This window comes from Vibrio sp. THAF64 (assembly GCF_009363455.1).
GTDB lineage: Bacteria > Pseudomonadota > Gammaproteobacteria > Enterobacterales > Vibrionaceae > Vibrio > Vibrio coralliilyticus.
The window spans coordinates 288,358-344,023 of record NZ_CP045355.1 but is presented as its reverse complement, the minus strand read 5'-3'; the positions used below and the strand labels follow the sequence as shown (position 1 = coordinate 344,023).

At 45.5% G+C, this 55,666-nt stretch carries 65 protein-coding genes and 1 pseudogene (1 of these 66 cut by a window edge); 10 read left to right on the top strand and 56 right to left on the bottom strand.

Features of this window, described 5'->3' with window-relative positions; translation table 11 throughout:
• Nucleotides 1-272: the 5' portion of a LysM-like peptidoglycan-binding domain-containing protein gene (locus FIU99_RS01585; RefSeq protein ID WP_006963201.1), read on the bottom strand. It extends 298 nt beyond the left edge of the window; 272 of the gene's 570 nt are visible here — the first part of the coding sequence; it begins with the start codon at nt 270-272; its stop codon lies off the left edge, out of view.
• 234 nt (nt 273-506) lie between these two features.
• Here FIU99_RS01585 and FIU99_RS01580 point away from each other — a divergent pair, with 234 nt between their 5' ends.
• Nucleotides 507-1,127 carry an FKBP-type peptidyl-prolyl cis-trans isomerase gene (locus tag FIU99_RS01580; RefSeq protein WP_006963202.1) on the top strand — a complete coding sequence of 207 codons (621 nt, stop codon included), beginning with the start codon at nt 507-509 and terminating at the stop codon, nt 1,125-1,127.
• Nucleotides 1,128-1,222: 95 nt separating this feature from the next.
• The gene (locus FIU99_RS01575) at nt 1,223-1,702 is read left to right on the top strand and encodes a DUF2780 domain-containing protein (RefSeq protein ID WP_006963203.1); all 480 of its coding nucleotides are present in this window, start codon (nt 1,223-1,225) and stop codon (nt 1,700-1,702) included.
• A 71-nt stretch (nt 1,703-1,773) separates the two neighbouring features.
• Here the strand turns inward: FIU99_RS01575 and rplQ are convergent, their stop codons facing one another.
• The 30 genes from rplQ to rnr form a co-directional block, all read right to left on the bottom strand.
• Nucleotides 1,774-2,154 (bottom strand): 50S ribosomal protein L17, encoded by a 381-nt coding sequence (rplQ, locus tag FIU99_RS01570; RefSeq protein WP_005383141.1) that lies wholly within the window; start codon nt 2,152-2,154, stop codon nt 1,774-1,776.
• A 26-nt stretch (nt 2,155-2,180) separates the two neighbouring features.
• Entirely contained in the window at nt 2,181-3,173 is a 993-nt protein-coding gene (gene rpoA, locus FIU99_RS01565; protein WP_004410407.1) for a DNA-directed RNA polymerase subunit alpha, read from the bottom strand.
• 24 nt (nt 3,174-3,197) lie between these two features.
• The gene (gene rpsD, locus FIU99_RS01560) at nt 3,198-3,818 is read right to left on the bottom strand and encodes a 30S ribosomal protein S4 (RefSeq protein ID WP_006963204.1); all 621 of its coding nucleotides are present in this window, start codon (nt 3,816-3,818) and stop codon (nt 3,198-3,200) included.
• 27 nt (nt 3,819-3,845) lie between these two features.
• Entirely contained in the window at nt 3,846-4,235 is a 390-nt protein-coding gene (rpsK, locus tag FIU99_RS01555) for a 30S ribosomal protein S11 (RefSeq protein ID WP_001118870.1), read from the bottom strand.
• Nucleotides 4,236-4,253: 18 nt separating this feature from the next.
• Nucleotides 4,254-4,610 carry a 30S ribosomal protein S13 gene (gene rpsM / locus FIU99_RS01550; protein ID WP_005450559.1) on the bottom strand — a complete coding sequence of 119 codons (357 nt, stop codon included), beginning with the start codon at nt 4,608-4,610 and terminating at the stop codon, nt 4,254-4,256.
• A 147-nt stretch (nt 4,611-4,757) separates the two neighbouring features.
• Nucleotides 4,758-4,871: a 50S ribosomal protein L36 gene (gene rpmJ / locus FIU99_RS01545; RefSeq protein ID WP_000868186.1), complete on the bottom strand. Its 114-nt coding sequence runs from the start codon at nt 4,869-4,871 to the stop codon at nt 4,758-4,760.
• 27 nt (nt 4,872-4,898) lie between these two features.
• Entirely contained in the window at nt 4,899-6,233 is a 1,335-nt protein-coding gene (gene secY, locus FIU99_RS01540) for a preprotein translocase subunit SecY (RefSeq protein WP_006963205.1), read from the bottom strand.
• Nucleotides 6,234-6,253: 20 nt separating this feature from the next.
• Entirely contained in the window at nt 6,254-6,688 is a 435-nt protein-coding gene (rplO, locus tag FIU99_RS01535; RefSeq protein WP_006963206.1) for a 50S ribosomal protein L15, read from the bottom strand.
• A gap of 5 nt (nt 6,689-6,693) precedes the next feature.
• Nucleotides 6,694-6,870 carry a 50S ribosomal protein L30 gene (gene rpmD, locus FIU99_RS01530; RefSeq protein ID WP_006963207.1) on the bottom strand — a complete coding sequence of 59 codons (177 nt, stop codon included), beginning with the start codon at nt 6,868-6,870 and terminating at the stop codon, nt 6,694-6,696.
• Nucleotides 6,871-6,877: 7 nt separating this feature from the next.
• Nucleotides 6,878-7,381, bottom strand: coding sequence for a 30S ribosomal protein S5 (gene rpsE / locus FIU99_RS01525; RefSeq protein ID WP_006963208.1), 504 nt, complete (start codon nt 7,379-7,381; stop codon nt 6,878-6,880).
• A gap of 14 nt (nt 7,382-7,395) precedes the next feature.
• Nucleotides 7,396-7,749 carry a 50S ribosomal protein L18 gene (rplR, locus tag FIU99_RS01520; RefSeq protein ID WP_006963209.1) on the bottom strand — a complete coding sequence of 118 codons (354 nt, stop codon included), beginning with the start codon at nt 7,747-7,749 and terminating at the stop codon, nt 7,396-7,398.
• A gap of 9 nt (nt 7,750-7,758) precedes the next feature.
• Nucleotides 7,759-8,292, bottom strand: a complete 534-nt coding sequence (rplF, locus tag FIU99_RS01515; RefSeq protein ID WP_006963210.1) for a 50S ribosomal protein L6 — start codon at nt 8,290-8,292, stop codon at nt 7,759-7,761.
• Between the two features lie 12 nt (nt 8,293-8,304).
• Entirely contained in the window at nt 8,305-8,697 is a 393-nt protein-coding gene (rpsH, locus tag FIU99_RS01510) for a 30S ribosomal protein S8 (protein ID WP_004745890.1), read from the bottom strand.
• 29 nt (nt 8,698-8,726) lie between these two features.
• Nucleotides 8,727-9,032 (bottom strand): 30S ribosomal protein S14, encoded by a 306-nt coding sequence (rpsN, locus tag FIU99_RS01505; protein WP_006963211.1) that lies wholly within the window; start codon nt 9,030-9,032, stop codon nt 8,727-8,729.
• A 17-nt stretch (nt 9,033-9,049) separates the two neighbouring features.
• Complete coding sequence (gene rplE, locus FIU99_RS01500; protein ID WP_004745887.1) at nt 9,050-9,589, bottom strand: 50S ribosomal protein L5; 540 nt, start codon at nt 9,587-9,589, stop codon at nt 9,050-9,052.
• Nucleotides 9,590-9,612: 23 nt separating this feature from the next.
• Nucleotides 9,613-9,930, bottom strand: coding sequence for a 50S ribosomal protein L24 (gene rplX, locus FIU99_RS01495; protein ID WP_004745885.1), 318 nt, complete (start codon nt 9,928-9,930; stop codon nt 9,613-9,615).
• Between the two features lie 13 nt (nt 9,931-9,943).
• The gene (rplN, locus tag FIU99_RS01490; RefSeq protein WP_004745883.1) at nt 9,944-10,315 is read right to left on the bottom strand and encodes a 50S ribosomal protein L14; all 372 of its coding nucleotides are present in this window, start codon (nt 10,313-10,315) and stop codon (nt 9,944-9,946) included.
• Nucleotides 10,316-10,479: 164 nt separating this feature from the next.
• Entirely contained in the window at nt 10,480-10,734 is a 255-nt protein-coding gene (gene rpsQ / locus FIU99_RS01485) for a 30S ribosomal protein S17 (RefSeq protein ID WP_006963213.1), read from the bottom strand.
• On the bottom strand, nt 10,734-10,925 hold the full coding sequence (gene rpmC, locus FIU99_RS01480) for a 50S ribosomal protein L29 (RefSeq protein WP_004410456.1): 192 nt from the start codon (nt 10,923-10,925) through the stop codon (nt 10,734-10,736). Before rpmC ends, rpsQ begins: the two co-directional genes overlap by 1 nt.
• Complete coding sequence (rplP, locus tag FIU99_RS01475; protein WP_004410459.1) at nt 10,925-11,335, bottom strand: 50S ribosomal protein L16; 411 nt, start codon at nt 11,333-11,335, stop codon at nt 10,925-10,927. Before rplP ends, rpmC begins: the two co-directional genes overlap by 1 nt.
• Before the next feature lie 11 nt (nt 11,336-11,346).
• Nucleotides 11,347-12,045 carry a 30S ribosomal protein S3 gene (gene rpsC, locus FIU99_RS01470; protein ID WP_005471060.1) on the bottom strand — a complete coding sequence of 233 codons (699 nt, stop codon included), beginning with the start codon at nt 12,043-12,045 and terminating at the stop codon, nt 11,347-11,349.
• 19 nt (nt 12,046-12,064) lie between these two features.
• Entirely contained in the window at nt 12,065-12,397 is a 333-nt protein-coding gene (rplV, locus tag FIU99_RS01465; RefSeq protein ID WP_006963216.1) for a 50S ribosomal protein L22, read from the bottom strand.
• Nucleotides 12,398-12,407: 10 nt separating this feature from the next.
• Nucleotides 12,408-12,686: a 30S ribosomal protein S19 gene (gene rpsS, locus FIU99_RS01460; protein WP_004745876.1), complete on the bottom strand. Its 279-nt coding sequence runs from the start codon at nt 12,684-12,686 to the stop codon at nt 12,408-12,410.
• A gap of 21 nt (nt 12,687-12,707) precedes the next feature.
• Nucleotides 12,708-13,532: a 50S ribosomal protein L2 gene (gene rplB, locus FIU99_RS01455; RefSeq protein WP_006963217.1), complete on the bottom strand. Its 825-nt coding sequence runs from the start codon at nt 13,530-13,532 to the stop codon at nt 12,708-12,710.
• 16 nt (nt 13,533-13,548) lie between these two features.
• Complete coding sequence (rplW, locus tag FIU99_RS01450) at nt 13,549-13,851, bottom strand: 50S ribosomal protein L23 (protein WP_004398471.1); 303 nt, start codon at nt 13,849-13,851, stop codon at nt 13,549-13,551.
• Nucleotides 13,848-14,450, bottom strand: coding sequence for a 50S ribosomal protein L4 (rplD, locus tag FIU99_RS01445; RefSeq protein WP_006963218.1), 603 nt, complete (start codon nt 14,448-14,450; stop codon nt 13,848-13,850). Before rplD ends, rplW begins: the two co-directional genes overlap by 4 nt.
• A 17-nt stretch (nt 14,451-14,467) precedes the next feature.
• Nucleotides 14,468-15,097 carry a 50S ribosomal protein L3 gene (rplC, locus tag FIU99_RS01440; protein WP_006963219.1) on the bottom strand — a complete coding sequence of 210 codons (630 nt, stop codon included), beginning with the start codon at nt 15,095-15,097 and terminating at the stop codon, nt 14,468-14,470.
• A 14-nt stretch (nt 15,098-15,111) separates the two neighbouring features.
• On the bottom strand, nt 15,112-15,423 hold the full coding sequence (gene rpsJ / locus FIU99_RS01435) for a 30S ribosomal protein S10 (RefSeq protein WP_001181007.1): 312 nt from the start codon (nt 15,421-15,423) through the stop codon (nt 15,112-15,114).
• A gap of 459 nt (nt 15,424-15,882) precedes the next feature.
• Nucleotides 15,883-16,620, bottom strand: a complete 738-nt coding sequence (gene rlmB / locus FIU99_RS01430; protein ID WP_006963220.1) for a 23S rRNA (guanosine(2251)-2'-O)-methyltransferase RlmB — start codon at nt 16,618-16,620, stop codon at nt 15,883-15,885.
• 12 nt (nt 16,621-16,632) lie between these two features.
• Nucleotides 16,633-19,098 (bottom strand): ribonuclease R, encoded by a 2,466-nt coding sequence (gene rnr, locus FIU99_RS01425; RefSeq protein WP_006963221.1) that lies wholly within the window; start codon nt 19,096-19,098, stop codon nt 16,633-16,635.
• Nucleotides 19,099-19,347: 249 nt separating this feature from the next.
• Between rnr and FIU99_RS01420 the strand changes: the two genes are divergently transcribed.
• Nucleotides 19,348-20,751 (top strand): amidohydrolase, encoded by a 1,404-nt coding sequence (locus FIU99_RS01420; protein WP_006963222.1) that lies wholly within the window; start codon nt 19,348-19,350, stop codon nt 20,749-20,751.
• A 77-nt stretch (nt 20,752-20,828) separates the two neighbouring features.
• On the opposite strand, the pseudogene FIU99_RS01415 reads toward FIU99_RS01420, so the two are convergent.
• The 7 genes and pseudogenes from FIU99_RS01415 to kefG form a co-directional block, all read right to left on the bottom strand.
• A pseudogene (locus tag FIU99_RS01415) lies at nt 20,829-21,466 on the bottom strand (tetratricopeptide repeat protein).
• Between the two features lie 272 nt (nt 21,467-21,738).
• Nucleotides 21,739-23,055: an adenylosuccinate synthase gene (locus FIU99_RS01410; RefSeq protein ID WP_006963225.1), complete on the bottom strand. Its 1,317-nt coding sequence runs from the start codon at nt 23,053-23,055 to the stop codon at nt 21,739-21,741.
• 133 nt (nt 23,056-23,188) lie between these two features.
• Nucleotides 23,189-24,130, bottom strand: a complete 942-nt coding sequence (locus FIU99_RS01405) for an isoaspartyl peptidase/L-asparaginase family protein (RefSeq protein ID WP_006963226.1) — start codon at nt 24,128-24,130, stop codon at nt 23,189-23,191.
• A 126-nt stretch (nt 24,131-24,256) separates the two neighbouring features.
• A complete protein-coding gene (gene slyD / locus FIU99_RS01400; protein WP_006963227.1) occupies nt 24,257-24,823 on the bottom strand; it encodes a peptidylprolyl isomerase in 567 nt (188 codons plus the stop codon).
• A gap of 96 nt (nt 24,824-24,919) precedes the next feature.
• Nucleotides 24,920-25,114, bottom strand: coding sequence for a YheV family putative zinc ribbon protein (locus FIU99_RS01395; protein WP_029236219.1), 195 nt, complete (start codon nt 25,112-25,114; stop codon nt 24,920-24,922).
• A 67-nt stretch (nt 25,115-25,181) separates the two neighbouring features.
• Complete coding sequence (gene kefB, locus FIU99_RS01390; protein ID WP_006963229.1) at nt 25,182-26,978, bottom strand: glutathione-regulated potassium-efflux system protein KefB; 1,797 nt, start codon at nt 26,976-26,978, stop codon at nt 25,182-25,184.
• On the bottom strand, nt 26,968-27,561 hold the full coding sequence (gene kefG / locus FIU99_RS01385) for a glutathione-regulated potassium-efflux system ancillary protein KefG (RefSeq protein WP_006963230.1): 594 nt from the start codon (nt 27,559-27,561) through the stop codon (nt 26,968-26,970). Before kefG ends, kefB begins: the two co-directional genes overlap by 11 nt.
• Before the next feature lie 167 nt (nt 27,562-27,728).
• Between kefG and FIU99_RS01380 the strand changes: the two genes are divergently transcribed.
• The 6 genes from FIU99_RS01380 (at nt 27,729) to crp (ending at nt 33,198) form a co-directional block, all read left to right on the top strand.
• Complete coding sequence (locus FIU99_RS01380; protein WP_006963231.1) at nt 27,729-29,651, top strand: ABC transporter ATP-binding protein; 1,923 nt, start codon at nt 27,729-27,731, stop codon at nt 29,649-29,651.
• Nucleotides 29,648-30,124, top strand: a complete 477-nt coding sequence (locus FIU99_RS01375; RefSeq protein ID WP_006963232.1) for a TIGR02444 family protein — start codon at nt 29,648-29,650, stop codon at nt 30,122-30,124. Before FIU99_RS01380 ends, FIU99_RS01375 begins: the two co-directional genes overlap by 4 nt.
• A gap of 11 nt (nt 30,125-30,135) precedes the next feature.
• Nucleotides 30,136-31,113, top strand: coding sequence for a hydrolase (locus tag FIU99_RS01370; RefSeq protein ID WP_006963233.1), 978 nt, complete (start codon nt 30,136-30,138; stop codon nt 31,111-31,113).
• 39 nt (nt 31,114-31,152) lie between these two features.
• Nucleotides 31,153-31,365, top strand: a complete 213-nt coding sequence (locus tag FIU99_RS01365; protein WP_006963234.1) for a YheU family protein — start codon at nt 31,153-31,155, stop codon at nt 31,363-31,365.
• An 88-nt stretch (nt 31,366-31,453) separates the two neighbouring features.
• A complete protein-coding gene (locus tag FIU99_RS01360) occupies nt 31,454-32,323 on the top strand; it encodes a phosphoribulokinase (protein WP_152471950.1) in 870 nt (289 codons plus the stop codon).
• A gap of 242 nt (nt 32,324-32,565) precedes the next feature.
• Entirely contained in the window at nt 32,566-33,198 is a 633-nt protein-coding gene (gene crp / locus FIU99_RS01355; RefSeq protein ID WP_004410522.1) for a cAMP-activated global transcriptional regulator CRP, read from the top strand.
• Nucleotides 33,199-33,326: 128 nt separating this feature from the next.
• Here crp and FIU99_RS01350 read toward each other — a convergent pair whose 3' ends face one another.
• The 17 genes from FIU99_RS01350 to FIU99_RS01275 all read right to left on the bottom strand — a co-directional run bounded on the left by FIU99_RS01350 (nt 33,327) and on the right by FIU99_RS01275 (nt 51,883).
• Nucleotides 33,327-34,118, bottom strand: coding sequence for a DUF1338 domain-containing protein (locus tag FIU99_RS01350; protein ID WP_006963236.1), 792 nt, complete (start codon nt 34,116-34,118; stop codon nt 33,327-33,329).
• A gap of 178 nt (nt 34,119-34,296) precedes the next feature.
• On the bottom strand, nt 34,297-35,754 hold the full coding sequence (gene astD / locus FIU99_RS01345) for a succinylglutamate-semialdehyde dehydrogenase (RefSeq protein WP_006963237.1): 1,458 nt from the start codon (nt 35,752-35,754) through the stop codon (nt 34,297-34,299).
• Between the two features lie 17 nt (nt 35,755-35,771).
• Nucleotides 35,772-36,791 (bottom strand): arginine N-succinyltransferase, encoded by a 1,020-nt coding sequence (astA, locus tag FIU99_RS01340; RefSeq protein ID WP_006963238.1) that lies wholly within the window; start codon nt 36,789-36,791, stop codon nt 35,772-35,774.
• Nucleotides 36,792-37,019: 228 nt separating this feature from the next.
• On the bottom strand, nt 37,020-38,234 hold the full coding sequence (locus FIU99_RS01335; RefSeq protein ID WP_006963239.1) for an aspartate aminotransferase family protein: 1,215 nt from the start codon (nt 38,232-38,234) through the stop codon (nt 37,020-37,022).
• Between the two features lie 391 nt (nt 38,235-38,625).
• The gene (locus FIU99_RS01330) at nt 38,626-39,204 is read right to left on the bottom strand and encodes an aminodeoxychorismate/anthranilate synthase component II (protein ID WP_006963240.1); all 579 of its coding nucleotides are present in this window, start codon (nt 39,202-39,204) and stop codon (nt 38,626-38,628) included.
• A 139-nt stretch (nt 39,205-39,343) separates the two neighbouring features.
• Complete coding sequence (locus FIU99_RS27725; protein WP_353056635.1) at nt 39,344-39,577, bottom strand: DUF5992 family protein; 234 nt, start codon at nt 39,575-39,577, stop codon at nt 39,344-39,346.
• Nucleotides 39,578-39,674: 97 nt separating this feature from the next.
• Complete coding sequence (locus FIU99_RS01325) at nt 39,675-40,016, bottom strand: hypothetical protein (RefSeq protein ID WP_039952702.1); 342 nt, start codon at nt 40,014-40,016, stop codon at nt 39,675-39,677.
• A 24-nt stretch (nt 40,017-40,040) separates the two neighbouring features.
• Entirely contained in the window at nt 40,041-40,382 is a 342-nt protein-coding gene (locus tag FIU99_RS01320) for a hypothetical protein (RefSeq protein ID WP_039952705.1), read from the bottom strand.
• Nucleotides 40,383-40,395: 13 nt separating this feature from the next.
• Nucleotides 40,396-40,767 carry a hypothetical protein gene (locus tag FIU99_RS01315; RefSeq protein WP_039952706.1) on the bottom strand — a complete coding sequence of 124 codons (372 nt, stop codon included), beginning with the start codon at nt 40,765-40,767 and terminating at the stop codon, nt 40,396-40,398.
• 17 nt (nt 40,768-40,784) lie between these two features.
• The gene (locus FIU99_RS01310; protein WP_039952708.1) at nt 40,785-41,159 is read right to left on the bottom strand and encodes a hypothetical protein; all 375 of its coding nucleotides are present in this window, start codon (nt 41,157-41,159) and stop codon (nt 40,785-40,787) included.
• Nucleotides 41,160-41,173: 14 nt separating this feature from the next.
• Nucleotides 41,174-41,533 carry a hypothetical protein gene (locus tag FIU99_RS01305; protein ID WP_006963243.1) on the bottom strand — a complete coding sequence of 120 codons (360 nt, stop codon included), beginning with the start codon at nt 41,531-41,533 and terminating at the stop codon, nt 41,174-41,176.
• Nucleotides 41,534-41,723: 190 nt separating this feature from the next.
• The gene (locus FIU99_RS01300; RefSeq protein WP_039952710.1) at nt 41,724-42,080 is read right to left on the bottom strand and encodes a hypothetical protein; all 357 of its coding nucleotides are present in this window, start codon (nt 42,078-42,080) and stop codon (nt 41,724-41,726) included.
• Nucleotides 42,077-42,439: a hypothetical protein gene (locus FIU99_RS01295; RefSeq protein WP_039952712.1), complete on the bottom strand. Its 363-nt coding sequence runs from the start codon at nt 42,437-42,439 to the stop codon at nt 42,077-42,079. Before FIU99_RS01295 ends, FIU99_RS01300 begins: the two co-directional genes overlap by 4 nt.
• Before the next feature lie 414 nt (nt 42,440-42,853).
• Nucleotides 42,854-43,126: a hypothetical protein gene (locus FIU99_RS01290; RefSeq protein ID WP_039952715.1), complete on the bottom strand. Its 273-nt coding sequence runs from the start codon at nt 43,124-43,126 to the stop codon at nt 42,854-42,856.
• 172 nt (nt 43,127-43,298) lie between these two features.
• Nucleotides 43,299-43,622, bottom strand: a complete 324-nt coding sequence (locus FIU99_RS01285) for a hypothetical protein (RefSeq protein WP_039952717.1) — start codon at nt 43,620-43,622, stop codon at nt 43,299-43,301.
• Between the two features lie 598 nt (nt 43,623-44,220).
• The gene (locus tag FIU99_RS01280) at nt 44,221-51,447 is read right to left on the bottom strand and encodes an RHS repeat-associated core domain-containing protein (protein ID WP_006963244.1); all 7,227 of its coding nucleotides are present in this window, start codon (nt 51,445-51,447) and stop codon (nt 44,221-44,223) included.
• A gap of 70 nt (nt 51,448-51,517) precedes the next feature.
• Nucleotides 51,518-51,883, bottom strand: coding sequence for a hypothetical protein (locus FIU99_RS01275; protein WP_006963245.1), 366 nt, complete (start codon nt 51,881-51,883; stop codon nt 51,518-51,520).
• A gap of 420 nt (nt 51,884-52,303) precedes the next feature.
• On the opposite strand from FIU99_RS01275, the gene FIU99_RS01270 reads away from it, so the two are divergent.
• Nucleotides 52,304-52,681, top strand: a complete 378-nt coding sequence (locus FIU99_RS01270) for a hypothetical protein (protein ID WP_006963246.1) — start codon at nt 52,304-52,306, stop codon at nt 52,679-52,681.
• 53 nt (nt 52,682-52,734) lie between these two features.
• On the opposite strand, the gene FIU99_RS01265 is transcribed toward FIU99_RS01270, so the two are convergent.
• Nucleotides 52,735-55,332 (bottom strand): ExeM/NucH family extracellular endonuclease, encoded by a 2,598-nt coding sequence (locus FIU99_RS01265; RefSeq protein ID WP_006963247.1) that lies wholly within the window; start codon nt 55,330-55,332, stop codon nt 52,735-52,737.
• Nucleotides 55,333-55,666 lie beyond the last annotated feature (334 nt).

Here is a 55,666-nt window from a genome sequence, read left to right as displayed (position 1 = left end):
CTCAATCCAGTAGTATTGATATTAACTTGAACGCGCTGTTTTGCTGTTTGAGGGGACGAAGGCTGTTCGACTGTCGGCTCTGGTGTTGGGATAACCAATAAAAGCAAAACGACTGGCACGAGTACCATCAATGCACGCTGATGCAACTTAGGCAGATGAGCCCAGGCCTGCTTTGCTTGATCGGCGATGCCCTTCCAATCTACCTGCGAAAACTTCTGCTGTACCAGTTCTGCATAATCTACCTGTTTTACTTTTTTCTTTCTGCGATTCATTACGCGAGGTCTCCCAGGGTCCACGACTACAAGTATAAAAACGAAGCGCACTGTAGTATAGGAGTTTTCAATGTGTTAAGTGATGTACAGGTCAAATTTGTCAATCTCCGCTTAAAAGTAAGACGTAAATCTCACATTGCAACACTTGTTGTTGCTTCAAAGCGGGACCATTTCATCCCAGCACTAATACTGGTATCCTGTGCCACCTGAATACATCAAAAATAGAGAGACATCATGTCTGAAGTTAAATTTGAAACTGTAGAACAAAAAGCAAGCTACGGCATTGGTCTACAGATGGGTCAGCAACTGGCTGGTTCTGGTCTAGAAGGCCTGAGCGTTGACGCAATTGCAGCGGGTATCGCGACTGCTCTAGTAGGCGACATGCCAGCTATTGAAATCGACGAAATCAACTCTGCACTTCAAGACCTACACCAACGTGCAGAATCTGCTCGTCAAGAGTCAGCTAAAGCAGCTGCTGCTGACGGTGAAGCGTTCCTAAAAGACAACGCTCTTCGCCCAGAAGTAACGGTTCTTGAGTCAGGTCTACAGTACGAAGTTATCACAGAAGGTACTGGTGAAATCCCTACGTCAGACAAACAAGTACGTGTTCATTACCACGGTGAACTGACTGACGGCACTGTATTCGACAGCTCAGTATCTCGCGGTCAACCAGCAGAGTTCCCTGTAACTGGCGTAATCAAAGGCTGGGTTGAAGCACTTCAACTAATGCCTGTTGGTTCTAAGTGGAAACTATACATCCCTCAAGACCTAGCATACGGCGAGCGCGGCGCAGGTGCAGCGATTCCTCCGTTCGCAGCACTTGTATTCGAAGTAGAACTACTAGACATTCTGTAATTCGAAACGAAACCACAATTCTTAATAAAGCGACGCATTGCGTCGCTTTTTTTGTCTACACTGGTAGTGTTTCGCTTTGCCCTTAAGGAATCACTATGACTAAAGCCCTACTACTGCTCCCCCTTCTCCTCTCAACAAGTTTCTCAAGTTACGCGTTTCTCAATCTAGGAAAAGAGAGCCCCGACTCGAGCGCGTTAACTAGCGTCATCAGCGAAGAGTTATCGAACACACAAAGCCAATCACCACTGAGTGATGCATTAACCAGCAACCTATCGATCAGCGGAGAACAAGCCGCAACAGGCTCGGCAGCGCTGCTATCTTTGGCTCAAAATCAACTACCTGCAAATCAAAGCAAAGAATTAACAGGTGCTATACCAGGTTTATCGAGTTTATCCTCACTGGGTGGGATAGCGGGTCAAGTAGATTCAATGAGTGCAGTGAATGATGTTTTCGCGAAGATAGGGCTAGATCCATCAATGATCAGCCAGTTTACTCCAGTCATACTAGAGTACTTATCGGGACAAGGAGCCAGCTCGGGACTAACGACATCTCTTGAAGAGCTGTGGAAAGAATAATAAGAATTGAATAAACAGCAGATACAAAAAAGCCGAGCCAATGCTCGGCTTTTTCGTTCGTACGAACCTGATTACTCAGCAGCTTCTTCAGCCGCTGGGCGATCTACAAGCTCAATGTAAGCCATTGGAGCTTTATCGCCAGCACGGAAACCAGCTTTTAGGATACGAGTATAACCGCCCTGACGAGCAGCAAAACGTGGACCTAGTTCGTTAAATAGTTTTGCAACTACTTCGTTGTCACGAGTACGTGCAAATGCTAGACGACGGTTAGCAACGCTGTCAGTCTTAGCTAGTGTAATCAAAGGCTCAACTACGCGACGTAGCTCTTTAGCTTTTGGCAAAGTAGTCTTGATAACTTCATGACGTACTAGAGAGCTAGCCATGTTGCTGAACATCGCTTTGCGATGTGAGCTATTGCGGTTGAGTTGACGACCACTCTTACGATGGCGCATGACCTAATCCTTCTAACTAGTATCGATTAATCTTCAGCGATAGACGCTGGTGGCCAGTTTTCTAGGCGCATGCCCAGAGACAGACCACGTGATGCAAGTACGTCTTTAATCTCAGTAAGAGATTTTTTACCAAGGTTAGGCGTTTTAAGTAGCTCAACCTCAGTACGCTGTACAAGATCACCGATGTAGTGAATCGCTTCTGCTTTCAGACAGTTAGCAGAGCGAACTGTTAGTTCAAGATCGTCTACAGGACGCAGTAGGATCGGATCGAATTCTGGCTTCTCTTCCTTCTCCTCAGGTACACGTACATCACGAAGATCTACGAACGCATCCAATTGCTCAGCTAGAATAGTAGCTGCGCGACGGATTGCTTCCTCAGGGTCTAGAGTACCGTTCGTTTCCATGTCGATAACAAGTTTGTCTAAGTCTGTACGCTGCTCTACACGAGCTGCTTCAACAGAATAAGCAATCTTGTCTACTGGGCTGTACGTAGCGTCAACCAGTAGGCGACCAATAGGACGCTCATCTTCTTCAGTATGGATACGAGCTGAAGCTGGAACGTAACCACGACCACGTTCAACTTTGATACGCATTGCGATCTCAGCGTTGTCATCTGTTAGATGACAAATAACGTGTTCTGGGTTAGCGATCTCTACATCACCATCATGGGTGATGTCACCTGCAACCACAGGGCCCGAGCCTGATTTGTTAAGCGTAATAAACACTTCATCTTTGCCTTCGGCAACGCGCACAGCCAAACCTTTAAGGTTTAGAAGAATTTCAAGAATATCTTCTTGAACACCTTCTTTAGTGCTGTATTCGTGTAGAACGCCTTCAATTTCTACTTCTGTAACTGCGCAACCTGGCATAGAAGATAGAAGAATACGGCGAAGTGCATTACCTAGAGTGTGACCAAAGCCACGCTCTAATGGCTCAAGAGTTACTTTTGCGTGTGTCGTGCTAACTTGTTCGATGTCAACAAGACGTGGCTTAAGAAATTCTGTTACAGAACCCTGCATTGTGTCCTCTCTTTAGTTTAAACCTTACTTAGAGTAAAGCTCGACGATCAGTTGTTCGTTGATGTCAGCAGATAGATCTGAACGCTCAGGCAAACGCTTGAACGTACCTTCCATCTTACCACCATCTACTTCAATCCAAGTTGGTTTTTCGCGTTGTTCAGCAACTTCTAGAGCCGCTTTAATGCGAGATTGCTGTTTAGCTTTCTCACGGATAGAAACAACGTCGTTAGCCGCAACTTTGAAAGAAGGAACGTTTACAACTTTACCGTTAACTAGGATAGCTTTGTGGCTAACTAGCTGACGTGCTTCTGCGCGAGTTGCGCCAAAGCCCATGCGGTAAACTACGTTATCAAGACGACCTTCAAGAAGCTGAAGTAGGTTTTCACCAGTGTTGCCTTTTAGGCGAGCAGCTTCTTTGTAGTAGTTACGGAATTGTTTTTCTAGAACGCCGTACATACGACGAACTTTTTGCTTCTCACGAAGCTGAACGCCATACTCAGATAGACGACCGCGACGAGCGCCGTGTACACCTGGTGCGTTATCAATTTTACACTTGGTATCGATCGCGCGTACACCAGACTTAAGGAATAAGTCAGTACCTTCGCGACGGCTAAGCTTCAGCTTAGGACCCAAATATCTTGCCATGATCTTTCTCCAGTAATCTAAAAAACGTTATACGCGACGTTTCTTAGGTGGACGACAACCGTTATGAGGGATTGGTGTAGCATCAACAATGTTTGTGATGCGGAAACCAGCAGCGTTCAGTGCGCGAACAGTAGATTCACGACCTGGACCTGGACCCTTAACCATAACTTCCAAGTTCTTTAGACCGTACTCTTTAGCCATTTCAGCACAACGCTCAGCAGCAACCTGTGCAGCGAACGGAGTAGACTTACGAGAACCACGGAAACCTGAACCACCGGCAGTAGCCCATGCAAGAGCGTTACCTTGACGGTCAGTGATGGTTACGATTGTGTTATTGAAAGATGCATGGATGTGCGCAACGCCATCTGCAACTTGCTTGCGTACGCGCTTACGAGCGCGAGTTGGTTGTTTAGCCATTGTACTCTACCTTCCCGATTATTTCTTGATCGGCTTACGCGGACCCTTACGGGTGCGAGCATTGGTTTTAGTACGCTGTCCACGTAGTGGTAGACTGCGACGATGACGAAGACCACGGTAACAGCCAAGGTCCATAAGACGCTTGATGTTCATAGATACTTCACGACGTAGATCACCTTCTACAGTGTACTTAGCTACACCATCACGCAGTTGATCGATCTGCTCTTCAGTTAGTTCACTGATCTTAACATCTTCAGCAATACCCACTTCAGCTAGGATAGCTTGAGAGCGAGTTTTACCGATACCGTAGATCGCAGTAAGTGCGATTACAGCATGTTTTTGATCAGGAATGTTAATGCCTGCAATACGGGCCATTATTCACTCCTAGTGTTTCATAAAAGAATTAGCCGCAGCAAAGCCCGTTATGGATACGCTGCGGAATACTACTTCTTTTGCACGCAAAAGGTAGGCCGAGGAATATACTCGACGCTACCTTATATTTCAAGTAAAAATTTCTGCTAATTAGCCTTGGCGCTGCTTGTGCTTTGGCTCACTGCAAATCACGCGAACAACACCGTTACGCTTGATAACTTTACAGTTACGGCAGATTTTTTTAACGGAAGCACGAACTTTCATTGCTAAACTCCGTAAATGAAACCTGAATTAACGGCCGTAGCCTTTCAGGTTTGCCTTTTTCAACACAGAATCATACTGTTGAGACATCAGATGAGTCTGTACCTGTGCCATAAAGTCCATAATTACAACAACTACGATAAGTAGTGATGTACCGCCGAAGTAGAAACGTACGTTCCACGCGACCATCATGAACTCCGGAATCAGACAGATAAAGGTAATGTAAAGCGCACCGGCTAGGGTTAAACGCGTCATTACTTTATCAATATATTTCGCTGTCTGCTCACCTGGGCGGATGCCGGGTACGAATGCACCAGACTTCTTCAGGTTATCTGCTGTTTCACGCGGGTTGAATACCAACGCCGTGTAAAAGAAACAGAAGAAAATAATCGCTGCAGCATAAAGCATTACATACAAAGGTTGACCTGGGCTAAGAGCCAATGACACGTCAGTTAACCAACCGAACGTGCTGCTCTCACCATTCTGACCAAACCATTGTGCCAGTGTTCCTGGGAACAGGATAATGCTTGATGCAAAGATTGCTGGAATAACACCTGCCATATTAATTTTAAGTGGCAAATGAGTGCTTTGTGCAGCAAATACCTTACGACCTTGTTGACGCTTCGCGTAATTGACAACGATTCGACGCTGACCACGCTCCATGAAAACAACGAAGTAGATAACTGCAAAAGCAAGTACAACAATCAACAGCAGAAGAAGTACATGCAATTCACCTTGACGCGCTTGCTCGATTGTTTGACCGATTGCAGAAGGCAATCCAGCAACAATACCTGCAAAGATTAGTAACGAAATACCGTTACCAATTCCACGCTCTGTAATTTGTTCACCTAACCACATTAAGAACATGGTGCCGGTTACTAAACTTACGGTAGCAATGAGCGTAAACATGGTTTGGTTGATAACAACCAGATTGTCGACCATGTTTGGTAAGCCCGTTGCAATACCAATAGCTTGGAATGTTGCAAGTACAAGCGTGCCGTAGCGTGTATATTGGCTGATCTTACGACGGCCTGCTTCACCCTCTTTTTTGAGTTCAGCTAACGCTGGATGAACTACAGTTAGCAGTTGGACAACAATCGATGCCGAAATATACGGCATGATGCCCAACGCTAATATAGATGCACGCTCAAGAGCACCACCGGAGAACATGTTAAACATTTCTACGATGGTACCTTTTTGCTGTTCGAACAAATCGGCAAGTACAGCAGCGTCAATACCAGGAATCGGCACAAAAGAGCCTGCTCGGAATACTAAAAGTGCACCAATTACGAATAACAAGCGCGACTTTAGTTCACTTAAGCCGCTCTGAGCACTACGAAAATCTTGTCCTGGTTTCTTAGCCATCTGTACCTCGTTCCTCGAGATTATTCCTCGATTTTACCGCCTGCAGCTTCGATTGCAGCTTTAGCGCCTTTAGTCACACGTAGACCTTTAACAGTCACTGCTTTGTTAATTTCACCAGATAGAACAACTTTAACAAATTCGATGTTCTTAGTGATAACGTTAGCAGCTTTAAGGCTGTTTAGATCAACCACGTCACCAGTAACTTTCGCTAGCTCAGCTAGACGAACTTCAGCAGACACTAGGCTCTTACGAGAAGTGAAACCGAATTTTGGTAGACGTTGTTTCAGAGGCATTTGACCGCCTTCAAAACCTGGACGAACTGAACCGCCAGAACGTGACTTTTGACCTTTGTGGCCACGGCCACCGGTTTTACCAAGGCCAGAACCGATACCACGACCTACGCGCTTCGCAGAAGGCTTAGAACCCGCAGCCGGTGATAGAGTATTCAAACGCATTCTGATTACTCCTCAACTTTAACCATGTAGAAAACCTTGTTGATCATGCCGCGTACACACGGAGTATCTTCAAGTTCTACAGTATGGTTGATTTTACGAAGGCCCAAACCCTTTAGACACGCTTTGTGCTTAGGTAGGCGACCGATTGAGCTTTTAGTTTGAGTAACTTTAATAGTTGCCATGGTGTTCTTACTCCGAAATAGATTCAACAGTTAGACCACGTTTAGCAGCAACCATTTCTGGCGACTTCATGCTACCTAGTGCATCGATCGTAGCACGAACGATGTTGATAGGGTTCGTAGAACCGTATGCTTTAGATAGTACGTTGTGTACACCTGCTACTTCTAGTACTGCACGCATCGCACCACCTGCGATAACACCTGTACCTTCTGCAGCTGGCTGCATGTAAACTTTAGAGCCCGAGTGGCGACCTTTAACCGGGTGGAAAAGAGTGCCTTCGTTAAGCGCGATAGTAGTCATGTTACGACGCGCTTTTTCCATTGCTTTTTGAATCGCTGCAGGTACTTCACGAGCTTTGCCGTAACCGAAACCTACGCGACCGTTACCGTCACCAACTACTGTTAGTGCAGTAAAGCTCATGATTCGACCACCTTTAACCGTTTTAGAAACACGATTAACTGCGATTAGCTTTTCTTGCAAATCATTCGCTTGAACTTGTTGTTCTTTAGCCATCTTCCAACCCTACCTTAGAATTTCAGACCAGCTTCGCGAGCAGATTCTGCTAGCGCCGCCACTCGACCGTGGTATTGGAAACCAGAACGATCAAATGCAACTGAATCTACGCCTTTTTCAATAGCGCGTTCTGCAACAGCTTTACCTACTGCTTTAGCTGCATCGATGTTACCAGTGTTCTTAACTTGCTCACGGATCGCTTTTTCTACAGTAGAAGCTGCTGCGATAACCTCAGAGCCGTTTGATGCGATAACCTGAGCGTACACGTGACGAGGAGTACGGTGTACTACTAGGCGAGTTGCACCCAGTTCTGCAATCTTACGACGTGCGCGTGTAGCACGACGGATGCGAGATGCTTTCTTATCCATAGTGTTACCTTACTTCTTCTTAGCTTCTTTAGTACGCACATTTTCATCTGCGTAACGAACACCTTTACCTTTATAAGGCTCAGGCTCACGGTAAGAACGAATGTCAGCCGCAACCTGACCAACTAATTGCTTGTCACAACCAGTGATCACGATTTCAGTTTGGCTTGGACACTCAGCTTTAATACCCGCTGGCAATTCATGCTCAACTGGGTGAGAGAAGCCAAGAGTTAGGCCTACAGCGTTGCCTTTGATAGCAGCACGGTAACCAACACCCTTAAGAGTTAGCTTCTTAGTAAAGCCTTCAGTAACGCCAACAACCATGTTGTTAACTAGAGCGCGAGCAGTACCTGCTTGTGCCCATGCGTTAACAACACCTTCGCGAGGACCGAAAGTAAGATTGTTTTCTTCCTGAGCAACAACTACCGCAGCGTTAAGAACGCGAGATAGTTCGCCTTTAGCACCTTTTACAGTGATTTCTTGGCCGTTTAGTTTCACCTCTACGCCAGCTGGAATAGCGACAGGTGCTTTAGCAACACGAGACATAGTCTACTCCTATTAAGCTACGTAACAGATGATTTCACCACCAAGACCTGCTTTACGTGCAGCGCGGTCTGACATAAGACCCTTGGAAGTTGAAACGATTGCAACACCAAGACCACCCATTACAGAAGGAAGTTGATCTTTCTTCTTGTAAACACGTAGACCTGGACGAGAAACACGTTTAAGTTGCTCGATTACTGGTTTAGCTTGGAAGTACTTAAGAGTAACTTCTAGCTCAGGTTTTGCTTCGCCTTCAACAGCGAAGTCAGTGATGTAACCTTCAGCTTTTAGTAGTGCAGCAATTGCAACTTTAAGCTTTGAAGAAGGCATTTTAACAGCAACTTTGTTTGCTGCCTGACCGTTACGAACGCGGGTCAGCATATCCGAAATCGGATCTTGCATGCTCATATGATTTACTCCAAATGATTAAGTGGCAATTACCAGCTAGCCTTACGAAGTCCTGGAATCTCGCCTTTCATGCAAGCTTCACGAACTTTGATACGGCTTAGACCGAACTTACGTAGGTAACCGTGTGGACGACCAGTTTGGTTACAACGGTTGCGCTGACGTGATGCACTTGAATCACGTGGAAGAGATTGCAATTTAAGAACTGCGTTCCAACGATCTTCTTCAGATGCGTTTACATCGCTGATGATAGCTTTAAGCGCAGCACGCTTTTCAGCGAACTTAGCTACTAGCTTCGCACGTTTTGCTTCACGTGCTTTCATTGAATTTTTAGCCATAACAGTAACCCTTCACCTTACTTACGGAATGGGAAGTTAAAGGCAGCCAGCAGAGCACGGCCTTCCTCATCAGTACCAGCAGACGTCGTAATAGTGATGTCTAGACCGCGTACTCGATCAACTTTATCAAAGTCGATTTCCGGGAAGATGATTTGCTCGCGAACGCCCATGCTGTAGTTACCGCGTCCGTCAAAAGACTTAGCGCTAACGCCACGGAAGTCACGTACACGTGGAAGAGCGATGTTAATTAAACGCTCAAGAAAATCCCACATACGTTCGCCACGCAAGGTTACTTTACAACCGATAGGGTAGCCTTCGCGGATTTTGAAACCTGCAACAGATTTACGCGCTTTAGTGATAAGTGGCTTTTGACCAGAGATCGTTGCCATATCAGCAGCTGCGTTTTCTAGCAGTTTCTTATCGTTGATTGCTTCACCAACACCCATGTTTAGGGTGATTTTCTCGATTCTAGGGACTTGCATGACGCTTGTGTAGCTAAACTGTTTGGTCAGTTCAGCGACTACAGACGACTTGTAGTAATCATGCAGTTTCGCCATAGTAGAACTCCAAATTACTTCTATTAGTTAGAAACGATTTCGTTGTTAGATTTAAAGAAACGAACTTTCTTACCATCTTCAAAACGGAAACCGATACGGTCAGCTTTACCAGTAGCTGCGTTAAAGATTGCAACGTTAGAAGCATCAATAGCTGCTTCTTGTTCAACGATGCCACCTTGTTGACCTAGAGCCGGAACCGGCTTTTGGTGCTTCTTAACAAGGTTGATACCTTCAACGATAACTTTACCAGTTGCTAGAACCTTAGTTACTTTACCTTTCTTGCCTTTATCTTTACCAGCAAGAACGATTACTTCGTCGTTACGACGGATTTTAGCTGCCATTTCTACGTGCTCCTTACAGAACTTCTGGAGCCAGTGAAACGATCTTCATGAACTTATCGCCACGAAGTTCACGTGTCACAGGGCCAAAGATACGTGTACCGATTGGTTGCTCAGTGTTGTCGTTCAACAATACGCAAGCATTACGGTCGAAGCGAATGACAGAACCGTCTGGACGACGAACGCCTTTGCGAGTGCGCACGACAACCGCCTTCAGAACATCACCTTTCTTAACTTTACCGCGAGGAATTGCTTCCTTAACAGTAACTTTGATGACGTCACCGATATGTGCATAACGGCGGTGTGAGCCACCCAGGACCTTAATACACATTACCTTGCGCGCGCCAGAGTTATCAGCTGCGTCAAGTGTACTTTGCATTTGGATCATTGTTAGTGCTCCGCTAAATATTAATAACTAGACCCATCACGGGTCGGGCTGCCTCTTTAAAAGGGACGCGAATTGTACCACCCTTTTTTGTGATTGGGTAGTCAAAAAATAAACGGCCCCAAAATAATTTTGGAGCCGTTTAACATCATAGAATTAGCTAAGGATTAGCCTTTCGCTTTTTCTACAACTTTTACCAGAGTCCAAGACTTAGTCTTAGACAGTGGACGACATTCACGAATCTCAACAGTATCGCCTAGGCCACACTCGTTGTTCTCGTCATGTGCGTGAACTTTAGTCGTGCGCTTTACGAACTTGCCGTAAATTGGGTGTTTAACCATGCGCTCGATAGCAACAGTGATAGACTTGTCAGCCTTGTTGCTAACTACACGACCAAATGAAGTACGAATTTTGTCGCTCATTATGCGCCTGCCTTCTCAGTCAATACGGTTTTCACACGTGCGATATCACGACGTACAGCTTTCAGAGTATGAGTTTGCTGTAGCTGACCAGTTGCAGCTTGCATGCGCAAGTTGAACTGTTCGCGTAGCAAATTCAATAGCTCAGCGTTAAGCTCTTCAACGCTTTTTTCGCGTAGATCTTGTGCTTTCATCACATCACCTGCTTAGTTACAAACGTAGTTTTGAATGGCAGTTTACGCGCCGCTAGACGGAACGCTTCACGAGCCAATTCTTCAGGTACACCACCCATTTCGTACATAACCTTACCAGGTTGGATTTGGGCTACCCAGTACTCAACGTTACCTTTACCCTTACCTTGACGAACTTCAAGTGGTTTTTCTGTGATAGGTTTGTCTGGGAACACACGGATCCAGATTTTACCTTGACGCTTAACGTGACGTGTCATTGCACGACGTGCCGCTTCGATTTGACGAGCAGTTAGACGGCCACGGCCAGTTGCTTTAAGACCGAATTCGCCGAAGCTTACATCAGTACCTTTAGCTAGACCACGGTTACGACCAGTCTGAACCTTACGGAACTTAGTACGTTTAGGTTGTAGCATCTGTCGACTCCTTACTTACGGCCTTTGCGCTGCTTCTTAGGCTTGTCGCCTTTAGGCTCTACAGCGTTAGCTGCTGGCATGCCGCCTAGGATCTCACCTTTGAAGATCCAAACTTTAATGCCGATTACACCGTATTGAGTGTGAGCCGAAGAAGTTGCGTAATCAATGTCAGCACGTAGAGTGTGTAGAGGTACACGACCTTCACGGTACCACTCTGAACGTGCGATTTCAGCGCCGCCTAGACGACCACTTACTTCTACTTTGATACCTTTAGCACCTAGACGCATAGCGTTTTGTACCGCGCGCTTCATAGCACGACGGAACATCACACGACGCTCTAGCTGAGACGCGATGCTGTCACCAACAAGTTGCGCATCTAGTTCAGGCTTACGTACTTCAGCGATGTTAATTTGCGCTGGTACACCTGCAATTTTAGCTACTGCTGCGCGTAGCTTCTCAACGTCTTCACCTTTCTTACCGATAACAACGCCTGGACGAGCAGTGTGAATAGTCACACGGATGCTCTTAGCAGGACGCTCGATAACGATGCGTGATAGAGACGCTTTTTTCAGTTCACTTGTAAGGAACTGACGTACCTTGAAGTCGCCGTCTAGGTTGTCAGCGAAATCTTTGGTGTTAGCAAACCATGTAGCATTCCAAGGCTTAACGATGCCAAGACGAATACCATTTGGATGTACTTTCTGACCCATTGCTTACTCTCCTAGTCTCTTAGCGATCTGCTACAACAACAGTGATGTGGCTTGAACGCTTCAAGATACGATCCGCACGACCTTTAGCACGAGGCATAATACGCTTCATGATAGGGCCTTCATCTACGAAGATCTTTGCGACACTTAGATCGTCAATATCTGCACCTTCATTGTGCTCCGCGTTCGCGATAGCTGACTCAAGAACTTTCTTAACTAGGTCAGCAGCTTTTTTGTTGCTGAAAGTTAGGATTTCTAGAGCTTGGTCAACTGATTTACCACGGATTTGATCCGCAACTAAGCGAGCTTTCTGAGGCGAAATGCGAGCAAAGTTATGTTTAGCTAGTGCTTCCATCATCTACTCCTTAACGCTTCTTAGCTTTCTTATCCACGACGTGGCCGCGGTAAGTACGAGTTGGTGCAAATTCACCCAGTTTGTGACCGATCATTTCTTCGGTAACGAAAACTGGTACGTGCTGACGACCATTATGGACAGCGATGGTCAAACCGATCATCGTAGGGATGATCATTGAACGACGGGACCAAGTCTTAATAGGCTTTTTGTCTCCGCTTTCCACCGCTTTCTCTACCTTCTTCAGCAAGTGTAGGTCAATAAATGGACCTTTCTTGAGAGAACGTGGCATGGCGATTCCTCTTTATATAGATTACTTGTTACGACGACGTACGATGTACTTGTCGGTGCGTTTGTTCTTACGAGTCTTGAAGCCTTTAGTTGGCTGACCCCATGGTGAAACTGGGTGACGACCACCAGAAGTACGGCCTTCACCACCACCGTGTGGGTGGTCTACTGGGTTCATCACAACACCACGAACGGTTGGACGAACACCACGCCAGCGGCTAGCACCAGCTTTACCAAGTTCACGTAGCATGTGCTCAGAGTTACCAACTTCACCGATTGTTGCACGGCCTTCAGAAAGTACTTTGCGCATTTCGCCAGAACGTAGACGGATAGTTACGTATGCACCGTCGCGAGCAACGATTTGAGCATATGCACCAGCCGAACGAGCTAGCTGACCACCTTTACCAGGCTTAAGTTCAACGTTGTGTACAGTTGAACCTACTGGGATGTTACGCATTGGAAGTGCGTTACCAGCTTTGATTGGTGCGTCTGCACCAGACTGGATAGCATCACCAGCTTGAACACCTTTAGGTGCTAGGATGTAACGACGCTCACCGTCTGCGTACAGAACTAGAGCGATGTTAGCGCTACGGTTTGGATCGTATTCTAGACGTTCAACTTTCGCTGGGATACCGTCTTTAGTACGTTTAAAGTCAATTACACGGTAGTGGTGCTTGTGACCACCGCCGATGTGACGTACTGTAATACGACCGTTGTTGTTACGACCACCGTTCTTAGAGTTTTTCTCTAGAAGAGGTGCGTATGGCTTGCCCTTGTGTAGGTCAGCGTTAACAACTTTAACAACGTGACGACGACCAGGGGAAGTCGGCTTACATTTAACAATAGCCATTTCTCAACTACTCCTGTTATTCCGCGCCGCCAACGAAGTCAAGATCTTGACCTTCTTTCAAAGTAACGTACGCTTTCTTAACGTCGCTGCGGCGACCTTGGCGTAGACCTTGACGTTTGGTCTTACCCTTAGTGATAAGAGTATTTACAGACTTAACTTCAACTTCAAATAGCTTTTCTACAGCTGCTTTGATCTCTTTTTTAGTAGCATCTTTAGCTACTTTGAAAACGATAGTGTTCGCTTTCTCAGCTGCCATAGTTGCTTTTTCAGAGATGTGCGGAGCACGTAGAACTTTTAGGATACGCTCTTCAGTGATCATGCTAGCATCTCCTCAACTTGCTTAACTGCTTCAGCAGTAATTACAACCTTGTCGAACGCGATTAGCGATACTGGGTCGATACCAGCAACGTCACGTGCGTCAACTTTGTATAGGTTACGAGCAGCTAGGAATAGATTCTCATCTACTTCGCTAGTCACGATAAGCGCGTCAGTTAGCTCAAGCTCTTTAAGCTTAGCTACAAGCTCTTTAGTCTTTGGTGCTTCTACTGAGAAGTTATCAACAACGATTAGACGCTCTTGACGAACAAGCTCAGAAAGAATGCTCTTCATAGCACCACGGTACATTTTTTTGTTTACTTTTTGGCTGTGATCTTGTGGTTTCGCAGCAAAAGTAACACCACCTGTACGCCAGATTGGGCTACGGATTGTACCAGCACGTGCACGGCCAGTACCTTTTTGACGCCATGGCTTAGCGCCACCGCCAGCAACTTCTGAACGTGTTTTTTGAGCACGAGTACCTTGACGAGCACCTGCTGCATACGCAACAACTACTTGGTGTACAAGAGCTTCGTTAAACTCACGTCCGAAAGTAGTTTCGGAAACAGTTAGTGCATCAGCACCTTTAACCATTAGTTCCATTACTTACTCCTGAGACGTTATGCTTTAACAGCTGGTTTAACGATCACGTTACCGCCAGTTGCGCCAGGGACTGCACCTTTAATAAGAAGCAGGTTGCGCTCAGCGTCAACACGTACGATCTCTAGGTTTTGAGTCGTTACACGCTCAGCACCCATGTGACCTGCCATTTTCTTGCCTTTAAATACGCGACCTGGAGTCTGACATTGACCGATAGAACCAGGAGCACGGTGAGACAATGAGTTACCGTGAGTCATATCTTGAGTAGAGAAGTTCCAACGCTTAACAGCGCCTTGGAAGCCTTTACCTTTAGATGTACCAGTAACGTCTACTTTCTTAGTTTCGTTGAACAGTTCAACAGTTAGTTCAGCACCAACTTCAAACTCTTCACCGTTTTCCAAACGGAATTCCCAAAGACCGCGACCAGCTTCAACACCTGCTTTCGCAAAGTGGCCAGCTTCTGGCTTAGAAACACGGTTAGCTTTCTTAGCACCAGTAGTTACCTGGATTGCTGCGTAGCCGTCAGTTTCAAGTGTACGAACTTGAGAAACACGGTTAGCTTCAACCTCAACAACTGTTACTGGGATAGAAACGCCTTCTTCAGTAAATACGCGGGTCATACCCACTTTACGACCGATTAGACCAATCATTCTTCTAATCTCCCTTAACCTAGGCTAATTTGTACGTCAACGCCCGCAGCAAGGTCTAGACGCATCAGAGCATCAACAGTTTTGTCTGTTGGCTCAACGATGTCGATTAGACGTTTGTGAGTACGGATTTCGTACTGATCACGAGCATCTTTGTTAACGTGTGGAGAGATAAGAACTGTGAAACGCTCTTTACGAGTAGGTAGTGGGATTGGACCACGAACCTGTGCGCCAGTGCGCTTAGCTGTTTCAACGATTTCCGCTGTAGAAGCATCGATTAGTTTGTAATCGAAAGCTTTTAGGCGGATACGGATACGTTGGTTCTGCATGAGACAGAGCTCCAATATTAAAAATTACACAAACAATATCGCCACTCACACTCGCAAAAGCGAGAGAATGCCGATTGATTTATGTGAAACCGTAACTTCCAAGATTAGGAAGTATTGTCAGTTAATTTTCGATTAACTACCCCTACATACCAGAATCACGTCTGGGGATAGTTATTCCGAAGAATAAGTAGCTAATTGTATTAACCGCGAACATAAGCTGAGTCTACATTACCTGAAATATCAAAGAGATAAATCAGCTCCTCTTCGCTCATTGGTTCACAACTGGCTTAACCAGTGCGCTGCATTATACAGATCACAGTTTGACATGCAAGGGCTGTGTGAAAAATAAACGAAGAGAGCTCAAGCTGACTCATTTGTCATGCTGTGGCTTACTGACAAATAAAAAGCGCAGGCTGAACAAACAGCCTGCGCTTCCTGTCAATCAAACCAAATGACTAACTAAGCAAGTCTCTGGCGAACGGCCTCAAACAGACACACACCCGATGCGACTGACACATTCAAGCTCGAAACACTGCCTGCCATTGGGATCTTGATTAGGTCATCACAAGTTTCACGTGTCAGGCGACGCATGCCATCGCCTTCAGCTCCCATGACGATCGCAAGAGGCCCAGTTAACTTAGCTTGGTAGATGTCATGTGTCGCTTCCCCGGCCGTACCGACAAACCAGATCCCCTGCTCTTGCAACGCACGCATAGTACGAGCAAGGTTGGTTACACGAACCAAAGGCACCGTTTCTGCTGCGCCACATGCGACTTTGCTTACCGTAGCCGTAATGTTCGCGGATTTGTCCTTGGGAACAATCACCGCAGCCACACCCGCGGCATCGGCATTACGTAGACACGCACCTAAGTTATGCGGATCGGTGACTCCATCCAATACCAGCAATAATGGTGCGGAATGTTGGGCAAGGATGTCATCGAGGTCATTTTCATTCAGCTGCTTGGCAGGCTTCACCTTGGCCATAATACCTTGGTGGTTAGCGCCACGAGCTTTATCATCCAGAGTCTTACGTGTCATTTGCTGAATCGACACGCCACACATCTGGAGTTCATTTAGGATTGGCATTAAACGGTCATCTTGACGACCCTTTAATACAAAGGCTTCAACAAAGCGCTCAGGCTCTTTTGCCAGTACCGCTTTTACTGCGTGAATGCCGTAAATAAATTCATTACTCATTAATTTATCCGATTACTGTTTTTTACCACGCGCTTTCTTCACTTTATTGCGTGGTTTTTTCTTACGCGCTTTATCTGAAGGTTTCTTCGAGGCTTTACTGCCTTTACCTTCTTCCTGGCTGCCATCCGGGCGTTTAGTTGGTTCGACCATAGGCTTAGCTTTGTCTACTGAACGTCGACCATTCGCTGCCGCGTTTTTTTTCGCCTTAGCTTTTTTCTGTGCCTCGGCTGCGCGTTTTTTGGCTGTTTTTCCTTTGCCGCGTAGCTTACGACTAGTTTCGACTAATTCAAAGTCAATTTGTCGATCATCTAGATTTACAGACAGCACTTTCACTTTCACTGCATCACCTAGACGATAGATGGCACCGAAGCTCTCACCGATCAATCGCTGTCCAATTGGGTCGAACTGGTAGTAGTCGTTTGCCAGTGTAGAAATATGCACTAGCCCGTCAATATGCAGTTCGGTTAATCGGACAAAGAAGCCAAAGCCAGTCACATTAGCAATCACGCCTTCCAGCTCTTCACCAACGTGGTCTTGCATGTACTCACATTTGAGCCAATCAGACACTTCCCGCGTCGCATCATCGGCACGACGTTCAGTCATCGAACACTGCTCACCGTAGAAATCCATGTCATCAAAGGAATAGTGGAAGCCGCCCGTAGGTGTCCAACGGTCTTTCAGCGTTCCATTCTCTTTTGCGATTAAATATTTGATCGCACGATGAAGTAAAAGGTCAGGGTAACGACGAATAGGTGAAGTAAAGTGCGCATAGCGTTTCAATGCCAGACCGAAGTGACCACAGTTATCGGCGTTGTACACCGCCTGCTTCATTGAGCGAAGCAGCATAGTCTGGATCAACTCTTTATCTTGGCGTTGGCCAATCTGTCTAACTAAATCGGCGTAATCTGTTGGTGATGGTTCCAAGCCACCTTTCAGGTCTAACCCAAGCTCACTGAGAAAATCACGGAACCCTGTCAAGCGCTGTTCGCCTGGAGATTCGTGAATTCGATATAGTGCCGGCTCTTTGGCTTTTTCAACCAACGACGCTGACGCGATGTTAGCCAGAATCATACACTCTTCAATGATCTTATGAGCGTCATTGCGAATCACTGGTTCAATACTGTCGATCTTACGCTCTGCATTGAAGATGAATTTGGTTTCAACAGTTTCAAACTCAATGGCGCCACGGTTGTCCCGCGCATGCTTAAGCACTTTGTACATCTTGTGCAGTTCTTCAAGATGAGGAACCAAAGGTTGGTATCGCTGACGTAGCTCTTCGTCACCTTCAAGAATATGGTGCACTTTGTTGTAGGTCAGGCGCGCATGCGAGTTCATCACTGCTTCGTAATGCTTATATCCGGAGAGCTTACCTGACTCAGAAATGGTCATTTCACACACCATACACAGGCGGTCAACTTGTGGGTTTAGCGAACACAAGCCGTTAGACAGCACTTCCGGTAACATTGGCACCACTTGTGATGGGAAATAGACCGAGTTACCGCGATTGATGGCTTCCTTATCCAATGCAGAATCTGGGCGGACGTAGTAACTCACATCGGCAATCGCAACCCAAAGGCGCCAGCCGCCGCTTTTCTTCGCTTCACAATAAACCGCATCATCAAAGTCACGCGCATCTTCACCATCAATAGTGACAAGCGGAAGTTCACGCAAATCGACACGACCTTGCTTGGCCTCTTCTGGCACTTCTTCACCGAGCCCTTCGATTTGCTTATCCACTTCTTCAGGCCACTCGTGAGGAATTTGGTGAGTGCGAATCGCGATCTGTGTTTCCATTCCCGGCGCCATATTCTCGCCCAGAACTTCGATCACTTTGCCCATCATGCCACGCGAACGAGAACCGCGCTCGGTGATTTCAATCACAACGACATTGCCCATTCGAGCACCTGCACGCAGCTCATTGGGGATGAGAATATCTTGGCTGATACGAGAATCATCTGGCACAACGTAGGAATAGCCATACTCCATAAAGAAGCGACCCACGATTTGCGTCTGACGCTCCTCAAGTACCCGAACTAAACGACCTTCTTTTCTTCCTCGCTTCGAGTTCTGTGTTGGCTGGACTAAAACATAGTCACCATGCAGAACACTTTTCATCTGATGGTGAGGCAGTACTACATCGTTATCTTTGCCCACACTCCCTTCAGGTCGCACCCAGCCATGACCATCTTTGTGTCCGATAACGTAACCTTTCACCATTTCGAGTTTTTCTGGCAAGGCATAGCACTGACGACGCGTGAACACCAGTTGACCGTCACGCTCCATCGCTCTTAATCTGCGGCGTAAACCTTCATACTGCTCTTCACCTTCTAGATGTAGAGCTTCAAACAGATCATTGCGATTCAAAGGAACACCAGCTTGTTCAAGAAATTCAAGAATGAACTCTCGACTTGGAACAGGGTTTTCATAGTTCTCTGATTCGCGAGCTGCAAATGGATCGTTTGGGGTGCTTTCTGACATAGGCGCGCCTAATTAAACAAGGAAGGTAATTAAAGCTAGTATATCCGACTCACTTACTAAGCTACAGGAGAGTTAGATTAAAAAGCCAAATTCTCGCTCTATTTTCATAACTTACCATCTATGATCACAATCTTTTACAACGTACGTTAAAGATCACACATTAGTGAAAATGACAAAGCAAACGATTGCAATGGTAAAGTTTAACTTTATTATTCAGTCAAATTTTACTGTCCATATTTAGGTTTCGTTATGAGTATTAAACGTTCTTTACTCGCTGCCACAATCGCTGGGTTATGTTCTTTTTCTGTTTCTGCGGCTGAAAAAGCCGATTTAATGATCACAGATGCCATGGTTCTGACCATGAACCAGGATAAACAAGTGTTCGAGAAAGGTACGGTTGTCATCAAAGGTAACCAGATCCTAGCCGTTGGTGACCAGTCGCTTGAAAAGCAGTACCAAGCAAAGAAAACGCTTGATGTGGATGGCGACATTGTGATGCCGGGGCTAATCAACACCCATACCCATGTTTCAATGACGGTATTCCGTTCACTTGCGGATGATGTACCCGATCGTTTACATCGTTATATCTTCCCGCTGGAGGCTAAGCTTGTCTCTCGCGATATGGTGCGCATTGGTGCCAACCTCGGTAACGTCGAAATGGTCAAAGGAGGCGTAACAACTTATGCCGACATGTACTACTTTGAGGATGAAGTGGCTAAGACTGTCGATAAAATCGGTATGCGAGCCATTCTTGGTGAAACAGTGATTAAATTCCCTGTTGCTGATGCGGCTAATGCAGAAGAAGGGATTCAATACGCACTCAACTTTATTGAAGAATACAAAGACCACCCACGTATTACACCCGCTTTCGCACCGCATGCCCCTTACACCAATACGACTGAAACTCTGCAGAAGATTGCCAAGCTGTCATTGGAAAAGGATGTGCCGGTCATGATTCACCTTGCAGAATCGCATCGTGAAGAAGAAAAAATTGCAGAGCGAGCTGAAGGCATGTCTCCCGTTGAGTACATGGATAGCATTGGTGCTCTCAACAAGAACTTGGTTGGCGCACATATGATTCTGGTCGATGACAAAGACATTGAACTGGTTAAGCAATCGGATATGGGCGTTGCCCATAACATGAGTGCCAACATCAAGTCAGCAAAAGGCGTATCACCAGCGCTTAAGATGTACGATGAAAATGTTCGTATCGGTTTAGGTACTGACGGTCCAATGTCGGGCAACACTCTAAGCACGATTGATGAGTTCAACCAAGTTGCTAAGGTTCACAAGTTGGTCAACAAAGACCGTGCAGCAATGCCACCGATTAAAGTCATCGATATGGCGACCATGGGCGCCGCGAAAGCACTGCATATGGAAGATAAGATTGGTTCTCTAGAAGCGGGCAAGCTGGCAGATATCATCGTTGTTGATACCAAAGCACCTAATATGGTTCCAGTCTACAACCCATACTCTGCCTTGGTTTATTCAGCGAACTCCGGCAACGTTCGTCACACCATCGTTGATGGGAAAATCCTGATGAAAGACCGCGACATGCTCACAGTCGATGAAGACGCGATTCGCAAAGAAGCGCTGGAGTTTACCAAAGTCGTACGTGAAACCGTGATTGAATCAGGTGAAGTGGTTCAATAATCACCTGCTCTAGAAGTAACAACGCCCAACATATGCTGGGCGTTGTTGTATAACCTGAGTGCAGTCAGATTATCGCTTTACCAGAAAGTATCGCGTTTTTTGGCTCTGGCGATAATATTCTGTGGCATTCTCCGCTCTAAGCCTTGCCGCAGAATTGAAATTCGTTTGTGCGTGCGCTGATCCGCCGTCACGGAGTTATACAGCCAGCGATACGCATCTTCATAATCCAACGGGCTGCCATAATCACGTAGTAGCAGTTCTGCCAAATGAATGCGAGCATTCAGGTTGCCCATTGCAGCCGCTTCGCGCAGGTAAGGGATCGCACGCTCTTTGTCCTGCTGAACTAAAGTTCCGCGCGAGTAATAGCGACCAAGCTGCTCCAACGCTGCAGGTAACCCCTGGTGCGCCGCATTTTCCATATAGTACAAGCCCAGTTCGACATCCTGCTCGACACAGACCCCCACGCCAGCATGTCACCATACAAAAACTCGTAGGATGGCAGGCTGATCCGGGTCGCTCGAGCGACGATATCTTCAACTAATTGGCAACTGTCTGCTTTAACTTGTTCTAAATGTTTGTTTTCGTTGATCAGTTTTATCAGTTCAGCTTCGGTATATATGGGAATAGGCTCACCGATTTCAGCAAGCTCATTGGCATTAGCCACAGAAGCCCCAAACAAAAATACCATCGAAGCAGCTAACTTTCTTAGCTTCATTGTCTGCACTCTTTGACTTCGATAATGTCTCCACCTGTCTACTCACCAAGACAGGTTATACAAGCTGGGTTCTTAGCAACCTGTATCTTTAGGATTAACCAAACAAACGGCAATCTTGATACCTGTATCGGCAACGGCTGCTAACTCTTTAATCAAAATTGCCGACGACTGGCAAAAACTTGCCACTGTCAGTATAGATAATGCATGAAAATTGAGCATAAAAAAACCAGCGCTAATGCGCTGGTTTTTGCAATCATTGATAACAATCAGAATTAAGCTTCGTAAGGGTGAACCTTGATGATTGTTTCGTTACGGTCTGGGCCAGTAGAGATAATATCCACTGGAACACCCGTTAGCTCTTCGATACGTTTGATGTAGTCTAGAGCTGCTTGTGGAAGCGCGTCGATAGACTTAGCACCAAATGTTGTCTCAGACCAACCTGGCATTGTTTCGTAGATTGGCGTTGCTTCTTCGAATGACTCAGCTGCCATTGGAGAAACTTCTAGGATAGCGCCATCTTTCATCTTGTAACCAGTACAGATCTTGATCTCTTTCAGACCATCAAGAACGTCAAGTTTAGTCAGACACATGCCTGTTAGTGAGTTGATTTGGATTGCACGGCGCATTGCCACTGCATCAAACCAACCAGTACGACGTAGACGACCAGTTGTTGCGCCAAACTCGTGGCCAACATCACCTAGGTGTTTACCAACTGGATCTTGCTTGTCTTGACCATCGTAAAGCTCTGTTGGGAAAGGACCTGAACCAACACGAGTACAATACGCTTTAGTGATACCAAGGATGTAACCGATATGACGAGGGCCAAAACCAGAACCTGCAGCAACACCACCAGCCGTCGTGTTAGAAGACGTTACGTATGGATAAGTACCGTGGTCGATATCAAGTAGTGTACCTTGAGCGCCTTCGAACATGATCTTGTCGCCGCGCTTACGTGCTGCGTCTAGTTCGTCGGTTACGTCCATTACCATTGAAGTAAGAAGGTCTGCGTAACCCATGCACTGCTCAAGTACTTCTTCGTAGCTTACTGTTTCTGCTTTGTAGAAGTGCTCCAGCTGGAAGTTATGGAATTCCATCACTTCTTTTAGTTTCTCAGCGAACATTTCTTTATCGAAAAGATCACCAACGCGTAGACCGCGACGAGCCACTTTATCTTCGTAAGCTGGACCGATACCACGACCCGTTGTACCGATAGCTTTCGCGCCACGAGCGATTTCACGTGCGTTGTCGATAGCGATGTGGTACGGAAGAATTAGAGGACAAGCTTCAGAAACGAAAAGACGCTCGCGTACTGGAATACCGCGCTCTTCAAGAGGCTTCATTTCTTTAAGGAGAGCTTCAGGCGATAGTACTACGCCATTACCGATAACACATTTTACGTTATCGCGAAGAATACCTGATGGAATTAAGTGAAGAACGGTTTTTTCACCGTCAATGACTAGAGTGTGACCTGCGTTGTGACCGCCTTGGTAGCGAACCACGTATTTTGCATCTTCAGTTAAAAGGTCTACGATTTTACCTTTACCTTCGTCACCCCATTGGGTGCCCAGAACGACTACGTTATTTCCCATCTTTCCAAGTCTGATTGCTAGTTAAAAATGGATTCTAGCACTGAATCACACTTCTTGCAGTCATTTTTTAATCATAGAAGTGTAATGAAGCACTAACCCTTTGTTAGTGCTACTATTAGGGGTCGTTTTGACCCTACTCATCGGCATAAATCTTCACTAGCAGGCTGCCATCTGCGCCAATGCTCGCTCGGTACATACCACTGCTGTTCATTGCAAAGTGAACACGTCCATCACCGTCAATGGCGATCAGCCCCCCTTCGCCGCCCATGGTCTTCAACTCGCCTTGGATCACAGTCTCGCAGGCCGTATGAACATCTTCCTTGAGATAACGCATCCGTGCTGCCACATCACTCGCGACAGTCTTGCGAATAAAGTATTCCCCCATTCCGGTGGTCGATACCGCCACGTTACCATTTTCGGCAAACGTACCCGCGCCAATGATGGAAGAATCCCCCACTCGACCGTACTTTTTGTTGGTCACACCACCAGTACTGGTGGCTGCCGCTAAATTGCCTTGCTTATCCAGCGCAACAGCACCGACTGTGCCGTATTTCTTGTCATCCGGGTATTTCGACTCGGATAAGGCAAATAGGCCTTTCTCTTTCATCGACTGCAGTTGGTCATAGCGTCGGTCAGTGACGAAGTAATCTTGTTCGGTGTATTGATGGCCCTGCTCAAAGGCAAACTCTTCGGCCCCATCTCCGATCAACAGTACATGGTTACTGTCTGTCATCACGTCACGAGCGAGCTCAATCGGGTTACGAATATGGCGCACGCCTGCAACAGCACCTGCATTAGCCTCTCTGCCGTGCATAACAGAAGCATCCATTTCGACGATTTCCTTGTGCGTTAACACTGAACCTCGGCCAGCGTTAAAGTTGACTGAGTCCTCCAGCACCTTCACCGCAGCAACGACCGCATCTATCGCATCACCACCAAGAGCAAGAACATCATGACCAGCACGAACGGACTTTTCTAAATCGTTGAGAATGTCCGCCTTTAACTCGTCACTCATCTGCTCACGTAAAATTGTTCCTGCGCCGCCATGAATCGCGATTGAAAATGGTTTGCTCACGTCTTACTCCTTTGCAGTGTGCTTTGCTCTCATCACACCTTAGATAAACAAAAAGCGCAAGCTAATCACTTAGCTTGCGCTTTAAAATCAACACCTGAGCACAGTACTCAGGTGGCCTGCTCTCTGTTAGTGAGAACCGCAGCTACCGCCACCACAGCAGCCATCTTTCTTCTCTTCAGCGTGGTCATGGTCACCGCCACAACAGCCACCTTCGTGATCGTGTGCACCAGCTTGGTGAACATGACCATGTTCGATTTCGTCTGCTGTCGCTTCACGTGTTGCAACAACTTCAACGTCAAATGTCAGCGTTTGGCCTGCAAGCATGTGGTTGCCGTCAACCACAACTTCATCACCGTCAACTTCTGTCACTTCTACTGGGATTGGACCTTGGTCTGTATCCGCTAGAAAACGCATGCCCACTTCAATCTGGTCAACACCCTGGAAAACATTCGCTGGTACACGTTGAACAAGCGCGTCGTTATGATCGCCGTACGCTTCTTCTGGAGACACTGTTACTGAAAACTGAGCGCCCGCTTCTTTACCTTCCAGTGCAGTTTCAAGACCTGTGATCAGGTTGTTGTTGCCGTGTAGGTAATCCAGTGGTGCTTCTGCTGTTGACTGATCAACCACTGCGCCATCTTCCAGTTTCACCTGGTAAGCAAGGCTTACTACTACGTTCTTTTCAATTTTCATAATGACTCCAAGGAGATAAAGAAACGGAGCAATTGAATTGCTCCGAATAACAATTTTCTATGTAGGGTATTATGGGGATCAAATAAAGAAACTCAATCAATCCGGCTTAAAAATACCGATCATCTCTTGTTGCGAGTGTTCAGTTTTCTCCACAGACTGCGGTTTACGCTGATCCTGATATTCGCACTCAACACACTCGACTAACTCAATATTATTTTCTATCCACCAGCGTAAGGTGTCTTGCTGAGAACATTTTGGGCAGCTCGCTCCAGCGATAAATCTTTTTTTCATTTGTTCATTCCACAACATAAACCTTCACCAGCATCGAATGTTTACCATGCTCTGGGAAGGTTTGGATTTAATCCCAGAAGTTCTTTGATTGCTGATCTTTTTCCATCTCGCGACCAAAAATTTCTTCCAGTTCTTTTCGGGCTTCTTTGGCTCTCATGGCCAATTGCTTGTCTTCGTGATGCTGAGGCAATAGTTCTTTCAACATCGCGTTATCTAATTTTCTAAAGTGCGCTTCGGCTCGCTTGGCCTGATATGGGTGCATACCGAGCTCGGTTAACGCTTGACGGCCTAGGTCCAACGCCCCAAGGAAAGTTTCCCTTGAGTAGTTATCTACCCCGTGGCTCAGAAGCTGATAGGCTTCAACCCGACTTCGTGCCCGCGCCAGTAATTTAAGATGCGGGAAATGGTACTGACACAAATCGACGATCTTCATGATCTCATCCGGCGAGTCGGTACAGATCACCATAGCTTCCGCTTTATCCGCTCCAGCAGCGCGCAGTAAGTCTAGCTGCGTGGCATCACCATAAAATACCTTGTAACCATACTTCCTAAGTAATTGGATTTGACTGGCGTCACTTTCAAGTACCGTCACGCGAATTTTGTTGGCGTACATCAGTCGGCCAACAATCTGACCAAAACGACCAAATCCGGCAATAATCACTCTTGGTTCACGGTTAACCACATCAGTGCGTAACGCTCCTGATTCATCAAAGTTCAAACCACGGGCATACCACTTACTTTGCGCCATCAATAACAGCGGAGTGGTGACCATAGACAAACTCACCACAACCAGTAGGAAAGCGGTTTGTTCCTGTGCCAATAAACCTTCCGCGCTTGCGGCGGTAAAAATTACAAACGCGAACTCACCACCCTGACTAAGAATGGCCGCCATCTTACTACGAGCTTTGGGTTTACTGCCTGCCAAGCGGGCTAAGAAGTAAAGAATGACCGCCTTGACAGCCACTAGCCCGAACACCGCCATCAGTACATTCCATGGCTCCAGTGCGAGCAAGCCTAAGTTCACCGCCATACCGACCGCAATAAAGAATAAACCTAGGAGTAGCCCTTTGAACGGCTCGATGGCAATTTCCAGCTCATGACGATACTCACTCTCTGCAAGGAGGACACCAGCAAGGAAAGTCCCTAGTGCCATAGAGAGACCAAGTTGCTGCATTAGCAGCGCAATTCCAATGACCAATAACAACGCAGCAACGGTAAACAGCTCGCGAACACCGCTAAGGACTACATAGCGAAACAGTGGGCGAAGTAAAAAGTGACCGCCGACCAGAAGGCCAATCACACCACCAAGCATCCACATCGCATCGAGCCAATCGCCTGCCGTATTCCCTGCCAGCACAGGCAAAATCGCCAGCATCGGAATCACCGCAATATCTTGGAAAAGCAACACGGCAAACCCTGACTGACCCGCTTCGCTCCCTGCCAGACCTCGCTCTTCAATCACTTTCAGCGCAATGGCGGTCGATGACAGCGCCAGCCCCATACCGATGACTAAGCTGGTTTGCCAACTGACTCCGGCGAGATTGGTTACACTCGCCAGCACGGCGGTGGTAATCACAACCTGTGCCCCGCCAAGCCCGAGAATTGGCCCTTTCATTTGCAACAGCTTTTTGGGATTCAGTTCGAGACCAATCAGGAAGAGCAGTAGAACCACACCAAATTCTGCAAAGTGAAGAATCGCTTCTACATCGCTAATAAGGCCTAGCCCCCATGGACCGATAGTAATACCAGCCAGCAGATAACCAAGTACAGACCCCAGTCCAAGACGCTGAGCCAATGGTACTGCCACTACTGCCGCGGTAAGAAAGATAACGCTGCTCTGAAGAAAATCATTTTCAAGTGCCATGAATTTCTCCTGAGGTTGAAGTCATAGTCGGGTTGAGCAGCCACTGGCGGTACTTCTCAGCGTGCTGGTAGCGGTCCATATCGGAGACATTTCGTGCCCAGTAGAGCACCAAAGGCTCAATCCACGCCATCTGGCACAAGGCTGCTGTTAGCTCAAACGGCTGCAAAATTTCTGACAATGGATACTTGTTGTAACCTTCACTGCCAAAGGCATCTTCGTTACCACCCGTAGTAATCACGCTACGCCAATGTTTGCCTTTTAGTGCTTCACCCTTACCATAAGCAAACCCCTTACCGAGCACTCGATCCATCCACTCTTTAAGTAATGCAGGACAAGAATACATGTACAAAGGGTGCTGAAAAACGATCACCTCATGATCCAGCAAACGCTGCTGCTCCGCGTCCACATCAATAAAAAAGTCGGGGTAATGCGCATAGAGATCATGCACAGTGACGTGATCAAGCGCGGTTATCTTCTTGATCATGACTTGGTTTGCGACAGAGCTTTGCGATTCAGGGTGAGCATAAATCACCAGCACTTTCGGTTTTTCAGGCGACTCAGTATTTAAATCGTTTACAGCCATTCCGTAAGCAGCCATCCTTTTGTTTTCAATACCTAAGTAGGCGTTAGGTACAATTTTATCGTTATCGGTTTGTTATACGTTGTTGTTAAGCATAACGCAATGATCGACATTTTATCTCATTCCCCCTACTATTCGACGCGACACGAGCAAGAATAAAGCACAAGATTATGATTACCTTTTCTGACATCCAGCTGCTACGTGGCGGCAAGCCACTACTGGATCAAACCTCAGCAACCATTCACCCGGGCGACAAAGTCGGTCTAGTCGGTAAAAACGGCTGTGGTAAATCTACCCTGTTTGCATTAATTAAAGACGAATTATCGATTGATGCAGGCAACTTCAGCAAACCTTCACATTGGGAGCTCGCTTGGGTTGCGCAGGAAACGCCGGCACTGGAACGTCCAGCACTGGAATACGTCATTGATGGTGATCGAGAATACCGCGCATTAGAAGCTCAGCTTCTTCAAGCAGAACAAGCGGATAACGGCACACTGGTGGCTGAACTGCATGGCAAGATTGAGACAATCGGCGGGTACAGTATTCGTGCTCGCGCTGCTGAGCTGCTTGATGGCTTAGGTTTCAGTCAGGAGCAGATGAGCTGGAACCTGACTCAGTTCTCTGGTGGTTGGCGCATGCGTCTCAACCTTGCTCAAGCACTTTTATGTCGCTCAGACTTACTACTGCTCGATGAGCCGACCAACCACTTAGACCTAGATGCGGTTATGTGGCTAGAGCGCTGGCTGCAAAACTACCCGGGGACACTGGTGTTGATCTCACACGATCGCGACTTCCTTGACCCGATCGTTGGTCGGATTATTCATATCGAGAACCAGCAGATGAACGAGTACACTGGTAACTACTCGTCATTCGAAGATCAGCGTGCGCAAAAACTGATCCTGCAACAAGCGCAGTATCAAAAGCAGCAGAAACAAATGGCGCACATGCAGAAGTATATCGACCGTTTCCGCTACAAAGCTTCCAAAGCGCGTCAGGCACAAAGCCGAATTAAAGCGTTAGATCGTTTGGAAAAGGTATTACCTGCTCAATTTGATAACCCATTCAGTTTCGAATTTCGCGATCCTGATTCGCTACCCAATCCCATAATCATGATGGATGAGGTGTCTGCGGGGTATGGTGACAACCTTATCTTGGAAAAAATTCGCCTCAATCTGGTTCCGGGGAGCCGTATTGGTCTGCTTGGCCGAAATGGTGCTGGTAAATCTACGCTGATTAAACTGCTGTCAGGTGAGCTCAACAGTCAAGGAGGCGATCTGACTTACTCGCAAGGGGTTAAGATTGGTTACTTCGCTCAGCACCAACTCGAAACCTTGCACCCTGAGGAAACGCCTCTCCAGCATATGATGCAAATCGCGCCGGATAAGAATGAACTGGAATTGCGTAATTACCTCGGCAGTTTCGGCTTTCAAGGTGATAAAGCATTAGAGAAAGTGGCGCCTTTCTCAGGGGGAGAAAAAGCACGCTTAGTGTTGGCACTGATCGTATGGCAAAAGCCCAACTTGCTGCTGCTCGATGAACCGACCAACCACTTAGACTTGGACATGCGTCAGGCCCTGACTCTCGCACTGCAAACATTTGAAGGGGCGATGGTGATTGTCTCGCACGACCGTTATCTCCTGCGCGCCACAACCGATGATCTTTATTTGGTCCATGATCGTCAGGTAGCACCATTCGATGGCGACCTGAACGATTACTATAAATGGCTGACAGAGCAGCAAAAAGCAGAGCGCCGTGAAGCACAATCTGCCCAGCCAGAAAAGAGCAGCACCCATAGCGCGGCTGCCAAGAAAGAGCAAAAACGCCGCGAAGCAGAATTTCGTAAACAAACCGCTCCGATTCGCAAGACATTGACCAAATTGGAAGCTCAGATGGAAACTTTGGGCACTCAATTAGCGGAAGCAGAGACGCAATTATCTGATAACTCACTGTATGAAGCGGAAAATAAAGCTAAACTTAATCAGGTATTAACCGCCCAGAGCCAAGCCAAAACCGAACTGGAAGACATCGAAATGGAGTGGATGGCACTGCAAGAAGATCTGGAGCAGATGGAACAGGAGTTTACTAGCCAATGAGCTCAAAGCACGTATCAGTATCGCTAACCCTAGAACGCTTATGGCAGTTCAGTCTGCAATATTACAGTGTTCGAGAAGTGAAAGATGCGTGCCTCAATTTACAAAACCAGTTCAAAGGTAATGTTAACCTGCTGCTGCTACTCAAATGGCTTGATGAGCAGCAGGCTGCCTTTCTCGATGAAGACTGGCATAAAGTCGAAGAGTGTCTAGGTCGTTCAGAAACCCTGTTACACAGCTATCGAGACCTACGTCGTAAACTCAAATCCCATGTAACGGATACCCTCTACAGAGAATCCTTACAGTTCGAATTACAACTTGAAAAGCAACAGCAGTCTGATCTGGTCGACTGCATAAACAGTATAGAATTACAGACGAATCAAGCTGAACCGCTGACGTTGAGATATTGTCGTCAGCTTGGCGGAGAACATTTGCACGACGTTTTTGCCCATTCCATCGATGACCTCACCCACTGATAGGCGTTCTTATGACTCAATTTATTGCTGCCAAAGGATTAGCCAATCCTCATCTGCAAACTCTGGCGCCGCGTTTTATTCGTAAGAAAGCGCTGTTTGAACCGCTTTGGCAAACGCTCAGCACACCGGATGGTGATTTTCTCGATCTGGCTTGGAGTGAAGACTGGCAAACCGAGCAAGCTAAGAAAAAGCCTGTGTTTGTCTTGTTTCATGGACTAGAAGGCTGCTTTTACAGTCCTTACGCGAATGGTTTGATGCACGCCTTTTCTCAACATGGCTGGCTGTCCGTGATGATGCATTTTCGCGGCTGCAGCGGTAAGCCTAACCATCGTGCACGAGCGTATCATTCAGGTGAAGTAGAAGATGCACGTTTCTTCCTTGAGCAGCTAAATCAACAGCTACCGAATCAAACTAAAGTCGCGGTAGGAATTTCTCTTGGTGGCAACATGCTGGCTAACTATCTGGCGCAATATAATCAAGAGCCCCTACTTTCTGCAGCGACCATCGTCTCGGCGCCGCTCGATCTATCAGCCTGTTCAGAGCGTATCGAGAAAGGCTTTTCCAAGGTGTACAAAACATACCTGCTCTCATCTTTGAAGAAAAATGCTCTGCGTAAACATCACCTAATTAAAGGCGAGCTCGATGTCTCTTACCAGAGCATTAAGCGTGTCACTAAGCTGTTTGAATTTGACGACTTAATTACCGCTCCTTTACATGGCTTTAAAGACGCACAGGATTACTATCAAAGGTGCTCCGGTATTCATCGACTCAAAGACATTCGCATACCGACACAAATCATTCATGCCAAAGACGACCCTTTCATGACGGATGCCGTCATCCCTAAATACGTCTTGCCATATAACATAGACTACCGACTGTTCGAGCAAGGTGGTCATGTCGGATTTTTAACGGGCAGTGCTCTCAAACCAAGATTCTGGTTAGAAGAAGCGTTACCTGCCTACTATCAAAGTCTGGCGGTTTCTGGATAATAGCCCACCAACTTTCGACCATAAAAGACAGAGGTATTTATGATCGTCCCATGGCAACAAATTGATCCAGAGACACTGGAAAACCTGATTCGTGAATTCGTTCTGCGTGAAGGCACTGACTACGGTGAGATGGAAATTTCCCTGCAAGATAAAGTCGATCAGATTAAGGCTCAGCTTGAATCCGGTGAAGCCGTTGTGGTGTTCTCTGAGCTTCACGAAACTGTCGATATCCAGCTCAAACAAAAGTTCTAACTTTAAAACACAGCATACCGTGCCCTTGCATTAAAGCGTGTTATAGTGACATGCAACAAGGGACAGTTATTTACAGACAAGGTTTGTCATGTCAGCAAAACATCCGATCATTGCCGTCACTGGTTCATCTGGTGCAGGTACTACCACGACATCTGAAGCATTCCGCAAAATGTTCAACATGATGAGCGTTAAGCCCGCTTGGGTAGAAGGTGATAGTTTTCACCGTTTTACTCGCCCAGAGATGGACGTTGAAATTCGTAAGGCCCGTGAACAGGGTCGTCACATTAGTTACTTTGGCCCGCAGGCAAACGACTTCCCAGCGCTTGCTGAATTTTTCCGTAAATACGGTAACGAAGGAACCGGGCAAGTACGCCGTTATCTGCACACGTTTGATGAAGCCGTACCGTACAACCAGATGCCGGGAACCTTTACGCCTTGGCAAGAACTACCAGAGAACTCCGATGTACTGTTTTATGAAGGTCTGCACGGTGGCGTAGTTGATGGCGATGTTAACGTGGCTCAGCATGTCGACTTTCTGATTGGCATGGTACCCATTGTTAACTTGGAATGGATACAAAAGTTCGTTCGAGATACCCGAGATCGTGGTCACTCTCGTGAGGCCGTGATGGATTCTATTGTCCGTTCGATGGACGACTACCTTAACTATATCACTCCCCAGTTCTCGCGAACTCATATCAACTTCCAGCGCGTTCCAACAGTCGACACATCTAACCCACTCAACGCCAAAGGCATACCGAGCCTAGATGAAAGCTTTGTCGTGATTCGCCTGCGCGGAATTAAGAACGTCGATTTCCCTTACCTACTGGCAATGATTGATGGTTCGTTTATGTCTCGCCACAACACGCTCGTGGTACCGGGCGGCAAAATGAGTTTCGCGGTCGAGTTGATTGTTCGCCCGATCTTGCAACAGTTAATCGAAACCGGAAAAATTGGCTAAGACTCGCGTTATAAACACGATTACTTTTCATACCGTGATCATGTGCACATTTTTGCGTACAAAATCGTAAGGTGTACCCGATTAAAATCAAGAAATCGATTTCAAAAAAAGATACTATTTGAAACCGAAACAAAGATGGCTTGCAGCATTTGAAAAGTGCTCTTATCCTAGTAGGTCTTGATTCAAGGCTTAGCTAAAACATGGAAAGCAGCAAGCGTACCCTGCAGAGGAAGTGAGATATTATGGTTCTAGGTAAACCTCAAACCGATCCAACATTAGAGTGGTTCCTTTCACACTGTCATATTCATAAGTACCCGTCAAAAAGCACGCTGATCCACGCGGGCGAAAAAGCAGAGACTCTTTACTACATTGTTAAAGGTTCTGTTGCAGTACTTATCAAAGACGAAGAAGGTAAGGAAATGATCCTTTCTTACCTAAACCAAGGTGACTTTATCGGTGAACTTGGTTTATTCGAAGAAGACCAAGAGCGTACGGCATGGGTTCGTGCGAAATCTCCTTGTGAAGTAGCAGAAATTTCATTCAAGAAATTCCGTCAGCTAATCCAAGTTAACCCTGACATCCTAATGCGCCTGTCTGCACAAATGGCAAGCCGTCTACAGGTAACCAGTCAGAAAGTGGGTGACTTGGCATTCCTAGACGTAACAGGCCGCATCGCGCAAACACTGCTTAACCTGGCAAAACAGCCAGATGCAATGACACACCCAGACGGCATGCAGATCAAGATCACTCGTCAGGAAATCGGTCAGATTGTTGGCTGTTCTCGTGAAACAGTAGGTCGTATCTTGAAGATGCTAGAAGAGCAGAACCTAATTTCTGCCCATGGTAAGACAATCGTTGTTTACGGAACTCGTTAATTTCGATTAACCGCTAAAATTTTAAAAGCCACCAATGGAAACATTGGTGGCTTTTTTGTTTATATCGGATCCAGGAACCGGAAAGGACTTCTCGACTCCATCGGGAGAGAAGCCCGTTCTCGTCTATCTTATCCGTTAGTACTTTCGAAAATCTTGTCAGCAGAAGCAGCAACGAATCCTGGGTAAAGTTCACCGTTACTCATTGGGTAACGCTTAGCAAACTCATAGAAGCCACCAGGAACCATCTCAGTCCCTTCAGTGAAGGTCACTGGTACTTTATCCGCCATGGTAGAAGATTGCTCAAGCAGCACGTCCGGCGAGCCTTTCACTTCACCGCCTGATTCATTGATCGTAAAGCCAGCTTCACGTAGGTGGTCATTAACACCTTTCACTTCTTCAAAAGCGTCCAGCTGATTCACGCTAACCGTAAAGTGGTTAGCACCGTAGCCGTGTGCTGCTAGCCAAGAAGCGTATTCACTCTCTTTTGCCAGCAACTGGTAATCAGCAAAACTCAGATCCCATAAACGCCCACCAGACAAGAACTCATGACCTTTTAGCTTATCGGTGTCCAATTGCTCAACCAGCTTGGCAACGATGGCCTGAAGCTCTGGAGAACACTCGTTCACTTTTAGCTCACTGATAAAAACTTTTGGCTGTTTCGGGTCTGGATGCTCAAAGTGCTTCGCCACTAACTTCTTACTTTCGAACTCGTAATCACCGCACGGCTTATAGCCAGCGTCGATAAACGGTTTGGCCAGTGTCTCAATCCCCAAAGGTGCGACATTAAATGTACGCAGCGCAATGTGGTCATTGATCAATGGCTCATTTTCCTGAAGCAGATGGTGAACTTTATCAGCAGAGGGACATAAGCGTTGAATATAGTCATTCCATAACGACTGGAATAAAACTTGTGGCGTCATAACGCCTCCTTGTTTGGGTTTGTCTACGTTAACGGAGTTATATTTATTGTTTATTTGATTTTATAAATGAGGCTATCTGACCAAATTTGTCCAGAAATCTGATCAGATAGCCTTCAACCTGTGACGTTTAAAAACCTCCCCAAAAAGAGAGGTGGTAAGGGAAACCCTTAAAATATTTTTATAACTCAACACCCGGGCTCAATGTAGCAGGTAGTAGAGTTTCCCCACCTTCCATTGATGCCATTGGGTATGCGCAGTAATCTGCTGCGTAGTAAGCACTTGGGCGTAGGTTACCCGAAGCACCTGGGCCACCGAATGGTGCATCACCGCTTGCGCCAGTTAGCTGACGGTTGCGATTGACGATGCCAGCACGAATGTGGTCAACAAAGTAATCCCACTCGCTATCATCGGTTGAAACCAGACCTGCCGACAAGCCGAAGCGCGTATCGTTTGCCAGTTCAACTGCTTTCTCCAAGCCTTGGTAACGCACCACTTGTAGTAGTGGCCCAAAGTACTCTTCATCTGGCAGATCAGCGATTGGCGTCACATCAATGATGCCCGGAGAAACAAATGCCGCTTCACCCGCTTTCGCTTCTAGCAAGCTCACACCGCCAAGGCTTTGCAAGTTTGTTTGCGCATTAAGAATAAAGTCAGCCGCTGCTTTAGAAATCTGAGGCCCCATAAATGGCGCAGGTTCAGCAAATGGCTGATCAACACGAATCTTTTGAGTTGCTTGAACGAGTTTGCTGACCAGCTGGTCGCCTTTCTCACCAACAGGCACGTACAGGCGACGGGCACAAGTACAACGTTGACCTGCACTGATGAAAGCAGACTGAATAATGGTATACACAGTTGCATCCAGCTCGCCGTAGTTTTCAGAGATCACCATCGGGTTGTTGCCGCCCATTTCTAGCGCCAACATTTTACCCGGCTGCCCTGCAAACTGACGGTGCAGGATATGACCAGTGTTTGCACTACCCGTGAACAATACGCCATCAATGCCTTTCGAATCTGCCAGCGCAACACCGGTTTCCTTCGCGCCCTGAACAAGGTTGATTACGCCTGCTGGTAAGCCCGCTTGCTGCCATAGTTTCATCGCGAACTCGCCGGTGAGTGGCGTTTGCTCTGAAGGCTTAAACACGACCGTGTTACCAGCAAGCAGTGCCGGAACAATGTGGCCATTTGGCAAATGACCTGGGAAGTTATAAGGGCCGAATACCGCCATTACACCCAAAGGGCGGTGACGCAGAACAATCTGGTTGCCTGCCGCTTCTCGCGTCGCTTCACCGGTACGGTCATGGTAAGCACGGATAGAGATCGCAATCTTACCAGCCATAGCTGCTGCTTCAGTGCGCGTTTCCCAGATTGGTTTTCCGGTTTCTTTCGCGATAATTTCAGCGATTTGCTCGCTGTTCTCTTTTACTTTCTCAGCAAACGCCAGCACCACAGCTTCGCGCTCAGCGTAAGTCAGCTTTTTCCAGCTCAAGAAAGCGTTTCGAGCAGCGCTCACTGCCGATTCAACCTGCGCAGGTGACGCACTGTCACCCTGCCAGATCACTTCATTGTTGTATGGGCTGATCGAGTTCATCGATTCGCCCTGACCCGCAAGCCACTCGCCTGCAATCCAATGTGTCATGATTCTATTCCTTTCGATTACTGAGCCAGCATGCGAACGTATTCGCCTTCATTCACTTCCAGTGCTTTAGCAACATCAGGTGCCAGAATCACAGATTCAGAGGCCTGGTCATATGCGGCTTTAGCTGCCACGGCACGGAAGTTTTCAAACGACGTGTTTGAGATAAGGTAATCTTGCGAACTGGTGTGCTCAGCAATGGTGATTTTCGCGCGGAATGAGTGGCGGACCGACTCAATATTACGCACATCACACTCTACCGACGGGCCGCCATCAAAGATGTCGACGTAGTTACGGCAAGTGAAGCCTTCTTTCTCAAGCAAGCGCAATGCAGGCTTGGTATTTTCATGTACCTGACCAATCACCGCCTGAGCTTCTTTGCTCAGTAAGTTGATATAAATTGGTAGCTTAGGCATTAGGTCGGCGATAAAGCCTTTCTTACCGATACCCGTCAGGTAATCAGCCATAGTGAAATCAATCGAGAAGAAATGCTCTTGCAGCCATTGCCAGAATGGTGAGTTACCTTCTTCATCTGACACGCCACGCATTTCAGCAAATACCGTTTCTGAGAAACGATGCGGGTGTTCCGCCATCATCAAGAAACGACACTTCGACATTAGGCGACCATTCAGTCCGCCACGGAAATTCGGGCGCAAGAACAAGGTACAGATTTCACTACAACCCGTGTAGTTATTGCCAAATGTAAGCAGCTTAACCACATTATTCACCCCCAATTTTGGCGATGAATGTACAATAGTGCTGATGTGGTAAGAATAAAATGGCACATCCCAGCCAATCGAAGCTTCAATACCAGTACAACCAGCGACTTCGCCAGTCTCACTGTCGAAACCGACCATCAGATAACCTTCGTCACCAGGTTCAGTCACTTCGTTTTTGGCAAAGCTGTACTCAGAATGAGTAATACGATTGGTCAACAGTTCTTCGTTAACCGGAAGAGATGTGAATCCGTGACCCGATTCAACCGCACAGGTGTGCAGCGCATCGTAGTCCGACATTGCTATAGGGCGAACAACCAGCATCGATACTCCCTCCAGATGCAGGATACCAATGCTATCGGTCATCTATTCGTTGTTGCTGGCTAAAATCGCTAATCACTACGTTGTAGCTTTTGAAGTTAGGCCCGCTCGCTTGCTGTAAGCTACGCCTTGTTCTAAGCAATTTTTCCTGCGCAACTATCCAAACACATGACCGATAGCACTGGTATTGGGAGAACTGTTGCAATACAGCTCTCCCAGTTTGTTTATTTATTATTTAACTAGAGTGGCTAGTGCTTTATCTAGTTTTGCTAATCCTTCTGCGATTTCTTCTTTGGTGATAACCAGTGAAGGCGTAAAGCGAACTACATTCGCGCCTGCCACTAACACCATCAGACCTTCTTTACCTGCTGCAACCAGTACGTCACGCGCACGGCCTTGCCACTCATCGTTAAGCGCAGCGCCTAAAAGAAGGCCTTTGCCGCGAACTTCCGCGAACATGTTGTACTTATCATTAAGTTTAGCTAAACCGTCACGGAACAGAGCTTCGCGCTCTGCAACGCCAGCCAGAGTTTCTGGTGCGCTTACAATGTCGACGACCGCTTCTGCAACTGCACACGCAAGTGGGTTACCACCGTACGTTGAACCATGAGTGCCCACTTTCAGGTGCTTAGACAGTTCAGTTGTAGTTAGCATTGCACCGATAGGGAAACCGCCACCGAGCGATTTTGCGGTGCTTAGGATATCTGGTGTGACACCCAGACCTTGATAAGCGTAGAAGTGCCCCGTACGGCCGTTACCTGTCTGAACTTCATCAAAGATAAGCAGTGCATTGTGCTTGTCACACAGTTCACGAACGGTTTGAACAAACTCATCTGTTGGAGAGATGATACCGCCTTCACCCTGAAGAGGTTCCATCATGATGGCACAAGTACGGTCAGAGATGTGTGCACGTAGCGCTTCCACATCATTGTACGGCAGGTGAGTGACATCACCAGGTTTAGGACCAAAACCATCAGAGTAAGCCGCTTGGCCACCAACCGTTACCGTAAAGAAAGTACGACCGTGGAAGCCTTGTTTGAAAGCGATGATTTCAGATTTCTCAGGGCCAAACTGGTCAGCTGCGTAACGACGCGCCAGTTTCAGAGCTGCTTCGTTTGCTTCTGCACCTGAGTTAGCGAAGAACACTTTTTCTGCAAAGCTCACGTCTGTCAGCTTCTTCGCTAGGCGAAGTGCAGGTTCGTTTGTCATGACATTACTTAGATGCCATAGTTTTTGGCCTTGCTCCGTCAGAGCATTAACCATTGCAGGGTGACAATGACCCAGACAGCTCACGGCGATACCACCAGCAAAGTCGATATACTCTTTGCCTTCCTGATCCCAAACACGAGCGCCTTCGCCCTTGACTGGAACCATTTCCATTGGGTTATAACAAGGTACCATCACCTCATCAAACAAACCGCGTTCTACTTTATTTTCGACTGTCATTGCACATTCCCTCTCGATACCGCATGCCAGGTAATTTTTGCATCCTTGCTTTCATTAAACGAAAGCACATATTGTTTTGCATTTAAGCAATTGCGGCATTGTATTTACATTTAATTAACCATTTCAATAGTGAATTATTCTTTTTACTTCACTGCTGAAAGTCTGTTCTGCATTAGCTTTGAGTATTTATGCATTAAGCCACTGCTTTTATGAAGCAATATATTCTTATAACAAAGATAAGCTGTAGTTAAGCATAGTAATAACAAGGGCGGAGAGTTAGGCAGGACAACGCCTGCGAATAGTTTTTCACATAATATCCGCACGCAAGAATATGAAAGAAATGTTAAAAAAAGTGATCCCAGTCAGGATTTATTGAGGTAATAAAAGAGGGTTAGCGACGTAAAAAGTTGGCAAGTAGATCATGCCCTTGCTCAGTTTTGATCGATTCTGGGTGAAATTGCACCGCATCAATAGGCAAGGTTTTGTGCTGATAGCCCATGATTTCATCCATCGAGCCATCTTCGAGCTCCGTCCAAGCGGTGAGCTCAAAACACTCTGGTAACGTGCCGTTTTGAACCACCAGTGAATGATAGCGCGTTACTGTGAGAGGGTTATTCAAGCCTGCAAAGACGCTGCGGCCACTGTGTCGAATTGGGGATGTTTTCCCGTGCATCACCTGACGAGCACGCACCACTTCACCGCCAAATACCTGAGCAATCGCCTGATGGCCTAAGCACACACCAAGTATCGGCAGTTTACCTGCAAAGTGTTCAATCACCTCTAGAGTGACCCCTGCTTCATTAGGTGTACACGGCCCCGGAGAGATCACCAGATGGCTAGGTTTCATCGCTTCAATCGCCGCAATGTCTGTTTCATCGTTACGCACGACTTTTACCTCTGCACCCAACTCGCAAAAGTATTGGTACAGGTTGTAAGTAAAAGAGTCGTAGTTATCGATGATTAACAGCATGGGTCTGGATTGGTGTTGATAAAATTGCTTGTCAGGGGCGGTATTGTGCAATACCAAGACGGAAAGGCAAGCAATAACTCCGCAAACGATAAAAATAACGCCAGCATAAGCTGGCGTTATGGGTTTACAGTCATATGGGCTAGCGCTCTATTTTAATGTAAGCAGCGTTCTTACAATCATCCCCAGCATAGTTATGAACCGTTACTTTGGCGCCCATAGAAAATGCGGTCAGCGCAGGCGAATAGGCACGCCTGTGCACTTCGGAAGAGGTAGTTGCATTACGTGGAAATAGTCTTGTGGTACTTCCACATACACCTGTACCACCTTTCACTGATACTGCAAAACTATCGGTATTGCTGCTTGTATTGGCAATAGATTTATAGTTGAACCTTCGGCAATAAAAGCACCTGATGCCAAAGCAAAGTTAGACGATGAAACAAGGGCTAAGAATGTGATTCCGCGTATTATCATTACTCTCCCAAGATTCCAACATAATTAGGACCAGGAGCACTTCCATAATGAGGCAGATTGCTACAAGTATATTGATCAGTGTTGTAGTAAGTCGCTATAGTTTTTCCTGTTGATTGCGCAGTCAGTAATACGCTGAGCATGCCTTGGCATGCTTCAGGGCTGACTCCTTTCCAGTGCTTTTCAATATTACACATCACGGTGTATGTACCCCTATATGAGGTCGCTACGTTAATATCACCATTAGCATACTGCAGAATATGCTTGATGGTGCCATGGCAACTAATAGCAGCCATTGAGGGCGTACTAAATAGAATTGCTGCCAGTAGGAGTATTTTTTTCATCAGTGTTTCCTGTCTTGTAAGTGATTATCTCAGTGGCCCACGGCAATATTGGACCTGTACGGTGTTCGTCCCACAGCCACTTTCAACAACACAAGCCACCGCCTTATTTTCCTTTGACATATGCATCAACCATGAATACATGGCATAGAAATGTGGCGCATTCATATCAAAACTAAAATAACGTGGTGTTTTTCCTGCACACGTACCATGAGTACCGTTTCCATTGATTAAAAACGTTCCTTGGGTTCCTAAATGAACATATTGAGGAACCCCCATGGCAATCCAGTCTCCATTTTTACTGGCATTAGTAGCTAACACTTGGAATGAAAAGAGAAAGAGTGAAGTTAAAATTAGAAGTCGTTTCATTTTGCATTGTGTCCTACTGGAGTAATGGCGGGTTACCAAGGGTGATGTATCTTGCTTTACAGTGACCAGAGCCAGAGTATTTAACAGAATCGTCAAAAGAGACCGACACCTCTTTACCTGCCATAAACGCACCTAAAATCATTGAATAAGCAGAACTGTCGGTCGCCGCAAATAACACCGTATTGCTAGGGGTCCATATACTACATGTCCCTGCCTTATCTACACCTTTTAACGTAAACCAAAACGCTGGCGGTCTCCAAGAGGAGATCACATCGCCATCATGGGTGCGTATATATTCAATTTCTCCTTTTACAAACCCTTTCTCTGCACTGGCTGGTATGGAGACAAACAATAAAGGAAGTAGGATCAGAATTAATTTTTTCATATAAAGTCCTGGTGAGCTCATAAAGTGAAATGGCGAATTAAGGGCGCTCGGTGTGTCCCTGATGCTTCACAAACGTCCCAGTAACTTATTGTCACAGGTATTTTCGCAACTCGCGCGGCAAGTGCAACACTCAAAACATGGTCAAACAAAGGGTTGCGAGAGTCGATAATAAATCGATTAGAGTGCACTGCACATGATGGTTTTTCAGACATGTCAGTCGGAATGTTAATTAATAGCTCAGTATAAGACACGCTTGATGGAGAAGTACTAGACTGCGGGTACACGACAATACTCGATATTTCTGTTTTAATGTTATAAATAGACGCGGCATAAGCACTACTACAACCAATAAGTGCAAAGCAGAACCAGTATAATTTATAGCGTATTTTCATTTTATTTACCTTAATTATAAAATAGTCAGATACTGTAACTTGCAATACCCATTGTCAGGGAAGAGGATAGAATCATCTAACGTAACCATGACTTTCTTATTTGCCATTTTTGCAGATAACAACATCGTCAATGCTGTTTCGTTGTTTTCTGGAATTGAAATTGCGTAAGTGCCAGAAGCATAAGATTTACAGTTAGGCTTTGTTTCTGGGTTGACGATTTCAAACCAAGTGTGTTTTCGCCATAATGGAGCTAATGAATTAGAGGCTTCATGATATCGAATTTGGCCAATATCCCCAGTTATATCGAATCGAGCCGCATTAGCTGGTGCAGAGAGAATTAACATCACTAAAGCGGTAAAAACTTTAATATTCATATTTTTAACCTAGCCTTTCTTGATAAAAATAATTTGGAGTACGCGTTAATAAATAACCATATAGTCGAGCTGGCAATCGTTGGAGCCTTCAACAATGCGGGCATATACCTGTTTCTCTGATGAGTGTTAAAAATTAAATATGCCCACGTCTTGATTTAACGCTCATTTTATATACAAAACCATTTATATATCAATCTTCATATATCAAATTACCGTCATGAGAAATCTTATCAATACTATAAGTTTGAAGTGCTTTGTTTTTACTTTCATTCACCAAACCATTATTAAATCGATAGACAACTTCTACTTCCTTATTATAGTATTTCCCACCTGGAGAAAATAAAACCTCACCATCAACAAATCCATATACCACAAGATTTAAATTGGAATCGCCACTAATTTTTAATCGTATTGTATGACCATCACCACCACGACCATAATTCTCCGTAATTTTGATTGGTGTTAATACTCCTTCAACATTTACAAGGTCTTGCTCAGGGCCACACCCTGTTATAATAAGTATGATTAAGTACAATAAAGGCCTCATAAGTAAGGATCCTGATATACTACCTTGCCCTTATATTCTATTTTACCAACAATATAAGTTTTAGTGATTGACTCATAACTAGGAATAGGATCACCGCTGATAAAGTAGGATACTGAAACATCTTTATTATAATAGTTTCCTCTTTTACTAAAAAGATCCCACCCAATTCTAAAACCATGTGTCACCAGCTTAATTTCAAGATTAGAGCTTATAGAATATACTACCCTAAGGCCAGTACCTCTTCCTTTCTTACTTTTCATTTCAACAGGGGTTAATACCCCATCAATTTTAACGATTGATTCTTTAGCTCCACAGCCATAAATAAAAACCAAAGTGAACAGAAATAATATACTTTTCATTTTCTCAAACCACTATTTTCTGCATACCTATCGAATCAATTAAAGTTGCATAAAAAGGAAAAATCTTTATTCTACACTGACCGCTAGCTCACTATACTTTGTAACCATAAACAATCCTGATAAATATCTATCAGATTTGTTTCAATCGACCTTTTCAATAATGTTAAAATTCAGTAAATCCGCATTTGAACCTATCAAATAGTATAATAATCCCGATAAGAAAAACAAAAGGAAAAAACGAGCGAAAGAACTAAAGAAACGTGCTCTGTCATAAAATAAACAGTAAAAACTTTTAATAAAGAAAAACACACCAGAAAAGAAAACCAGCATGTTTAAGATCACTAAACCAAAGCCAATAAAGTTTATAAGGTTTTCTTCTAACATAAATAAGTTCCACTTACAGAGTTATACTAATTAGGTGGCCAAAGTAAGAAAGAATAATGTCTCGCTCTCGCCATCAATATAAAATGGTGCTAACCCATTTGACCAAGACTGAGGCTGACAATTATCACCAACGCTTGTGACCCCTTCGAGGGTAATCCATGACGCATTGTCCCAACTACTACCACCTGAATAAGGTTCTGCATGAGATTTAAACTCAACAATCTTCTTACCTTCGATGATTGATGAATAAGCGAAGGATGATGTGAGTGCCAACAGGATGGGAAGTATATATTTCATAAACATTTTAATACCATAGGTAGCGCTTGTTAATTATAAGTTTTAATTACAAGTATTGTTATCTATCTGGAGGTTTAAATTAAATCCAAAGGAAAATTTAAATTACTCCCTGAATCCAGATCATATATCTTTCGTAATACCTAATTATCTTAAACTTTTCTGTCTGCTAACTTGGCTACTAACGCGCATAAACCACGCTAAATATTTTACATACAGGGGCAGTAGTCCCCGACCATCGTTGGTCTTCATAGGCAAATATTGATATTGGCGTATTGGCTTGGTAGGCCGCAAGTAACATACTTAAAATCGATTCATAACCAGGGCTGACTTTATCTATAAAGTATCCAGTGCTACATTGCTGACCATTAGTTTCCATACTAATAAAAACATCCCCATGAACAGAATAAGCTTGTATTCTTTTAATCAACCCAGTTGGTGATTCTTCTGTTGCGCTTACACCGAAGCTAAGCAGTAGAATAAGAAAGGTAAAATATTTTTTCATTGTTAGTCCTTTAGTATTAGTCAAGGTAAACTAGTTAATCAGTTTTACTCAATGATTCGGGATAATTCGTTAGTTTTATCAACTAATTATTGAAATGAAATTAATTGAGAATAATTATCTTCGTAACGTCACTATTTAAAACGTATTCATAAGAGTAAAAAAGTAGTAAAAGTGCTATTTTTATTTGCAATAATTTTTATGCTAACCCATTTGACCACGGCTGAGGCTGACAATCATCACCAACACTTGTGATCCCTTCGAGGGTGATCCATGACTGATTATCCCAACTACTGCCACCAGAATAAGGTTCTGCATGAGATTTAAACTCAACAATCTTCTTACCTTCAATAACTGATGAATAAGTAAAGGATGATGTAATTAAAAACTACATATAATTAATCAGGAGAAAAATGCAAAATAACATTAAAAATCAAAATTATAGTTGAAAAAACCAACATTAGAACATTGCCGCTGTATATATCCATACATGCTAACGATATCCCTCCAGATATCATCGTGCTTATACCAAGAATATTTAGTCTTTTCCATTTAATGAAAAAACTAATTATGGAAGTTATTATAGCTAAAGTTAACAACATCATTTTAAATTTTCATCTTCTTCTATATCAAACTCCATTCCACCTTTAACTATATTGCTTATATCGACGAGACCCATAGTTCCAGCATATTGGCCATACGCCGACACAGTATCTTTTGTTAAAACAGGCGAACCAAGACTACCAGTAGGGTATTCAGCAGGTAATCTTAATGTAGCTGATGTATACTTTGCAAAGCCAAAACCACCAACACTTAAAGCCAAATCTATTTCGTTATATAAAGGCCCAGCCCCTAAAGTTCCGTAAATCTCTTTCATATAATTTTGTTGTTGTGCGACCCCCAACATACTACCCCAAGTTGTAACTCCTTCTTGGATATTTGCAACTCCATGCATTGAAAGCGGTACTCCAATAGCGTATTGAACCGTCAACCCCCCTAAAACTACTTGACCAACACCACCTACAACCTGAAAACCTGCGAATACACTACTAACAAAACCTTTTCCAAAGTTTCTTGCATACCTTTCATAGCTTATTTCTTTGAAACTATTAATCGCATTGTATTGCATTGTGCCACATCGTCCTCGACTACATTGATTTACGGCATTGCGGGCGCTCATCTTCAGTTGATCGTACTTTGTATTACCAGGCCCCCCCCAAAGGCCCTCCCACCAGCGCTTTGCGTATTCCATGGTGTAGCCAATTCCATCCTCAGCTATATCTTCACGCACATAAAAGTTACCATTATCATCGGTCCCCCAATCTCCTTCACTTCCCGTTATTCCGTTGGTAGTTGTACTGTCTGTATTACATGTCCCTGTTAATCCATTCCCATTTTCATCCTGAAACCAATATCCTTTTGGATCGGTATATTTCAAAGGATTGTTCATCACATAAGAGTACCGATTAAAACTATTTGTTCTGTATGGCTCTTGAATATAGGGATCCGCACTTAAAAACCTCCCAAGCTCTTGGTCATAGACTCGGCCATTCATATGAACTAGGCCAACTTCGGTAATTTCTTCATGTCCGGTATAACCGCGGTTAGTAATGGCGCTTTGTACCACATCCAACGGCCCTTTGTCGGACCATGCCACTTTACGTTGCTTACCCCATGTATCGTAACTGCGTCGCTCTACCACTAAACCGTAGCCATCGGTAATCATATCGACCGAGTTCAGCGCATCGTAATGAAGGTAACGGACTTGTTTATCCTGCAAGTCGTCTTCTGCACCCTTAGTCTGAGTATTGAGTGCGATTAGCTTGCCATCGGCATAAACAAAGTGTTTGTGTTGAACAATCCCTGTATTGGTATCCTTGACTCGCTCATAGCTCTTGCCAAAGTAGAAGGTTTCAATGCCGTCGCTGTTCTTCTTCAGATAACGATTATGGTTAGCGTCATAGAAAAACTCGACGGTTTTACCGTTGCGGGTAATCTTGTTCGGCTTGTTGAATTCCGTCCATTCCAGTTCTCGCTCATTGGCCGAGTTGCCATCCGCCCATGCGCGCAGCATATTACCGTTATTGTCATATTGGTAATTTAGCCCATTGGCTTTTGTCACGGCATGTGGTCCTGCCTGCTGGCCGCTGTAGTGGTAGTCTCCAATGTCGGATTTATGGATCAGATTGCCCAGCTTGTCATAACGGTAATTAAACGGCCCCGCTAGGTCCGGATTGTTTACTCCGTGTTGCGTTTTATTTGCCAAACTGATGGCATTGCTGGTGACGCGATCTAAACCATCGTACGTCCAGGTATCGGTAATGCCCAACTGCTCATCGTATCGATAGGTCACGTTATTGTGATTATCGTAGCGATACTGAATAAAGCGGATATTACGTCCTTGGCTGGTACTTGCAGAGAGGCGCGGATCAAACAACACATTCGCTTTGTGAGTAGTAATATAATTCGGTCGACCGGTATTGGCATCATGGCTGTAGGTGTTAACCAGGCCATTACCCAGCGTTTCAGATAACGTATGATCATACGCATCGGTTTCACGACGTTGCCAATAGTAAAGGTAGGCTGGGTTATCTAATGACTCTTCCATTTCTGATTGAGTCAGAATCATATTGAGGTGATCAGCTTGGCTAGATTGCTGAGTATTCTCACAATGATTACGAGAAGAGGCCTCTAGCTGATTCCCTCCCAGTTGATTTGCATATTCACAGTTCAAACCACTCAACTCTGCCACTTTTTCTGACAGGTTAATCAACTGGCTTGCAAGGTCGGTGTAGAACTTATAGCGAGTGGTTGCCACCGTTGCAGCTTCAGATAAGTCATCGGCAGCAAACAACAGTTCGTCACGTGTTTCACTATCCGCCTGAGCAATGTAGATATCGTTATTGCTCATCAGATCTTTCTGACCATTGCTGTCATAGTCAGTCAGTAAGAAGTCATGTGAAGCACTCAAGTTTTGCGCATTAAACTCCGAAGCTGGCACCGTATGGATGGTCGCATTGTAGTTACGCACTCCCGGTTGGCTATTGGCTAAGGTAGTCGTTAGGCGATAAATCGCGCCTTCCAGCGTAATATCTAGTGGGATAGAGACATCATCATGGAGCAACACCCAAGTCGCTGGACGTAAGTAACATTCGCCTTGGTCATTACACCACTGCTTATAGCGATAGCCGTCACCCAGCAAGGCTTGCGAGGAGGCATCCAGATTGTGCACATTAACGGTTTTGCTATTGTACTCAGCCGCCTTAGTGGTAAAGAAGCTTTCCTGAGTGGCGTAGCGCTCTGCCTTAGTTAGGTAAACATTGGCTTGTGCTATCGCATCATTCAGCAGCTCACGAATACCTTCACGGAAACTAGCACTGGTAAAGACTTCATCTGCATAATTTCGCGGGCTGCGTACCCCTGCGACGTAGCCATAAGGGTTATAAACATATTCAACCGCTAGGCGATCGTTGCTGTTGGTGCTGCTCAATAACTTGGCCGCACCGGCAAGTGTGGTATCGATGCCATTTGGTCGAACTTCCCTAGCAACACGCTCGAACTTATCGTAGAAGTAATGGGTACTGAACTTCTCGTCACCAACTTGAACGGCGACTTCTTCAGTAAGACCGGCGGTATTATAGTAATAGTCCGTTTCACTGCCATTACCAGCAAAACCAGATAGGGTGCCAAGCGCGCCGCGTTCATCATAACGCCAGGTAGAAACGTTACTCCCTTCGGTCTGCTTCACTTTTCGGCCAAGGCTATCGTACTCAATCGTTGTGACCGTTCCTTTCGCATCGCGCTTGTAAACCAGTTCGCCCGCTGCGTTGTAGTTGTAACTCCACTGGCCCATATCTGAGTCATCCAATGAATTACGATGACCTAAATTGTCATAGCGGATTTGAGTCGTGTTACCTGCGGAATCCGTGCTTGAACGTAGTTTTCCATCCGGATAGTACTGATAGGTTTGGTACGCGCTATCTGGCTCATTTTTGCGCAGTATATGACCCATGATGTTGGTCAAAGTACTGTGTTCAAAACCTCGGGCATCAGTCACAGAAGTTAAGTAGCCTTGATAACGGGTGGTAAAGCTGGCTACACCACCGTTGCTTGCAGGCTCCGACTTAGTCAACTCACGGTTTAACTCGTCGTAGCTAAAAGTGACTATTGGCGCAGGCGATTTTTTGCTAAGGAACTGAGGTCGGGTTACGCTGACTTTACGGCCATTACGGTCCCAACGAGTATCCACTACCACAAGCTGGCCACTAAACCCTGTATGCAGTTTTCGGATTTCTCTTCCAGCGTAGTCAAAATGCGTCACCACTTTGCCGCCTGTCGCAGGCGATGTCGTAACACAGCTGACGGTTTGCGACGTTCCATCTTTACATTGGCTACCCAAACCGTAACTGGTGTGGTTGATATTGCCAGTGCCCGGTAGGGTTTCTGTCATTACGCGACTGAAAACATCATAGGTGTAACCTGTGGTGCGGCCTTTTAGCGGACTCACAGACTGTTTAAGCCTTCCTTGAGCATCAAACTGTGTTGACGTGCGGTGACCAACGGCATTGGTGGAAGCTGTTGAGAATAAACCTTGTGCATCAAACTGGGTGGTCGTCGTGCGTTTAGCCAAATCAGCGCCTTCTACACTTTGGCTGACAACATTACCCCAATCATCATAGCTATATTGTGTGGTGATCGATTTCCCAGCCAATGCAATATCACCACTTGACTCATAATCCGAGCTGGTTGTTTTGTCTGAGATAAGGAAACCATTGCTACTGTAATCATACTGGTTCGCGATGGTTCTCTTCAGATTGGTGGTGTTATCAACAATGGTAGAGATAGAACTGGCAACGGCGCCGATCTTCCAATAATTCTCGCCCGTTTGGCCGACAGTCTGCACACGCGTCATTGACGATGTGGTGAACTCCATATTGCCGTCACCATCATAGTCATTATACGAATAGCTTCCGCACGACTTAGCGTTTGAGTTGTTAAATTCGCTGGCGCTTGAGCTGGCAAGTTGGCCTTTGTAGACCGTTAAACCATCGAGATCAACGCTGTAAGAACTGCTCTGGTATTTGAAATAACTATCGTAGCGCTCTAGAACGAGAGGAATATCAACATCACTGTGGATCAACACAATGTAGTCATTGGGCTTAAAGAACACTTCGCCGTTTTCACCACAATAGCGCCCCATGCCCGCTTTATAAGTACGAAGCAGAGTGTCTAAATTGTTGACGTTACTAACGCTGGTAATGTCATAAATGTAATGGTTTTGATTAACACCCGTTGAGACGTATTGATATTGGGTGTTGCTGGTAAAGTTGCCCGCACCTTCTAATTCACTGGATAATTCTGATTTTTCATTGATTAAGTTGCCAAAGCGATCCATTGAGCGAGTAATCACTTCCTGACGCTCAACTGCACTGCTGCTCAAACCATACTTTTTCTTAACGACTTTATTAGCATAAAGCTGGTAGTACTTGGCTCCGTAGCCTTGATTGGTCAACTTTTGATAGCTGTACGATGTTTCCGATACTTTCTTATTGTTTTTGAATACGGATACGAGCTTTGGCTCACCCGCCTTCACCACATCCAGCTGTTCAAATATGGTTTCTGTACGAGTGGTGACCTCTGCATTTTCTGTTTCGGTGATTTTTTCAAACCCAAGGAAGCCACCACCCAAATAGTGCGACTTCGCCCCTTCATACTGATAGCTATATGAGGTGGATGCATAACCTTTAGGCTGTTTAACAACGCTAGAGACAAGGTAAGCGGTCGGGGTTGAGTTAACGTAAGGGAAGCTGTAGTAACGCTTTTGTTTATGGACACTTGTATCTGTCGCTAATTTGTAGCTAACGCGGTATTCAATCGCAAACTCTTCAATCTTGGATATTTTATCTGTCGGGTATGCGCTAGACGTTAGCAAGTATAACTTGTCGTTATCATTGCGAACAAAATCAACGATACCATCGGAATTGTAGTCAACCAATTGCTCAATTTTCGAAACGTTTGACCCAATGGTCTGACTAAAATTGATATTACCGAAATTGTTTTTGTAGAAACGTCCGTTAACGTAAACTTCAGGGTAACCATCAGCGTTGTAGTCGATGACTTTGATTTTCTTTAAATCATCGCCATGCAAACGCCCAGAAGTAAACCTGTGTACAAAACTATGACCATTAAATAGATAGACGCGAATGGTGCCTTGGTTACCACCCGCTGCAATTAGGTCTTTGTAACCATCGCTGTTTACGTCTGCGAGAAAAGCTAAATCTGGTCGCCACTGCGGAGTTTCACTACGGAACACATACTCTTTATAAGAACGGCTTGATAAATAGAAGACCAAATCACTCGTATACTTAACGTAGTAGTCATCTTTACCGTCATTATCGATATCAGCAATACCAGATATAGGGTAAGACGTACCCTTTGGTGACAAGAAGAGCGTTTCCTTTCCATCTCCATTTAAGTCGGCTGCAGAGTGCTCAGACTGGTAGGTTGCCATTACACCATTAGTATTAGGAGAGTAGCTTTTGAGCCGGTTCTTTGTATCCAAATAATAGTCATAACTAACCCGGTCACTGCTATTGTCTGAATGACCGGCACGACGTGCACATTCTGAACCCTTTATATTGTATTCATAGGATCTCGCCACCAAATTAGGAGAATCTAGGCTACCGGAAAGCGCATAACCACCTACGTTGTTAATCGTCTCACCTTTCAAGCCTTTAGCAACACCTTGGTTTAAGTGACTTTTATAGCCTAAACATGCAGGATTTGGCGTTTTTTTAGACATCCCATAGGGTTCAAACATTCCATTTCGGTCGGTATCAAAGAAGCTCACTTCTTCAAAATTGAGACTGGTCGAGGTCCTACTAAGAACGTTATGGCTATTATTCCAAGAGAAATTGATTTCTGTACTGCACTGGCCATTGCTGCAGTAATCCACCGTATTTAGTAGACTTCGGGCGGTGATCCCAGAGTAAGTATATTTAAGGTTATAGCTCCCTACAGGGGCGTTGCTGGCGTCAAAAGTCTTGATAGTTTTTAAGCGTACATTTCGTTTTAACTGGCTACCAAACAGATATTGCGCGATTTGATCCGTTCTCGCTTCATACTCAAAGCTGACCTTACCACCTACATAGCTGATATTGTCAATTCGATGCGTACCATTACTATTGTCTTCACGGTAGCTGAACTGTACGTGGTTGTTTTTGCTGGTATCAGTGATCTTATTCAGTGACCATTTATAAACGTGCGACTGACCAGGTAGCTCAGCTCGCGAATCAGACGTCGCACCATATTCATACACCGAGCCATCCTTGTACCAGACTTTAAAGCTGGCTGGCCCATTACCCGCACGGCCAAATGAAACGATCTTCGAGTAGCCGTTTGTTTCCACTCGATACTCGGTCAGGTTTTCTCCATCGCGGCCAGAGACTGCAATCAAGCGCTGACCATCAAGACAAAAACGGTCATCCGCATTAAATCGAACCCCTCCCCAACGGCCATCTTTATTGAGGTTTTTACCGCAACGAGAAATAGAAGAGAGCCCGCCTAAGCTCCATCCCATACCAAGCATGCCGTTAGGAGAGTCACTACGATATTCCAAACTCACAGAAGGTTGTAATCCTGCACGCCCCGGAGATACCGCTATAGGCAGCGAGTATGTCGCCTGACCGCCTGACGCAGAAAAATCACCAGATAGCTCAATGCTTTTTCCTTCTTCTGAGGTTAGCGAGAGAGCTGGGTGCGAAAAGGCTGCCGCCAGTAGTGAAACAACATACACCGCATAGGTATGAGTGAAACGATTCGATTTCATATAAGCCACTGCTGTTTATATTCTTAATTGGATTACGCTTGTTACTCTGAAAGTTCAGGTCGCGAATTGATTATTGACTGATGGATTGCAGCCTTTTTAGCCTCAGTTGCAGATTCTCAAGCTCTGCGGGAGGCTGATATTGTTCTTGGATATTGCTTTGTGAAAATTCCGCTAGGTCTCCACGAAGGAGTGGGAGTTCCGCTTTCTCCACTTCAACTAAACCATGGGCAATGGTTTGCTGAAGCTGAATCACCGGTGAAGGGAAATTCGCATCTTCACTCAGTTTTATTTGGGGTAACGATTCGCGGCTGTCATCCAAAGTCGTCATCTCATCGGTGATTGGCTGAGCTATCTGCCTTGAAAACGTTGCGTATAAAGCGCCAGCAATGGAAATGAGTAAAGCCACTGCGAAGACATAGTATTTTTTAGTCATCATTGATTAAATTTCAGTCTTTAACGCGGTAACTGGATACGCTACCGCCCTTCGCAATTAAACGAATCATATGAGAAATTTATAAAAGAGCACAGATACTAATCAATACTTATATAAGCTCAACTTATTAATTCATAGATATGATATAAATCACAATGCAATCGAATAAATAGCACTTTGGTTTCAGTTAGTTAAATTAGTAAAAATGAATATAAGACAGGAGATAGTTGGGCTAGGTAAAAACTCAAAGCGCAATAGAAGCTTTGTTTTTATCAAACAGATGCTTTCAGTTGGAAGTCGATGTATCTAAGTTCACACTTATTTTAGTTTTATAAAATTATCACTACACATTGATATAACTTATAAATAAAATCCACTCTTCCTTAAGGTTTGTCCTTAATCTCATATCAACCGAGAACAATAATGAAACTAAAACACATCGCAGTGGCGTGCCTTTCAGCGTTGGCTTTGAGCGCTTGTAAAACGAAAAGCCTAGAAGAACTTCAGCCAACCGCTGATCAAGAAACAATTAATACAGCAAAAGAATATCTTAGTGATATCAAAGACTTAAGAGTCACAGATCACGGTGTAATCTACTACTCGGCGAGCTTACCAGGTAACTCTCGCTGGGCGACTGCCCACATTATCGAGTTAAGCTACCGATACTCTTGTGAAGAATTACGTTGGTACGTCGAACGTGGAATGATTGTAAGAATGCAATTCCGCGGCAATAGCGGTACTACTCGTGATTATGATCTAGCACGTTGCGAGACCGAAGTTCCAACGGACCTATACGAATAAAAAAACCGCCACTGAATGTGGCGGTTTTTACTTGGTCTCTATAAAAGAGTGGCTTACTTACGACGACGCCATAGCGCTAAGCCAAACAATGACATTAGAGCACCAAAACCGAACGAACCTGCCATGTTCAGTTCTAGAACTGCTGGATCGTGGTCAGAAGAGCGGAAATGATCGTTGTACTTCGGTAAGTCACCTTTATACTCATCGTTGTAATCAAATAGTGTCGATTCGCCGCCATTGATATGCCAATCTGTCGCATCCACAAAGTGCTTCTTCAGGCTTGGGCTGATTAGTAGGTGGTCTAGCGCGCCCACTTCATCATTGTACGAGTAGCTCCAGCTATTAGGGTGCTTCATCGCAACAGCATTAATGTAGTTATACCCTTCCGTAATAACCGCACCATGGTCACCAAACTGCTCTGTGTCACCAATGAAGGTATTGCGTGCCGCTTTGATCTGCTTACCGTATTTCTCTTCACTGTAATCCGTCAGAACCAGCATTGGATCTTCCATACCGTAAGAGTTCAAGTCACCAAGAATTACTTTATGACCTTTGATCTCTTTCAGCGCATCGCCCAGTGCAACCGCCGCTGCAACACGGAAGTTTTCACAAGAGCCTTGTTGGTCAGCATCTACACCGCCCTGACCACCTTGGTCAACGGGTGCTGCGTCTTCCCAACATTTAGAACCTTTCGATTTGAAGTGGTTGATGGCAACCGTGATCTTCTCATCTGTGCCTTTGATCTTGAACGTTGGCGCCAGTGAGTTACGTTGGTAGTTCTTACCATCTTCGATCACTTTACCGTCGTCATCTAGCACTTCAGGCGCTTGCTGACTTGGCATCTCGATAACGCGTACTTCTTTCAGCTTCGCCACTTTAGAGCGGTAGATAACGCCTGTAGTGATAACGTCAGTACCAATTGAGTCGTTCTCATCCGTCACTTTATCGCCATTGCTGTCAACGGCAACGAAGTCGTAACGGTCTTTCTTCTTATCGATACGCTGGTTTAGCTGCTCAACAAGCTGACGAATAGCACCACTGTCACCAAAGCCATTGTTTTCGATTTCCATCAAACCAATGATATCAGCGTCAAGGCGTAGAATTGCGTTAACAATTTTCGCCTGCTGAACTTCAAACTCTTCAAAGCTGTTGGCACCACGGTTGTCGCCGTGCTGGTTAGCGTCACCACCAAACGGAGAGTTGAAGTAGTTAAGTACGTTGAATGTCGCGATACGAAGATCGCCTTCTTCCATATCGATGCCTTCAGTACGAGGATCGTTACGTACGAAGTTTTCGTTCGTTAAGGTGTTAGTCGCAATCAGACGGTAGTCACCGTAGCTGTAGCTTAGGACACCTTCTAGGCCAACGATGGTATCGTCGATGCGGATGTAGTCTTCTGTGGAACCATTCTGGTCAGCGTCCGTACGGCCAAAGTCTGGGTAGTAAGGAACCGTGCCGTTAGCTGCTTTTGCATCAGACTCAACGAATAGGCGACGCTCTGCGTTTTCTGTGCTCTGCTGTTTCGCTTCGTCAGAACCTGCTGCAAAGTTCTGGTTAGGGTGCATATTGATGCGGCCTTGAGCAACAACCATGTTGTTACGACGCGATGCGTAATCGTAACCAAAGGTGCGAGTCACACGCATATCCAGCGCTTCAGTGGTCTTAACCAGCATGCCTTCGTAACGCTCTAGCGTCTGGTCGAAGTTAGCGTCATCCGCCATCACTTCAATCGCTGTCGCTGCTGGAGCAGATTGCTCACCTTGCTTAACCCAGTTGTTGTTTTCTGCTTTTAGTTGCGTCAGGTTGTAGTTCTCTTGAACTTTACCTTTCACACAAACCACATCGCCAGGCTGGAGATCAGAGCTTGACTGGTTAGTATGGACGAACAAACCTTCCGATGTTTTCGGGTTGTAGTCATCTTCCAGTGCTTGTAGATAGAAGCCCTTTGTTAGACCTGTGGTCACTGCACTAACCACACCTTTGACGAAGAAGTCTTCATCTGTGATGTATGGATAGCCATTGATGAATGGAGACGTATCACCTTCACCTTGAATTTCTTGAATCGATGTAAAGACAGGTTCAGCACCATCTTGAGTACAAGCGAACGGCTCTGGTGTCTCACCGCCATCCAGTACACCTAGACCTTCGATGCTGTCTTTTGCCAGCGATGACCATTGAGAAGCGTCATAAGTAGAAGAAGGCGTCATCGCATCAACATTACGTACCAGAGTGACATCTTTTGCGAAATCTGAGCCGCCCATGTTACCCAATACGTCATGTACGTTGCCGTCTTTAAGTAGCGCAACCGGATCATTACCGTTAAATCCGATTACTGAACCATTTAGGATGTCGCTTACTGCTTTAATTTCATCACTTGAACTTGTGTGTGCAACAACCAGAACGCTTTGCGCTTCCAGTACACGGCCATCTAAAGCCAGTTTGCTGCCCCACTCACCGCCGCCGTTGGTCGATTTCGCTAGCTCATAGCCATCCAGCGTCACTGCTGAATCGCCAGTGTTGGCAATCTCAATAGCTTTATTGTTACTGCTACCTTCAACGTACTGAGAAATTACGATATCCGCCATGGCTGGAGCGGAGAGAGCACTTGCGACCACTGCTGCAAGTAAGGTTGGGGTTAGTTTTTGTTTCATTCTGTCCACCTTGCATCGCTTTCCGTGTTGTATAGGGTTGAGAAAGCGTGTTCCAAATCACCTTTTCTATTGAGAAAAGACTTATAAAGCACGACAAGTGTTTATCTTTTTCATGAAACTAAAAACAACATTCAGTGACAGTGAGATTTCGATCTCATAGATATGCTGAATATTTGAAGAGACTTCAAAGTTTAAACATAAGGTGAAACGTTTGTTGCACAAATGAGAATAGATCGCTGATTTAGTTTAGCTTTTGCTTATAAATAGAATTAAAGCTCTAGAGGCAAATACAAATAAAGGCGCTGTGATTGCGCCTTTATTTATCAAGTGTTCG

What these genes read in the sequence shown, in the direction of transcription:
- FIU99_RS01315 (WP_039952706.1), bottom strand. Translation starts at nt 40,767, where the DNA reads ATGAAAAAATTAATTCTGATCCTACTTCCTTTATTGTTTGTCTCCATA.
- rnr (WP_006963221.1), bottom strand. Translation starts at nt 19,098, where the DNA reads ATGTCAGAAAGCACCCCAAACGATCCATTTGCAGCTCGCGAATCAGAG.
- FIU99_RS01580 (WP_006963202.1), top strand. Translation starts at nt 507, where the DNA reads ATGTCTGAAGTTAAATTTGAAACTGTAGAACAAAAAGCAAGCTACGGC.
- rplX (WP_004745885.1), bottom strand. Translation starts at nt 9,930, where the DNA reads ATGGCAGCTAAAATCCGTCGTAACGACGAAGTAATCGTTCTTGCTGGT.
- FIU99_RS01395 (WP_029236219.1), bottom strand. Translation starts at nt 25,114, where the DNA reads ATGAAAAAAAGATTTATCGCTGGAGCGAGCTGCCCAAAATGTTCTCAG.
- kefB (WP_006963229.1), bottom strand. Translation starts at nt 26,978, where the DNA reads ATGGCACTTGAAAATGATTTTCTTCAGAGCAGCGTTATCTTTCTTACC.
- rpsQ (WP_006963213.1), bottom strand. Translation starts at nt 10,734, where the DNA reads ATGAGCGACAAAATTCGTACTTCATTTGGTCGTGTAGTTAGCAACAAG.
- rplC (WP_006963219.1), bottom strand. Translation starts at nt 15,097, where the DNA reads ATGATTGGTCTAATCGGTCGTAAAGTGGGTATGACCCGCGTATTTACT.
- FIU99_RS01290 (WP_039952715.1), bottom strand. Translation starts at nt 43,126, where the DNA reads ATGTTTATGAAATATATACTTCCCATCCTGTTGGCACTCACATCATCC.
- rpsH (WP_004745890.1), bottom strand. Translation starts at nt 8,697, where the DNA reads ATGAGCATGCAAGATCCGATTTCGGATATGCTGACCCGCGTTCGTAAC.
- rpsS (WP_004745876.1), bottom strand. Translation starts at nt 12,686, where the DNA reads ATGCCACGTTCTCTCAAGAAAGGTCCATTTATTGACCTACACTTGCTG.
- rplV (WP_006963216.1), bottom strand. Translation starts at nt 12,397, where the DNA reads ATGGAAGCACTAGCTAAACATAACTTTGCTCGCATTTCGCCTCAGAAA.
- rplE (WP_004745887.1), bottom strand. Translation starts at nt 9,589, where the DNA reads ATGGCGAAACTGCATGATTACTACAAGTCGTCTGTAGTCGCTGAACTG.
- FIU99_RS01325 (WP_039952702.1), bottom strand. Translation starts at nt 40,016, where the DNA reads ATGAAAAAAATACTCCTACTGGCAGCAATTCTATTTAGTACGCCCTCA.
- FIU99_RS01310 (WP_039952708.1), bottom strand. Translation starts at nt 41,159, where the DNA reads ATGAAAATACGCTATAAATTATACTGGTTCTGCTTTGCACTTATTGGT.
- FIU99_RS01265 (WP_006963247.1), bottom strand. Translation starts at nt 55,332, where the DNA reads ATGAAACAAAAACTAACCCCAACCTTACTTGCAGCAGTGGTCGCAAGT.
- FIU99_RS01375 (WP_006963232.1), top strand. Translation starts at nt 29,648, where the DNA reads ATGAGCTCAAAGCACGTATCAGTATCGCTAACCCTAGAACGCTTATGG.
- rpmC (WP_004410456.1), bottom strand. Translation starts at nt 10,925, where the DNA reads ATGAAAGCACAAGATCTACGCGAAAAAAGCGTTGAAGAGCTTAACGCT.
- rplN (WP_004745883.1), bottom strand. Translation starts at nt 10,315, where the DNA reads ATGATCCAAATGCAAAGTACACTTGACGCAGCTGATAACTCTGGCGCG.
- FIU99_RS01295 (WP_039952712.1), bottom strand. Translation starts at nt 42,439, where the DNA reads ATGAAAAGTATATTATTTCTGTTCACTTTGGTTTTTATTTATGGCTGT.
- rpsD (WP_006963204.1), bottom strand. Translation starts at nt 3,818, where the DNA reads ATGGCAAGATATTTGGGTCCTAAGCTGAAGCTTAGCCGTCGCGAAGGT.
- FIU99_RS01305 (WP_006963243.1), bottom strand. Translation starts at nt 41,533, where the DNA reads ATGAATATTAAAGTTTTTACCGCTTTAGTGATGTTAATTCTCTCTGCA.
- rplB (WP_006963217.1), bottom strand. Translation starts at nt 13,532, where the DNA reads ATGGCTATTGTTAAATGTAAGCCGACTTCCCCTGGTCGTCGTCACGTT.
- FIU99_RS01280 (WP_006963244.1), bottom strand. Translation starts at nt 51,447, where the DNA reads ATGAAATCGAATCGTTTCACTCATACCTATGCGGTGTATGTTGTTTCA.
- astD (WP_006963237.1), bottom strand. Translation starts at nt 35,754, where the DNA reads ATGACACATTGGATTGCAGGCGAGTGGCTTGCGGGTCAGGGCGAATCG.
- rpmD (WP_006963207.1), bottom strand. Translation starts at nt 6,870, where the DNA reads ATGGCAACTATTAAAGTTACTCAAACTAAAAGCTCAATCGGTCGCCTA.
- rplR (WP_006963209.1), bottom strand. Translation starts at nt 7,749, where the DNA reads ATGGATAAGAAAGCATCTCGCATCCGTCGTGCTACACGCGCACGTCGT.
- rplF (WP_006963210.1), bottom strand. Translation starts at nt 8,292, where the DNA reads ATGTCTCGTGTTGCTAAAGCACCTGTCGCTATTCCAGCTGGCGTAGAG.
- rplO (WP_006963206.1), bottom strand. Translation starts at nt 6,688, where the DNA reads ATGCGTTTGAATACTCTATCACCGGCTGCGGGTTCTAAGCCTTCTGCG.
- FIU99_RS01360 (WP_152471950.1), top strand. Translation starts at nt 31,454, where the DNA reads ATGTCAGCAAAACATCCGATCATTGCCGTCACTGGTTCATCTGGTGCA.
- FIU99_RS01410 (WP_006963225.1), bottom strand. Translation starts at nt 23,055, where the DNA reads ATGGGAAATAACGTAGTCGTTCTGGGCACCCAATGGGGTGACGAAGGT.
- rplQ (WP_005383141.1), bottom strand. Translation starts at nt 2,154, where the DNA reads ATGCGCCATCGTAAGAGTGGTCGTCAACTCAACCGCAATAGCTCACAT.
- rlmB (WP_006963220.1), bottom strand. Translation starts at nt 16,620, where the DNA reads ATGAGTAATGAATTTATTTACGGCATTCACGCAGTAAAAGCGGTACTG.
- rpsJ (WP_001181007.1), bottom strand. Translation starts at nt 15,423, where the DNA reads ATGCAGAACCAACGTATCCGTATCCGCCTAAAAGCTTTCGATTACAAA.
- rpoA (WP_004410407.1), bottom strand. Translation starts at nt 3,173, where the DNA reads ATGCAGGGTTCTGTAACAGAATTTCTTAAGCCACGTCTTGTTGACATC.
- astA (WP_006963238.1), bottom strand. Translation starts at nt 36,791, where the DNA reads ATGCTGGTTGTTCGCCCTATAGCAATGTCGGACTACGATGCGCTGCAC.
- FIU99_RS01575 (WP_006963203.1), top strand. Translation starts at nt 1,223, where the DNA reads ATGACTAAAGCCCTACTACTGCTCCCCCTTCTCCTCTCAACAAGTTTC.
- FIU99_RS01330 (WP_006963240.1), bottom strand. Translation starts at nt 39,204, where the DNA reads ATGCTGTTAATCATCGATAACTACGACTCTTTTACTTACAACCTGTAC.
- FIU99_RS01275 (WP_006963245.1), bottom strand. Translation starts at nt 51,883, where the DNA reads ATGATGACTAAAAAATACTATGTCTTCGCAGTGGCTTTACTCATTTCC.
- rplP (WP_004410459.1), bottom strand. Translation starts at nt 11,335, where the DNA reads ATGCTACAACCTAAACGTACTAAGTTCCGTAAGGTTCAGACTGGTCGT.
- rpsE (WP_006963208.1), bottom strand. Translation starts at nt 7,381, where the DNA reads ATGGCTAAAGAACAACAAGTTCAAGCGAATGATTTGCAAGAAAAGCTA.
- secY (WP_006963205.1), bottom strand. Translation starts at nt 6,233, where the DNA reads ATGGCTAAGAAACCAGGACAAGATTTTCGTAGTGCTCAGAGCGGCTTA.
- FIU99_RS01365 (WP_006963234.1), top strand. Translation starts at nt 31,153, where the DNA reads ATGATCGTCCCATGGCAACAAATTGATCCAGAGACACTGGAAAACCTG.
- rpmJ (WP_000868186.1), bottom strand. Translation starts at nt 4,871, where the DNA reads ATGAAAGTTCGTGCTTCCGTTAAAAAAATCTGCCGTAACTGTAAAGTT.
- FIU99_RS01300 (WP_039952710.1), bottom strand. Translation starts at nt 42,080, where the DNA reads ATGAGGCCTTTATTGTACTTAATCATACTTATTATAACAGGGTGTGGC.
- FIU99_RS01270 (WP_006963246.1), top strand. Translation starts at nt 52,304, where the DNA reads ATGAAACTAAAACACATCGCAGTGGCGTGCCTTTCAGCGTTGGCTTTG.
- FIU99_RS01420 (WP_006963222.1), top strand. Translation starts at nt 19,348, where the DNA reads ATGAGTATTAAACGTTCTTTACTCGCTGCCACAATCGCTGGGTTATGT.
- FIU99_RS01370 (WP_006963233.1), top strand. Translation starts at nt 30,136, where the DNA reads ATGACTCAATTTATTGCTGCCAAAGGATTAGCCAATCCTCATCTGCAA.
- rpsC (WP_005471060.1), bottom strand. Translation starts at nt 12,045, where the DNA reads ATGGGTCAGAAAGTACATCCAAATGGTATTCGTCTTGGCATCGTTAAG.
- FIU99_RS01350 (WP_006963236.1), bottom strand. Translation starts at nt 34,118, where the DNA reads ATGACGCCACAAGTTTTATTCCAGTCGTTATGGAATGACTATATTCAA.
- FIU99_RS01335 (WP_006963239.1), bottom strand. Translation starts at nt 38,234, where the DNA reads ATGACAGTCGAAAATAAAGTAGAACGCGGTTTGTTTGATGAGGTGATG.
- crp (WP_004410522.1), top strand. Translation starts at nt 32,566, where the DNA reads ATGGTTCTAGGTAAACCTCAAACCGATCCAACATTAGAGTGGTTCCTT.
- rpsM (WP_005450559.1), bottom strand. Translation starts at nt 4,610, where the DNA reads ATGGCCCGTATTGCAGGCATTAACATTCCTGATCAAAAACATGCTGTA.
- rpsK (WP_001118870.1), bottom strand. Translation starts at nt 4,235, where the DNA reads ATGGCTAAACAACCAACTCGCGCTCGTAAGCGCGTACGCAAGCAAGTT.
- FIU99_RS01285 (WP_039952717.1), bottom strand. Translation starts at nt 43,622, where the DNA reads ATGAAAAAATATTTTACCTTTCTTATTCTACTGCTTAGCTTCGGTGTA.
- slyD (WP_006963227.1), bottom strand. Translation starts at nt 24,823, where the DNA reads ATGAAAATTGAAAAGAACGTAGTAGTAAGCCTTGCTTACCAGGTGAAA.
- rpsN (WP_006963211.1), bottom strand. Translation starts at nt 9,032, where the DNA reads ATGGCTAAAAATTCAATGAAAGCACGTGAAGCAAAACGTGCGAAGCTA.
- rplD (WP_006963218.1), bottom strand. Translation starts at nt 14,450, where the DNA reads ATGGAACTAATGGTTAAAGGTGCTGATGCACTAACTGTTTCCGAAACT.
- FIU99_RS01320 (WP_039952705.1), bottom strand. Translation starts at nt 40,382, where the DNA reads ATGAAACGACTTCTAATTTTAACTTCACTCTTTCTCTTTTCATTCCAA.
- rplW (WP_004398471.1), bottom strand. Translation starts at nt 13,851, where the DNA reads ATGATCACTGAAGAGCGTATCCTAAAAGTTCTACGTGCTCCGCACATC.
- kefG (WP_006963230.1), bottom strand. Translation starts at nt 27,561, where the DNA reads ATGGCTGTAAACGATTTAAATACTGAGTCGCCTGAAAAACCGAAAGTG.
- FIU99_RS01380 (WP_006963231.1), top strand. Translation starts at nt 27,729, where the DNA reads ATGATTACCTTTTCTGACATCCAGCTGCTACGTGGCGGCAAGCCACTA.